We start from the raw sequence: 55623 nt of genomic DNA, 5'->3' as shown, positions 1-55623 counted from the left end.
CACCGCCCCCGTCGAATCCGCCGCCGCCACCGCCGCCGAAGCCACCACCACCTCCGCCACCCCCGCCGAAGCCGCCACCGCCACCACCACGTCCCCAGCCACCGCCGAGCCCGCCGAGGGTGCCGCCGAGGCCGCCGGCGGCGGCATCCCAGCCGCGCCGTCCGGTCACGATCTGCGGGCCGCGCGGGCGCCGTGCCGCGGAGGTGAAGAAGAACAGGATGATGGCGAGCGGGAACAGCACCGGCAGCCAGTCGGTCCACGAGCCGCGCTGGGCCGGCTTGCCGCCGGCCTGCGGCCCGGCCAGGCCTTCCTTGTCGATGGTGGCCTGGATGGCCGAGACGCCGGCCGCGAGGCCGCCGTAGAAGTCGTTCTGGCGGAAATGCGGCGCCATCACGTCCTGCAGGATGCGCTTGGACATCGCATCGGTGAGCGAGCCTTGCACGCCGCGGCCTACCTCCAGCCGCATCTTGCGCAGCCCGGGCGGGTTGTCCTTGGCGATCAGCAGGATCACGCCGTCGTCGATGCCCTTGCGTCCGGCGCGCCAGGCGTCGGCCACGCGGATGCTGTAGGCGTCGATCGGCTCGGGCTCGGTGGTCGGCACCATCAGCACGAAGATCTGGCTGCCGCGCTGCTGCTCGTACTCGGCCAGCACGTTTTCCAGCGCGCTGCGCTGGCCGGCGCTGAGCGTGCCGGTGAGATCGGTCACGCGCTGGGTCAGCGCCGGCACCGGCACGAAGCCATCGGCGCCGGCCGCCGCGGCGGCCAGCGCTGGCCATGCCAGCAGCGCGCCGAGCATCGCCGCCAGCATCAGCAGCGGCGCCAGCACGGTGGCGCGCCCGCCGCGCAGGATGCGCTCAGCGTGCGTCGGGGAGAGTCGGGCCAGGTCTTGCCGCATGCGCTTTGCCTTTTGCCGCCGGGCTCAGAACTTCACTGTCGGGGGCGCCGAGATCGCCTTCTCGTTCTCCACCGTGAACGACGGCTTGACCGGGTACTTGAACACCATTGCGGTCAGGTTGGTGGGGAAGCTGCGTGCCAGGACGTTGTAGTCGCGCACCGCGACGATATAGCGCTGGCGCGCCACGGTGATGCGGTTCTCGGTGCCTTCGAGCTGCGACTGCAGGTCGCGGAAGGACGCGTCCGCCTTGAGCTGGGGATAGTTTTCCGACACCGCCAGCAGGCGCGACAGCGCGCCGCTCAGCTCGCCCTGGGCTTGCTGGAAGCGCTTGAATGCTTCCGGGTCGTTGAGTGTCTCGGGTGAGACCTGGATGCTGGTGGCCGCCGCGCGGGCCTTGGTGACCGCCTCGAGCGTCTCGCGCTCGTGCGTCGCATAGCCCTTGACGGTATTGACCAGGTTGGGGATCAGGTCGGCGCGGCGCTGGTACTGGTTGATCACCTCGCCCCAGGCCGCCTTGACGGCCTCGTCCTTGGTCTGGAAGTCGTTGTACCCGCAGGCGGACAGCAAGCTGGCGCACAGGGCCAGCAAGAGCCAGCGCAAGACAGACCGCGGCGAAGACAGGGAAAGGGCTGCGCGCATCGGAGACTCCGGAATTCGTGGAAACACCAGTGTAGCGCAGGGGCCGGCGCGGGCAAGCGATTCGTCCCGGCGCAGTTGACGGGGGGATGCCGGCACCGGTAGATTGTCGGTTTTGGCGCGGTCGGCTCTCCAGACTTGCACCACGCCTGCACCACCCTGCATCACCGCACAGCCATCGATCACCAGCCTGCCATGCGCGCCTTTTCGCCGGTTTCCGCTCCTGCTTCCGCTGCCTCGCAGCGGCAGGTGCTCGCGCGCGCCAAAGCCAAAAAACAGCCGCTCGTCTGACCGGGGCGTGCTGTTCCGTCAGATGAGCGACGGAACGGCACCTGCGATCAGGGGCGAGGCCAGGTTCATGCCCCTTCACTGCCCCTAGCGGGCCCAGCTGCCACCCGGCGCACTTCTGCACGGTTTCTTCCTGACCGGTCGCACAGGAGTGTTTCATGCAGCAGACAGAACAAGCAGTTCAGGCAGTTCAAGCAGATCAAGCACGGCAAGCAGGACAGGTCTTCTCGGGAATCTGGCTGCCGCTGGTGACGCCGTTCGCCGGGAGCGACGTCGATCATGCAGCGCTGGCGCGGCTGGTGCGTCGCTATGCGGACAGCGGTATCGCGGGCCTCGTGGTGTGCGGCAGCACGGGCGAGGCGGCAGCGCTCGACGAAGACGAGCAACTGGCCGTGCTGGACACCGTGCTGGATGCCGCCGGCGGCCTGCCGGTGACGATTGGGGGTGTCCGGCAGCAATGCGCGGCAGGCTCAGGCGCGCGTGCGGCGCCTGGCCGGGCGTCCGCTGGCGGGCTTGCTGACGCCTGCGCCCGCCTATGTGCGGCCGTCGCAAGCCGGGTTGCGCGATTACTTCGGCATGCTGGCCGACAGCGCCGCCGCCCCGCTGGTGTTGTACGACATTCCTTACCGCACCGGCGTGAAGCTGGACACCGACACCATCCTGGCGCTGGCCGCGCATCCGAATATCCTCGCCATCAAGGATTGCGGCGGGGACTACCACGGCACCCAGGCCGTGATCGCCGACGGACGCCTGGCGGTGCTGGCCGGCGAGGACCACCAGCTGCTGGGCACGCTGTGCCTGGGTGGCCGGGGCGCGATCATCGCCTCGGCGCATCTCTATCCGGAGCTGTTCGTGGCGCTCGCGCGCGCGGTGGCGGAGCAGCGCCTGGAACAGGCAAGGCGCCTGTTCCATGCCCTGATGCCGATGATCCGGCTGCTGTTCGCGCAGCCCAATCCCGGTCCCGTCAAGGCCATGCTGGCGCGCGAGGGCTGGCTGCGCAATGCGCTGCGCGCGCCGATGACGCCGGCCAGCGAGGCACTCGAGACGGCGCTGGCGCGCGCCTGCGCGGACCTCGGCGAGGCCGCCGCCGCCCTGCGCGGCTAGCGCCGGCAGGGGCGCAGCGCTCAGCCGGCGGCGAACGCCTTGCGCGCCGCTTCGATGGTGGTGGCGAGGATGGCGTCGTCGTGCTGCGCCGAGACGAAGCCGGCCTCGAAGGCGGACGGCGCCAGGTACACGCCGGCATCCAGCATGGCGTGGAAGAAGCGGTTGAAGCGCGCGGTGTCGCATTGCGTGACTTCGGCGAAGCTGCCCGGCACGCCGTCGCGGAAGTACATGCCGAACATGCCGCCGATGGCGTCGGCCGCGAACGGCACCCCGGCTTCGCGCGCCGCCGCGGCGAGGCCGTCGGCCAGCTTGCGGGTCTGCACGGCGAGGCGCTCATGGAAGCCGGGCGCCTGGCCTGCGCGCCGCCCAGCGCCACGCGGAAGCCCGTCATGACCTCGTCGAAGATCAGCACGGCGCCATGCCTGGTGCACAGCGCGCGCATGGCCTGCAGGAAGGCATCGCTGGCGCGCACCAGGTTCATGTTGCCGGCCACCGGCTCGACGATCACCGCGGCGATCTCGCCCTGGTGCTTGACGAAGGCCTGCTCGAGCTGCTCGACGTTGTTGTACTCCAGCACCATGGTGTGCTTGGTCACGTCGGCTGGCACGCCGGCCGAGGAAGGCGCATTCTTCGTGGTGTCGGCGAAGGTCAGCAGGCCGGAGCCGGCCTTGACCAGCAGGCTGTCGGCATGGCCGTGGTAGCAACCCTCGAACTTCACGATCAGGTCGCGCTTGGTGAAGCCGCGCGCCAGGCGCAGCGCGCTCATGGTGGCCTCGGTGCCGGACGATACCAGCCGGACCTGCTCGATCGACGGCACCAGCTTGCAGATTTCCTCGGCCATCTCGATCTCGGCCTCGGTCGGTGCGCCGAACGAAAAGCTCAGGCCGGCGGTTTCCTGCACCGCGCGCACCACCTCCGGGTGGGCGTGGCYGACGATCATCGGGCCCCACGAGCCGATGTAGTCGATRTAGCGCTGGCCGTCGGCRTCCCACATRTASGCGCCYTCGGCGCGSGTGATGAAGCGSGGCGTGCCRCCCACSGARCGGAAGGCGCGCACGGGCGAATTGACGCCGCCGGGGATGGTYTGCTGGGCGCGGTCGAAGAGCTGCTGGTTACGRGACATGGCTTTGCGTGAGGTCAAAAGCGGGAGAAAACGAAGAAACGCGTTCCATCAGGCGCCAAGTCACGCGGAAATGCCTGCAAAAAGGCTGCAATGCGTGGCATTTACGCGGTAACGTGCGCGAACACGGCGTATTTGGCCCGAATCCTGCTTGCCTGGCTGGCGCCGGCGGCGCCGATTCGGTACCATCTGGCCCTGAATTTTAATGGAGAGTGACTGAACCGTTATGGAATACAAGACCTGGATGTGCCTGATCTGCGGGTGGATTTACGACGAAGCCGCCGGCGCGCCCGAAGACGGCATTGCGCCCGGCACCAAGTGGGAAGACGTACCCATCAACTGGACTTGCCCGGAATGCGGCGCGCGCAAGGAAGATTTCGAGATGGTGGCCCTGTAAGAGGCACGATCGAAAAGAGCCTGGCGTCGTTGCGCGGCACGGCAAGTGCCACTTGTACTGCCTGCGGCCGCGCCCTTGCAGGGCGCATGCGCGCTGGCTGGCGCGCACCGCCAAGCAGGCGGATCGCCATGCGATCCGAATTCCCCGCTCCGCCCTGGCCAGGACGGCCTCGCTTTATGTCGATAGCGTGATAGCGCTTCTTGGGCCACGTCTTCGGCCACGTGAAGTTGCCATGGACCGTGGGGCGGCAGACGGCCGCCGCCGTGCCGGGCAGATCGGCGTGACGCGCCCATGACGGATCCGCCCCCGGCAGGCCAGTCCGCGTTGCCGCGTCGCGTCGATGCGACAGATCGCCAGGGGCTGGCCGGGATTCCGGATTGACGGCCCCACGGCGACTTGTCACACTCTGTTTCAAATTTGAAAATCCGCCCTTTGGGGGGTGGACCAGGCAGGCGCGGGTACCACGCGCCGCCATTTGCCAGCCGCGGGCCACCGCGGCGGCGTGTTTTTCGGGAATCAGGACGTATTGTTTCGGGGGCCGCCGGAGCAGCCAGGCTGCGCCGCGCGGAAGTTCTCAAGTCAATGCCGGCGTGTCCCGCAGGGGGCGCGCTGGTTGCGGGAACGGTATGCGGGTCGATCAACTACAAGAAAGTATTCGGGTCAGCCTGGGGGTCAACCCCGGAGTCAGCGGCGTGGTCGAAGCCGGTAAAGCCGGCGGCGGTGCTGCGCCCGCGCGGCGCAAGGTGCTCGTCATCGACGACTCCAGCACCATCCGCCGCACCGCCGAGATCTTCCTGTCGCAGGCGGGCTGCCAGGTGCTGCTGGCCGAAGACGGCTTCGAAGCCCTCGCCAAGGTGGGCGACATGCATCCGGACCTGATCTTCTGCGACATCCTGATGCCGCGGCTGGACGGYTACCAGACCTGCGCCCTGATCAAGAAAAGCCCGMGCTTCCATGCCATTCCGGTGATCATGCTGTCGTCCCGCGACGGCGTGTTCGACCGCTCGCGCGGCCGCCTCGTCGGCGCGCGCGACCATCTCGCCAAGCCGTTCACCCGCGAATCGCTGCTGCAGGCGGTAGACGCCTGCCTGCCATGTGCCGCCGCCGTGGCCAGCGCCGAGCCGGCCTGAGCGCATACCCAGGAATACTCATGACTACCAGCAAGACCATCAGCAAGATCCTCATCGTCGACGACTCCCCGACCGAAGCCCTGTTCATGTCCGACCTGCTCGGCAAGAAGGGTTTCAAGGTCTCGGTGGCCGGCAACAGCGACCAGGCCTTCGCCAGGCTCGAGAACGAACGCTTCGACCTGATCCTGATGGACGTGGTGATGCCAGGCCAGAACGGCTACCAGGCCACCCGCGCCATCAAGCGCGACGACCGCTTCAAGGATATCCCGGTCATCATGTGCACCAGCAAGGGCCTGGATACCGACCGCATCTGGGGCATGCGCCAGGGCGCGTCCGACTACATCGTCAAGCCGGTCGACGGCGAAGAGCTGCTCGGCAAGATTGCGGCGCTGGCCCACTGAGGCGAGCCCGCGCGGCCACCCGTTACCCCTCCTTCCTCTCACCGGAAATCCGCTCATGAACGCGCCGCGCCAGGACCTCCGTGCCCGCCAGACCCGGCTGCAGGACTACCAAGCCATGCTGGCCCGCCGCTTGCGCGAGGCGCGCAGCCTGCCCGCGGTGGAGAGCTACCTCGGCCTGCAGGTGGGCCAGCGCCACTGGCTGCTGCCGCTGCTGGAGACCGGCGAGGTGATGGAGATGCGCCAGCCCAGCCGCGTGCCGCTGACGCAGGGCTGGTACACGGGGCTGGTCAATGCGCGCGGCAGCCTCCTGGGCGTGATCGATTTCAGCCTGTTCTGCGGCGAGGGAGCCACCCCGCTGCAGCCGGGCAGCAAGATCGTGGTGTTGTCGCGCCAGGTCGAGCGCGCGTGCGGCATCCTGGCCACGCGCGTGATCGGCCTGCGCCATGCGGGCGAGCTGAGCCTGCCGGCCGGGACGCAAGGCAGCCGGCCGGAGAGCCCGTCCGAGGGCGCGCCCGAATGGGAGGGCGCGCGCTTCGCCGACCGCGACGGGCGGGACTGGCAGGTGCTGGACGTGCGCCGCCTGCTGGCGTCGCCCGCCTTCCTCCAGGTGGGCCGGCAGGCCGCCTGAGCGCGCAGCGGGCAGGGCAGCGGTACGGATGGGGAGGGGGCGGGTCCGCGCATGGTCGCGGGCGCGCCGCAGAGAAACCAAGAATCGAAAAATAACGAACAGAGGGTGGGTGCTATGGGTTTCAAGAACTTCAGCCTGGGTCGCCGCGGGCCGGTGGCCGCCGCCGCCGAGATGGCGGTGAATGCCGGCGCGCCGGCGGCAAGGAGCACCCCGGCCGAGCGTATCGCGGACAGGCTTGGCCGCATCCCGTTCGCCAGCCAGCAGCGCGCGCTCACCGGCGGCGTGATGCTGTCCCTGGTGGCGCTGCTGGTCTCGGTCTATGCCGATAATCGCGAAGCCAACAACGGCGCGGCACAGATCGAGATCGCCGGCGACATGCTGATGCACTCGCAGCGCCTGGCCAAGGCGGTGCCGGTGGCGCTGCTGGGCAATGCGCAGGCCTTTACCCAGCTGCGCCAGTCCAGGGAGGAACTGGCGGGCGACTTGCAGGCCCTGCAGAACGGCAGCGACACCAAGCACGTGCGCGCCAGCAGCGGCGCCGCCGTGCCGCTGCTGGAAAAGGCCACGGAATCCTGGCGCCGCACCGAGAAGAGCGCGGGCGACGTGCTGGCGCAGTTGCCCACCCTGATCACCATCGGCCAGACGCTGCAGATCTTCAACGCCTCCAACCCCGAACTGCTGGAAAGCGCGGAGCAGGTGGCGGCAATCAAGCTGCAGAGCGGCGCCAACGCACGCGAGGTGGCCGCCTCCGCGCAGCTGGTGATGCTGACGCAGCGCCTGGGCAAGAACCTCAACGAATTCCTGGCAGGCGAAGGCGTCAACCCGGAAACCGCGTTCCTGCTGGGCAAGGACACCAATACCTTCCGCGAAACCCTGGACGGGCTGCTCAACGGCAGCGAGGCGCTGCGCCTGTCGGCCGCCGGCGATGCCGAGACCCGCACCTACCTGCAGCAACTCTCGCAGCGTTTCGACGCCGTGCAGAAGACCACGCAGACCATCCTGCAGAACCTGCCCGGCCTGATCGCCGCCAAGCGTGCCCAGCAGCAGATCTTCAACGACAACGAAGCCCTGCGCGGCGAGCTGTCGCAGTTGCAGGCCGCCTACGCGGAAGGCGCGCGCGTGCGTCCGCTGACGCTTGGCGCCACCATCGTCTCGGCCGCGCTGACGCTGCTGTTCCTGGCCGGCCTGGCCGCGCTCTACCTGCGCGACTCGCGCGCCAAGGCGCTGGAAGCCGAAGCCCGCGAGCACGAAGCCGACGCGCGCCGCCTGGATGAAAAGCGCAACAACGACGCGACCCAGAAGGCGATTCTGCAGCTGATGAACGAACTGCAGGACATCGCCGACGGCGACCTGACCAAGCAGGCCACCGTGACCGAGGACATCACCGGCGCCATTGCCGACTCGGTGAACTACACGGTGGAAGAATTGCGCGAGCTGGTGGGCCGTGTGCAGCAGACCGCCGGCGAGGTCACGCAGGCTTCCGGCCAGGTGCAGGACACGTCGATCGAACTGGTGGCCGCATCCGAGGAACAGTCGCGCCAGATCCGCCAGACCGGCGAGTCGGTGGTGGAAATGGCGGACCGCATCACGCAGGTGTCGCGCGGCGCCGCCGAGTCGGCCAACGTGGCGCGCGCCTCGCTGGCCGCCGCCGAGCAAGGCCAGCACGCGGTGCAGAACGCCATCCTCGGCATGAACGACATCCGCGAGCAGATCCAGGACACCTCCAAGCGGATCAAGCGCCTGGGCGAATCGTCGCAGGAGATCGGTGAAATCGTCGAACTGATTTCCGACATTACCGAGCAGACCAACGTGCTGGCACTCAACGCCGCCATCCAGGCCGCATCGGCCGGCGAAGCCGGGCGTGGCTTCTCGGTGGTGGCCGAGGAAGTGCAGCGCCTGGCGGAACGCTCCGGCGAGGCAACCAAGCAGATCGGCGCGCTGATCCGCACCATCCAGACCGACACGCAGGACGCGGTGCACGCCATGGAGCGCAGCACGCAGGGCGTGGTCGAAGGGGCCAAGCTGTCCGACAATGCCGGCGCCGCGCTGGTGGAGATCGGCCGCGTGTCGCGCCAGCTTGCCGAGCTGATCGAGCAGATTTCCCAGACCACTTCGCACGAGGCGGGCCTCGCCACCGCGGTGGCACGCAATATCGAAGGGATCCTGCAGGTGACCGAGCAAACGTCGTCCGGCACGCGCCAGACTGCGTTGTCGGTGCGCCAGCTGACCCTGCTGACCGAGGAACTGCGCAATTCCGTGCTGCGATTCAAGATCGCCTGACGAGTTACGCGAGCCCGCGCCATCGCGGGCCACGGACCGGCGCCACCGCATTGGACGCATTGGATGCAGTCATGTCATTGAATTTCCCTGTCTCGCGCGACGCCGCCGGCGCTGACCCGGCCCGGCAGGAAGCACCGGTTCCGGCAGCCCCGGGCGCCGACGCCGGTGCCGAACCCGCCGCCAGCCCCGTGGCGCGCGACCTTTCCGTGCTGGGTTGGCTGGCGCCGAGCCTGCGCGCCGCGCTGGACGATGCCGCGGCCGAACTGGGCCACTATGTCGACGAAGTGCAGCAGGCGCCCGAGGCGCTGGGCGCGCGCGACACCACTTCGCTGCGGCTGGCCGGCCAGCACCTGCACCAGGCCGCGGGCGCCGTGCATATCGTCGGCCTGCGTGGTGTGGACCCTTACTGCCAGGCGTTGCGCCGCCTGCTCGACGGCATCGACGCCGGCGCCGTGCCGGCCGATGCAAGGACCCTGGACGTGTTCCGCCTCGGCGTGCAGGCGCTGGCCGAGTACGTCGACGATCTGATGGCCGGCGACGACGAAGACCCGGTGCGCCTGTTCCGTTCCTACGCCGACGTGCTGGACCGGATCGGCGAAGACCGCGTGCATCCGGCCGACCTGTGGGTGGACGAGCTGCAGATGCTGCCGGGCATCGTGCTGCCGATGCGCATGGCTGCCACCGTCACGCGCGCGCGCCAGCGTTTCGAAGCGGCACTGCTCAAGGCGCTGCGCCTGCCGGTGCCTTGCCATGACGCGAGCCTGCTGCTCGAAGCCTACCTGCCGCTGGAGTCCGCGCTCGAAGACGTACGCGCCAGCGAGCAGGAATTGCGCCGCGCCACCGACCATCCGGATCGCGGCGTATGGCACGTGCTGGCACTGGTGTTCGGGGCGCTGGCCCACGGCCTGCTTGCCTCCGACCTGCTCGCCAAGCGCCTGGCGGGGCGTTCCCACCTGCTGCTGCGGCAGTACCTGCAAGGCCAGGTGCGCGTGCCGCAGGCGCTGCTCAACGACGCGGTCTACCTGCTTGTCACCACCACCGGCGCCGGCGCGGCAGTGCCAGCCGGCGAGACGGAAGCTCCAGCCGTGCTGGTGCTGCGCTCGGCCATCCGCGCGTGCCTGCAAGCGTTCCGCATCGACGCGGCGCACGCGGCGGTACACGCCGACTTCCGCGTGCGCTACTACGGCTGGCTCGATCCCATCGACACGCGCAACCTGCAGCAGGCCGCCGCCGCGATGGAGCGCGCAGCCGCCGATCCGCAGCACGGGGGCTGGCACGACGCCCTCGCCGCGCTGGCCGAGGCGGCGCAACCGCTGGCCCAGCCGGCACTGCTGCGCTGCCTGGACGCCGCCGCGCATCCCGCCCTGCTGGCCGATGGCACCGATACCACCGATGGTGCCGGCGGCGGCGACGACGCCATCGGCATCGGCGCCATCGCCCTGTTCCTTGGCCGCGCCCTGGCCTTGCCGTGGCGCGTGCATGGCAGCACCGGCCATGCGTGCGCTGCCGAGTTCGCGCATCGCTGCGACGAGCTGGCCGCCTATCTTGGCGCGCGCCGGCGCGGCGAGGCCGCCGTGCAAGCCCCGCGCTGGCTCATGCAGATGGTCGAGCAGGCCCGCGCGCAGCGGCTGCGCGAGGCCGCCGTGGCGCAGTTGCGCGGTCATCTCGACAGCGCCGAATCCTGGCTCGATGCATACGACCGCGACGCCACCCGTGGCGAGGCCGGCGCGCACCTGCGCGATGCCGATCGCGCGTTCGCCGCGCTCGGCGCCACGCTCGAACAGTTGCAGCAGGCCAACGCCCTGCCGCAGACGCTGCGTGACGAGGCGCTCGCCGTTGGCGTGGCGCTGYAGCGCGTGACGCTGTCGCTCGGCCTGCTGGCCGGCGCGCGCGCCGTGCAGGTAACGGACGCCGCCGAAGCCGACGCCGCCGGCGAGCGCGCCGGCTGGCTGGCCGCGATTGCCGGCGAGCTCGGTGCGGTGCATGCCTTTATCGACGCACTCGCATTCGGCCGCAGCAGCGCCGCCGCCAGCGCGCCGGATGCCAGCGCCGCCGGCGCCGCCAGCCTGGCCGGGGAGGGCGGCGCGTTGTCCCACGCGGCGCTGCTGGCCAATGCGCGCGCTGCCGCCAGCGAGGTGGTGCGCCACGCGCCCGCCGCCGACGCGCCTGAGGTCAAGGCGCTGCGCACGGCGCTGCAGGCGCTCGGCGAACAAGCCGCCATTGACGACGCGGCCAGCCTGCGCCGCCATGCCAACGAGGCCACTACCCAGCTCAATGCCTGGCTGGCCGGCTCCCACGGCGCGGGAGAGCGCCTGGTGGTGGCCCTGGCCGATACGCTGCCGTCCGCCGAGGCGAGCCAGCCCGCCACGCCGGCGCCGCCGGCGGCGACGGACAGTGCCGCCATCGACGCCGAGCTGCTGGACATCTTCCTTACCGAAGCCGACGAAGTGCTGGGCGAGGTTGCCAGCGACCTGCGCGGCGGCTCGGCGGCGCTGGCCGATACCGATACCGTCAGCCGCCTGCGGCGCGCTTTCCATACGCTCAAGGGATCGAGCCGCATGGTGGGCCTGCACCGCTAMGGCGAAGCGGCCTGGGCCATCGAGCAGGTGATGAACCTGTGGATCGCCGAGGCGCGCGGGCCGTCGAAGGCAGTGGTCGACCTGCTGCTGCGCGCGCACGACGAGCTGGCGGCATGGGTGACGGCGCTGCACGACAACCCGCTGGCCGCGCACGCGACCGCAGGCCTGCTGGCCGCGGCGCAAGCGGTGCGTGCCGGTGCGGACGCGGACGACGGACAGCAGGGACAGGATGGACAGGCGGGACAGGCACAGTCCGCGGCGCGCGAACCGGTGCGCGAGGCCGTGCAAGGCACCGCAGGCGAGGTGGCGAGCGAGATTGCGAACGAAGCAGAGAACCAGGCACCGGTCGATGCGTCGCTTAATGCGTCGGTCGCTGCGTCGGACGGCCTGCCCGCCGAGGCCACCGTCGCGGATGCCAAGGTCATTCCGTTCCGCTTCGCCAGCACGCCGGCCGAGCAGAGCGATCATTTCAAGCTGATCGGCCCGGTCCGCATCAGCTTGCCGCTCTACAACGTCTACCTGCAGGAAGCCGACGACCTGGTCCGCCAGTTCGCCACCGATGTCTCGGAATGGCACCACGAGGGCCGCCCGTGCCCGAGCGAACTGGCGCTGCGTGTTGCGCACACCCTGCAAGGCAGCGCCTCCACGGTAGGGCTCGAGCCGGTGCGTGCCATTGCCGAAGCGCTCGAACGCCTGATGCTGCAGCTTGGCGCGCATCCGGTGGCCATGCATCCCGGGGACTTCCGCTTGCTGGAGCAGGCGGTCGAGCGTGTACGCGGCATGCTGCACCAGTTCGCCGCGGGGATCTGGCCTGATGCCGACGAGGCGCTTTGCCGCAGCCTGGCCGAGCTCGGCGAGCGCGCCATGGTGCGCCCGCGCCTGGCGATGCCCGAGCCCGTCGGCCTGGCGCCGGAGGCGGAAGACGCGCCGGTCGCGCTGCTGTTCGGCAAGCTGCCGTCGGCGGCCGCTGCCGAGCCCGAGCAAGCTGGCGGGACGTCGCAGGCGCTTGCGAGCATTCCCTTTTCAGCTCCGGTGCTGGCTCCCCCCCTGGCGGCGCCGGAACCTGCGCCCGCCCCGGTGGCCGAACGCGCCGAGCAACCGCTCGATGCCGCGCTCGTCGAGATCTTCCTCGAAGAGGCGCATGGCAGCCTGCCCGAACTCGGCAAGCTGGTGCGCGGATGGGAAGCCGCCTCCGGTGATGGGCAGCACGCCAGCCACGCCGGCCTGATCCTGCGTGCACTTCATACGCTCAAGGGCAGTGCGCGCATGGCCGGTGCGATGGCGCTGGGCCAGGCCGCGCACGAGATGGAGACGCTGCTCGACGCCGCCGTGCGCGGTGACCGCGTCGGGCCGACGCTGTTCGTGCGCCTGTATGCCTGGTACGACCGCATCCTCGCGCATGGCGAGGCGCTGCAGGCCGGCCGTCTGCTGCCCGTGGACGATCCGGAGCTGGTCAATGCGACGGATGCCGGTAGCGACACCGTGGCGTCCGCGCCCGCCGACGCGCAGGCCGCGGACGCCGCGYCGCGCGCCCAGGCGCTGCCGCTGCCATTGAGCGTGGTGGGCGTGGGCACGCTGCCGCCCCAGCCTGCCGGTGGCGTGCCGGCCGTGGCCGACGCCGTCGAACGCCAGCRCGCGCTGGTGCGCGTGCAGGCGCGCACGCTCGACACGCTGATCACCGATGCCGGCGAAGTCGGCGCCACGCGCGCGCGGCTGGAGAGCGAGCTCGAAGCGCTGCGCAGCTATCTCGGTGAACTCAACGACAACGTGGGGCGCTTGCGTGGCCAGTTGCGCGAGATTGAAATCCAGGCAGAGTCTCAGATGGCTTCGCGCATCGCCGACGCCCAGCACRAGCAGGATTTCGACCCGCTCGAGTTCGACCGCTTCACACGCTTCCAGGAACTGACCCGGATGATGGCCGAGTCGGTCAACGACGTGGCCACGGTCGAGCAGAACCTGCAACGGGGTTTCGACCGTGCCGCGGGCGACCTCGATGCGCAGGCGCGTCTCACGCGCGGCCTGCAGCGCAGCCTGATGCAGGCGCGCATGGTGCAGTTCGACGCGCTGGCCGAGCGGCTATACCGCGTGGCGCGCCAGGCCGCCAGCGAGACCGGCAAGGAAGTGCGGCTGCTGATCAAGGGTGGCACCGTGGAGGTCGACCGCTCGGTGCTGGACCGCATGGCCGGCCCGATCGAACACCTGATCCGCAACGCGGTGGTGCACGGCATCGAATCCGCGCAGGCCCGCCGTGCGGCGGGCAAGCCGGCCACCGGGGCGCTTACCCTCGAAGTGCAGCAAGAAGGCAACGAGGTCGTGCTGCATTTCGTCGACGACGGTGGCGGCCTGGACCTGGCACGCATCCGTGCGCGCGCCATCGAGCGCGAGCTGCTGGCGCCGGACGACGACGCTGGCGAGGCTCGCCTGACCGAGCTGATCTTCTCGCCCGGCTTCAGCACCGCCGAGTCGGTCTCCGAACTCGCCGGCCGCGGCGTCGGCATGGACGTGGTGCGGGCCGAGACCGTGGCGCTGGGCGGGCGCATCGCGCTGTCCACGCAAGCCGGGCAGGGCACCCGCTTTACCGTGCACCTGCCCCTGACCACGGCGATCACGCAGGTGCTGCTGGTCACGCTGGGCGGGCGCCCGTTCGCTATCCCCAGCGGCATGATCGACCAGGTGCAGCAACTGCGCTCGCAGGGCCTGCTGGATGCCTATAACCGGGGCCGCCTCGACGCGCCCGGCGGCGAGGTACCGTTCCACTATTTCGGCACGCTCCTGGAAGAAGCCCCGGCGATCGCCGCGGGGCGCAAATACTCGCCCGTCGTGGTGGTGCGCAGCGGTGCCGAACGCATCGCCGTGCATATCGACGAAGTGATCGGCAACCGCGAAGTGGTGGTCAAGCACATCGGTCCGCACCTGGCACGCCTCGAAGGCATCGCCGGCGCCACCACGCTGGGCGACGGCGAGATCGTGCTGATCTACAACCCGGTCGTGCTGGCGCAGCGCTTCGTGCGCGAGCGCGGCGAACAGCCGCGCCTGACGGCGCCCGCGCTGGAGACGCAGGCGCGGCAGCCCGCGCTCGGCGCCGTGGCCGAGTTCGGCCAGGACGGCAGCGCGCCGGTGGCTGGCCTGGGCTCGCAGCCCACCATCATGGTGGTGGACGATTCGCTCACGGTGCGCAAGGTCTCGCATCGCCTGCTCACCCGCGCCGGCTACCAGGTCGTGCTGGCGCGCGACGGCGTGGACGCGCTGCGGCAGTTGCAGGAAGTGATGCCGGACGCCATGCTGGTGGATATCGAGATGCCGCATATGGATGGCTTCGACCTGACCCGCAATGTGCGCGCGGACGGCCGGACCGCGCATATGCCGCTGGTGATGATCACCTCGCGCACGGCGGAGAAGCACCGCCGCTATGCCGCCGAGATCGGCGTGAACGTCTACCTGGGCAAGCCGTACAACGAGGATGAACTGCTGACCACCTTGCACCACCTGCTGGGCGAGAGGGCGGCCGGGACGGCGGGTTCGGTGGCGGCAATGCTGGGGGAAAACACGGGGAGCTGACGGGGCGGCGCAGAGGCGCCTGCCCGACCCGGCAGCTTGCGCCCGGGCCGCTCGCAGTGCCCGACGATGGTCACGCCCTCTCCGCGCATGGGGAGAGGGGCGCAGGCCGCGGACATTGCATCCGCCGCCAGGCGCGTCGTCCTACTTGTTCACCATCTTCGCCGGCACCGACAAAGTCAGCGCGGCGCCAGCCACCAGGCAGGCGGCCAGCAGGTACATGCCCGAATCCGTGCTCYGCGTCAGATCCTTGAGCCAGCCMACCGCATACGGGCTGATGAAGCCAGCCAGGTTGCCCAGCGAATTGATCAGCGCGATTCCCGCAGCCGCTCCGGTACCTGCCAGGAAGGCTGTCGGCAGGCTCCAGAACAGCGGCAGCGTGGTCAGGATGCCGATGGTGGCCAGCGTGAGCCCGAGCAGGGCCAGCGTGGTATTGGCGTGCCAGTACACCGACAACAGCAAGCCGAGCGCGCCCAGCAGGGCGGGGATGGCGATATGCCAGCGGCGCTCGCGGCTGCGGTCGGCGCTGTAGGCCACCAGCACCATGCCGATCACCGCGCAGCCGTAGGGAATGGCGGTGAGCAGGCCGATGTCGAACGGGTTTTTCACGCCGGTCTGCTTGATGATGGTGGGCAGCCAGAAGCTGACGCCGTACAGCCCCATCACGAAGCAGAAATAGATCGCGCTCATCAGCCACACGCGCGGGCTGGTCAGCACCTGGCCGACCGGCGCGTCTTCCTTGTGCATGTCCTCGTTGGCGATATTGCGCTGGAGCAGCGCTTTCTCGTCGTCGCTGAGCCACTTGGCGTGGGCGATGCGGTCATCCAGGTAGGCCAGCACCAGCAGCCCCACCAGCACCGAGGGCACGCCTTCGATCAGGAACATCCACTGCCAGCCGGACCAGCCGTTGTGGYCGTCGAAGGCCTGCATCACCCAGCCCGACAGCGGGCCGCCGATCACGCCGGACAGGGCGATGGCGGTCATGAAGAAGGTGGTGGTGCGCCCGCGCCGGTGGGCCGGGTACCAGTAGGTCAGGTAGAGGATGATGCCGGGAAAGAAGCCCGCTTCCGCGATGCCCAGCAGGAAGCGCAGCACGTAGAACATGGTCGGGGTGGTGACAAACATCATCGCCCCCGAGATCAGTCCCCAGGTGATCATGATGCGTGCGATCCAGATGCGCGCGCCCACCTTGTGCAGGATGACGTTGCTCGGCACCTCGAACAGGAAGTAGCCGATGAAGAAGATGCCGGCGCCCAGCCCGTAGATGGTCTCGCTGAACTTGAGGTCGTTGAGCATCTGCAGCTTGGCGAAGCCCACGTTGACGCGGTCCAGGTAGGCCACGACGTAGCAAAGCAGCAGGAAGGGCACCAGGCGCCAGCTGACCTTGCGGTAGGTGGCGTCCTCGAAGGCGGTGCCTGCGGCACCGGGATGTACTGCGGTCGTTGTCATGCTGTCTCCTCTTGGATTTACTCTCTGTGATTGCACGAATACCGCGGGATGGGGCGCCGCCTGATGCGCGCGGCGCCGGGAAACTGGCCTGAAGGCTTGCCTTGCAGGCTGGTCGGGAAGGGACGCGACGCTGCTCTGGCCAGGCGTGCGGCCAGCGGGCCGTGCACCGTCACAAGGCGGCGCAACGACGCGAGAATCCCTTCCGGACGCGCTGCTAGTGGGCGAAGGGGCCGCGGCCGCGCAGGGCGTTGGCCGTCATCATCAATGCCAGCAGGAAAGGCAGCGCCACGTAGAGGCACCAGTGCACGCGGTCGCCCAKGGTGTCGCCCCACTTGCGCTTGAAGACCTGCAGGCGCGGCATGGCCGACGGGTTGGTGGCGCGCTTGTTTCTGACGTGCCACGCCATCCAGAAGAAGAAAATGGCGAAGGCGACCGACAGGAAGTTGATATTACCCATGTTGAATTGCGATGGTTTTCAGTGTGGTGAATCCGTACAGGGCCTCGAAGCCCTTTTCACGGCCGTAGCCTGACTGCCCGCTGCCGCCGAAGGGCAGTTCCACCCCGCCGCCGGCACCGTAGTTGTTGATAAAGACCTGGCCCGCGCGCAGCTTGTGCGCCAGCCTCAGCTGGCGCGCGCCGTCGCGCGTCCAGACGCCGGCGACCAGGCCGTAGGGCGTGCCGTTGGCCAGGGCAATGGCTTCGGCCTCGGTGTCGAAGGGCGTCGCCGCCAGCAGCGGGCCGAAGACTTCTTCCTGCGCCAGCCGGTGCGAGGGGGGCACGTCGCGGAACAACATCGGCACCTGGTAGTAGCCGGATTCCGGCGCTTCGGCCACGATCTGGCCCTGCGCCATGGCGGCGATGCCGGCATGCTGCGCGTCGGAGACGAAATCCCATACGCGTTGCTGCTGCTTGCGGCTGATCAGCGGGCCGCATTCCAGGTCCAGCGCCGACGGCCCCACGCGCAAGGACTCGAACACCGTGGCAAGGCGGTCGAGCACGGCGTTGTAGAGCGGGCGCTCCACCAGCACGCGGCTGCCCGCCGAGCAGGTCTGGCCGGCGTTCTGCACGATGCCGTTGACGATGACCGGCACCAGTGCGTCGAGGTCGGCATCGGCGAATACGATCTGGGGCGACTTGCCGCCGAGTTCCAGCGTCACCGGGACGTGGTTCTCGGCTGCCATCTGCGCGATCAGCTTGCCGGTCTGCGGCGAACCGGTGAAGGAGATGTGGTTGATGCCGGGATGGCGCGCCAGCGCGGCGCCGGCTTCATGGCCGTAGCCGGTGACGATGTTCAGTGCGCCCTCGGGCAGGCCGGCCTCGGCGGCCAGTTCCGCCACGCGCAGCAGCGACAGGCAGGCATCCTCGGCGGGCTTTACCACGCAGGCATTGCCGGTGGCGAGCGCCGCGCCGACACTGCGCCCGAAGATCTGCAGCGGGTAGTTCCACGGGATGATGTGGCCGGTCACGCCATGCGGCTCGCGCACCGTCAGCACGGTGTAGCCGGGCTGGTAGGGAATGGTCTGGCCGTGCAGCTTGTCGACCGCGCCGGCATAGAACTCGAAGTAGCGCGCCACGGCGCGCGCATCGGCGGCGGCCTGGCGCAGGGGCTTGCCGGTGTCGCGCGCTTCCAGCGCTGCCAGTTCGGCCTCGTGCTCGATCAGGATCAGCGCCACGCGGTTGAGCAGGCGCACGCGCTCGGCCGGCGCCATGGCGCCCCAGGTGCCCTCGGCGGCCTGGCGGGCGGCACGGACGGCCACATTGATGTCGACGGCGTTGCCGCGCGCGATCTCGGCGAAGGGTTCGCCGCTGGAGGGGTCGAAGACCTTGATGCGCATGCCGGAATCCGGCGCGATCAGGCGGTTGGCAACGAAATGCTGGGCATGCATTGGTGGGGCTCCGGCTGGATGCGACTGCCGCCGGGTGGCTGGCGGTGCGCCTGTCGATGCGTGGTTCGGACAATTCGCCATTATCACTCACCGCGCGAGACGCGCAAGGCACGCGCGGCGCGCAAGACGTCGGGGCCGGGTCAGCTCCGGGTCAGCTTTGACCCGTTATAATGCCCGCCATCCACAAACACAGGCATCTGGAGAACTCGCATGAGCTTCAACCTCGTCTCCCCGGGCAAGGACATCCCCAACGATTTCAACGTCATCATCGAGATCTCCGCCCAGAGCGATCCGGTGAAGTACGAGGCCGACAAGGAAACCGGCCTGCTGTTCGTCGACCGTTTCATCGGCACCGGCATGCGCTATCCGGCCAACTACGGCTTCATCCCCCAGACCCTGTCGGGCGACGGCGACCCCGTCGACGTGCTGGTGCTGTCGCCGTTCCCGATCCTGGCCGGCGCGGTAGTGCGCTGCCGCGCGCTGGGCATGCTGAAGATGACCGACGAGTCCGGCGTGGATGCCAAGCTGGTSGCCGTGCCCSTGGACAAGCTGTCGCCGGCCACCGCCTTCATGAAGGGCCTGTCSGACGTGCCGCARAACMTGCTSGACCAGATCAAGCACTTCTTTGAGAACTACAAGGCGCTCGAAGCCGGCAAGTGGGTCAAGGTCGAAGGCTGGGCCGGCATCGAGGAAGCCCACAAGGAAATCACCGACGGCGTGGCGAACTACAAGAAGTAAGCCCTGCCACCGGCGCGGCACCGGCGGCCATGCGTGCATGGCCGTTTCCGGTACCGGACCCAACCCGCTGCGGCGGGTTTTTTTGTCGCCGTGGCCTTGATCAGGGCCAAGTACGGCTCGGTGCCGCCAAGTTAAGCTTCAGGCATATACCAGACGGAGCCTTGTCCCATGAACGCGATCTCCCCCACCTCGGCGTTGCCCGCGGCACGGCGCTATGCCGCTCCTGCCCTGTTCTTCCACTGGGCTGTCTTCCTGCTGATTGCCGTCGCCTATGCTGCGATCGAGCTGAAGGGCTTCACGGCACGCGGCAGCGCCGCCCGCTTCGCGGCCATGGCAGCGCACGAATGGGCCGGCGTGCTGGTGCTGGCGCTGGCTGTTCCCCGCCTGCTGTGGCGCCTGCTGCGCGGCGCGCCGGCACCCGAACCCGGCCCGCGCTGGATGCGGCTGGCGGGCGCCGCCATGCACCTGGTGCTCTACCTGTTTATCTTCGCGCAGCCGCTGCTAGGCCTGCTGACGGTCAATGCCGCCGGCCACGTGCTGGCGCTGCCGGCGCTGGGCCTGGAAGTGCCTGCGCTGATCGCGCCGGATCCGGCCCTCAAGGGCACGTTCAAGGAGATCCACGAGACCCTCGGCACCGCCTTCTACACCGTGATCGGGCTGCATGCGCTGGCGGCGCTGTTCCACCATTACATGCTCGGCGACGACACGCTGCGGCGTATGTGGCGCAGGCGCGCAGGCCTGGCCCGCTAGCGCCCGTCGGCCTCAGCCGCGGGCGAACGGCGTACGGTCGTTGAGTTCGTCGAGATAGGCGTCGATGCCCTGGCGCTCGCGCTCCAGGAAGCGCTCGACCGCATCGGCAAAGGACGGATGCGCCAGCCAGTGGGCCGAGCGCGTCGCCACCGGCAGGAAGCCCCGCGCCATCTTGTGCTCCCCCTGGGCGCCGCCCTCGAAGGTGCGGATGCCTTCGGCGATGCAGAATTCCAGCGGCTGGTAGTAGGCGGTTTCGAAATGCAGGCAGGGATGGTGTTCGAGCGCGCCCCAGTAGCGCCCGAACAGCGCGCTGCGGGCCGGGTCGGCATCGTAGACCACCAGCGAGGCGGCGATCGGCTTGTCTTCGCGCTCGGCTATCACCAGAAGCAGGTTCTCCGGCATTGCCGCGCCGATGCGCAGGAAGAAGTCCAGGTTCAGGTAGGGCGTGGAATGGTGTTCGCGGTAGGTCTGGCGATAGCAGCGATGGAAGAAGCGCCAGGCCTGTTCGTCGATTTCGTGGCCGCGCAGCTGGTGCAGGCTGATGCCGGCCTCTGCCACGCGGCGCCGCTCGGCGCGGATGTTCTTGCGCTTCTTCTGCGACAGCGTGGCCAGGAAGGCCTCGAAGCTCTCGTAGCCGGGGTTGGTCCAGTGGAACTGCACGCCATGGCGCATCAGCATGCCGGCGCCGTCCATCAGCGCGGCCTCGTCCTCGTCCGGGAACAGCACATGCAGCGAAGACAGCTGGCTCTGCTCGGCCAGCGCCAGCGCCGTCCGGAGCAGCAGGCGGCGCTCGCCTTCGTCGCGCGCCAGCAGGCGCGCGCCCTGCACCGGGGTGAACGGGATCGCGCACAGCAGCTTGGGATAGTAGGGCAGGCGGTGCTGGGCGTAGGCGTCGGCCCAGGCCCAGTCGAACACATATTCCCCATAAGAGTGCGACTTGGCGTATAGCGGCATGGCGGCGGCGAGGCGTTCGCCGTCCTGGCTGCCACCATCGTCATGCGCCGCCCACAGGGTCAGGTAGCGCGGGCTCCAGCCGGTTTCGTCGCAGGCGCTGCCGCTGGCGTGCAGGGCATGCAGGAAGGCGTGGCGCAGGAACGGCGTGGCGCCGGGCTGGGCGGATACCAGGCGGTCCCATTCGGCCGCCGGGATCTCCGCCAGATCGGAAACGATCTGCGTGCGATAATCCCCCGTCCGCCTGGGTTCCTGTCCGTCTTGTGCCGAAGCCGCCCCCGTGGCGCCGCCGGCGGGATGGTCCGGGCCGGGCTTGCAAGATTCCGACTGCATTGCGCTAGATTCACTCACCATTTTGCCTGCCGGCCGAGTCTACCGGAAACGGGCGGGTGGTGCAGCGCGGCATGCGGGTGGCCGGCAAGGCCGGGCGAGTTGGCCGGAGCGCCGTGGTGCGCCAGCCAACACCCCCGTCCCGGCCGCCGGGCTAGAATCTCTCACTAACCAACGACAAGACAAGGGGCCAACATGAAGCAGATTACCGCCATCATCAAACCGTTCAAGCTGGACGAAGTGCGCGAGGCGCTGGCAGACGTGGGCGTCACCGGGCTGACGGTTACCGAGGTGAAAGGCTTTGGCCGCCAGAAGGGGCATACGGAGCTGTACCGTGGCGCCGAGTACGTGGTCGACTTCCTGCCCAAGATCAAGATCGAGGTGGTGGTGGCCGAGAACCAGCTCGACACCGTGCTGGACGCCATCGTCAAGGCCGCCCACACCGGCAAGATCGGCGACGGCAAGATCTTCGTGACCGAGATCGAGCGTGTCATCCGCATCCGCACCGGCGAGCAGGACGAAGCCGCGGTCTGAGTTCACGGGGTTGAGCTCGAGGGTGTCTTTGGCGTGTGTGCTTCAAAGTCAAAGGCTTTCGCGCCCCCGGCGCGACCTACTTTCTTTTGTCCGAAAAGAAAGTAGGCCAAGAAAGCGGACTGCCTTGCCGGCAGGGGCAGAAACGTTGGGGTTTCTGGTGTTTCTGGTTTCGGGGTGGGGCCTTTGGTTCTGCTTTGTTCCGCCGGTACCGGTGCGGGCGGCCACTGATCTGCGGATGTCGTTGGTTTCGGGGTCAGGCCTATGATGGCGGGCGCACTGCCTGTTCGGGCATCTGCCGTTACCGGCGCTGGCCGCTACGACATAGCGCCCTCATGGTTTCGTGGTGGGCGTGGTGGACGGTGCACTGGTGTCAGCAGTTTAAGTCCGGCCGCGGGGCGCAGGCGCATCGGGCCGGCACGGTTCGAAGTTGACGCCCCTTAGCTCGGCAGCTTCCAGCCGAAGCGCACCGACAGCAGGCGCGTCGCCGTGATGGTGATCGCGCCCGCCAGCAGCGCCACTTCCTGGTCGGCCCGCAGCCAGGTCAGGCCGATATAGACCCAGCAGCCCACGAAGGCGCAGGTGKCGTAGGGCGAGCGGTCGCGCAGGATCATCGGCACCTCGTTGCACAGCACGTCGCGCACCACGCCGCCGAACACCGAAGAGATGATGCCCATCATGACCGCGACGGTCGGGGTCATCTGCGCCACCAGCGCCAGCGAGGTGCCGGTGACCGAGAACAGCCCCAGGCCGATCGCGTCGGCCGTGATCATGGTGCGCTCGGAGGCCACGCGGCTGACCACCCGCAGCACCAGCGAGGCGCTCAGCGAGAGCAGGAAGATCAGGATCACGTAGCCTTCGTGGTCGACCCAGTAGAAGGGCCGCCGGTCGAGCAGCACGTCGCGCACCGTGCCGCCGCCGAAGGCCGTGGCGAACGCCACCACGAAGGTGCCCACGGCATCGAAGCGCTGCTTGCGCGCATCGACCACGCCGGAGATGGCGAAGGCCAGCACGCCCGTGACTTCCATCACATGCAGGATGAGGGGCAACCGCCCCATCAGGAGATCGAGCGGCAGGTGCATCGTGCGCGCGCGATCAGGCGTGCGGCTGGCGCAGCAGCACCATCAGCGCGCCGGCACCGCCTTCGGCGCCGCGCGCCTGCACGAATGCCAGCACTTCTTCCTTCTGCACCAGCCAGCTGCGCACCTTGCCCTTGAGCACGGGGGTCTTGTCCGGCGAGCCGTTGCCCTTGCCGTGGATCACGCGCACGCAGCGCACGCCACGCTTGACCGAGCGCCGCACGAACTCGGCCAGCGCCTCGCGCGCCTCGTCGCTGCGCAGGCCGTGCAGGTCGATCTTGTCCTGCGGCACCCATTCTCCGCGGCGCAGCTTCTTTACCACGTCGATGCCGATGCCGGGGCGGCGGAACGACAGCGTCTCGTCGGTATCGAGCAGGTTTTCGACGTCGAATTCGTCGGAAAGCGACGCGGCCAGCACGGCCTTGTCGTCGAGCTGGGTCTGCACCGGCACGGGCGCGGGATGCTTCGGCGCGGGCGTGACGCGGTTGCGGTCGCGCAGCGTGTTGACGTTGCCCACGCTGCTGCGGAACACATCGGCCTCCTCGCGGGCGCGCTGCGCCGCTGCCTCGGCTTCGCGGCGCTCGGCTTCGCGTCGCTCGGTGTCGGCCTTGAGGGAATCGCGCAGGCCGGACAGGTTGGTCAGGTCGAAACGCTTGGGCTGGCTGGCGGGTTTCTTGGCGCCATGCGGCATGGGGGCTTCTCCGGAAGGCTCGGGCTGGTCTCGGGGTGATTATAGGGGAGGCGGGGTAAACGGAAAAAGGGCGCCGGCAAGCCGCCGGCGCCCCCTTGCTGGTGCGCCTGCCGGCGCGCAGCTTACTGCAGCGCTTCCACGTAGCGCTGCGCGTCGAGCGCCGCCATGCAGCCGGTGCCGGCGCTGGTGATGGCCTGGCGGTAGACGTGATCCTGCACGTCGCCCGCGGCGAACACGCCCGGGATGCTGGTGGCGGTGGCATCGCCGGCCAGGCCGGTCTTGGTCACGATGTAGCCGTTGTGCATGTCGAGCTGCCCTTCGAACAGGTCCGTATTGGGCTTGTGGCCGATGGCAATGAACACGCCCGCCAGCTTGAGCTCTTCCACCTTGTCGGTCTGCGTGCTGCGCACCTTGAGGCCGGTCACGCCGGAATCATCGCCCACCACCTCGTCCAGCACGGTGTTGTAGCGGATTTCGATACGGCCTTCCTTCTCGCGCTGGCGCAGGCGGTCGACCAGGATCGGCTCGGCACGGAACTTGTCGCGGCGGTGCAGAAGGGTGACCTTGCTGGCGATATGCGACAGGTAGAGGGCTTCTTCCACGGCGGTGTTGCCGCCGCCGACCACGGCGACTTCCTGGTTCTTGTAGAAGAAACCATCGCAGGTGGCGCAGGCCGACACGCCGCGGCCCATGAAGCTCTCTTCGGAGGGCAGGCCAAGGTACTGGGCCGAGGCGCCGGTGGCGATGATCAGCGAGTCGCAAGTGTATTCGCCRGCATCGCCGACCAGGCGGATCGGGCGCTCCGTCAGCTTGGCCGTGTGGATGTGATCGAAGATGATTTCGGTGTTGAAGCGCTCGGCATGCTCCAGGAAGCGCTGCATCAGTTCCGGGCCTTGCACGCCGTTGGCGTCGGCGGGCCAGTTTTCCACGTCGGTAGTGGTCATCAGCTGGCCGCCCTGGGCCAGGCCGGTGATCAGCACGGGCTGCAGGTTGGCGCGGGCCGCGTAGACGGCGGCGGTATAGCCGGCGGGGCCGGAACCGAGAATCAGCACTTTTGCGTGTTTGGCCATGATGCTTTCCTGTGGCCGGTGCACCTTGCTGCGCACCAGCATGAATCGAAACCAGCATTATAAGTGGACCGGCGTTTGCTCACTGTTGCAAATTCCAATGAGAGCGATAGCCCCGGCCAAGGTTAAAATGGCCGCCACGACAACCCTTAGACGGCAACCCAGACCAGGCATGGCCCGAGCTACCACCACCACCCGTACCGACCCATCCGCGCTGCCTTCGCGCATCGGCAAGCTGCTGGGCGAGGTGCGCTGGTTCCTGCTGCTGGCYGTYACRCTSGSCTTCGTSTGCRTSCTGGCCAGCTACAGCAAGGCSGAYCCCGGCTGGTCKCACGCCARCCAGGTRGCCGATATCCACAACCTGGGCGGCCGCGTGGGCGCCTGGCTGGCCGACGTGCTGTTCTTCGTCTTCGGCTTTTCCGCCTACTGGTGGGCGGTGCTGCTGGTGCGGCGCTGCTGGCGCGGCTGGCGCGCCCTGACCGCCGAGCTGCCCGAGCGCACCAGCGAGGCGCGCCAGGGCCTGGTGGTGAGCTGGATCGGCTTCGGCCTGGCGCTGACCGCCAGCATGGGGCTGGAGGCCATCCGCATGTATCCGCTGCGCTCGGCGCTGCCGCGCGCCCCGGGCGGCGTGCTGGGCGACCTGCGGACCGCATCATCGGCGAGGCCGCCAAGGTCGAGCGCACCGAGACCGTGGAAGTGCAGCGGGTCAAGATCGAGGAGGCGGTGCCGGTGCAGATCGTGCGCCCGCAGGCCGTGCCCAAGCACGAGCGCGTGGAGCGCGAAAAGCAGCAGCCGCTGTTCGCCGATATCCAGGACTCCGACCTGCCGCCGCTGGCGCTGCTCGACCCGATCCCGGCGCACCAGGAAACCGTGAGCGCCGAAACGCTCGAATTCACCTCGCGCCTGATCGAGAAGAAGCTCAAGGACTTCGGCGTCGAGGTCAAGGTGGTGGCGGCCTATCCGGGCCCGGTCATCACCCGCTACGAGATCGAGCCGGCCACCGGCGTCAAGGGCAGCCAGGTGGTCAACCTGGCGCGCGACCTGGCGCGTTCGCTGTCGCTGGTGTCGATCCGCGTGGTCGAGACCATTCCCGGCAAGAACTACATGGGGCTGGAGCTGCCCAATCCCAAGCGCCAGACCGTGCGGCTGTCCGAGATCCTCGGCTCGCAGGTCTACAACGAAAGCGCGTCGATGCTGACCATGGCGCTCGGCAAGGACATCGCCGGCAAGCCGATGGTGGCCGACCTGGCCAAGATGCCGCACTGCATGGTGGCCGGCACCACGGGCTCGGGCAAGTCGGTCGGCATCAACGCCATGATCCTGTCGCTGCTGTACAAGGCCAAGGCCGAGTCGGTGCGGCTGATCCTGATCGACCCCAAGATGCTTGAAATGAGCGTCTACGAGGGCATCCCGCACTTGCTGTGCCCGGTGGTCACCGACATGCGCCAGGCCGGCAACGCGCTGAACTGGTCGGTCGGCGAGATGGAGCGGCGCTACAAGCTGATGAGCAAGCTCGGCGTGCGCAACCTGGCCGGCTACAACAAGAAGATCGACGAAGCCGCCGCGCGCGAGGAGAAGATCCCCAACCCGTTCAGCCTGACCCCGGACGCGCCCGAGCCGCTCGACAAGCTGCCGGTCATCGTCATCGTCATCGACGAGCTGGCCGACCTGATGATGGTGGTGGGCAAGAAGGTGGAAGAGCTGATCGCGCGCATCGCGCAGAAGGCGCGCGCCGCCGGCATCCACCTGGTGCTGGCCACGCAGCGCCCGTCCGTGGACGTCATCACCGGGCTGATCAAGGCCAACGTGCCGACCCGCATCGCCTTCCAGGTCAGCAGCAAGATCGATTCGCGCACCATCCTCGACCAGCAGGGCGCGGAGGCGCTGCTCGGCATGGGTGACATGCTGTACCTCGCGCCCGGCACCGGGCTGCCGATCCGCGTGCACGGCGCCTTTGTCTCCGACGAAGAAGTGCACCGCGTGGTGGATAAGCTCAAGGAGGGCGGCGAAGCCAACTATATCGAGGGCATCCTCGAAGGCGGGCTGGCCGAGGGTGATGCCGGCGGCGACAGCATGGGTGGCGGCGCCGGTATCGGCGGTGGCGGCGGCGAAGCCGATCCGCTCTACGACCAGGCCGTCGAAGTGGTGCTGAAGAACCGCCGGGCCTCGATCTCGCTGGTCCAGCGCCACCTGCGCATCGGCTACAACCGCGCCGCCCGCCTGCTCGAGGACATGGAGAAGTCCGGGCTGGTCTCGGCCATGTCGGGCAACGGCAACCGGGACATCCTGGCCCAGCCGGGGGCCGCGCGCGAAGACGACTGAGGCGGCGCGGGTAATATGCACTTGGGTAACATGCAGTTACGCAAGATGCACCCGGTTGCGGAATCCGCGCCGCGCCTGCCGCTCTAACCGTTCATGCGGCGCCGTCGCCCCGGCGCGGCGGCACCTCCACCAAGCAAGGACAAATACATGCGAAACCGCTTTCTCGTGTCGGCATGCGCCGCCTTGGTCATGTCGCTGGCAGTGCCGGCGGCCATGGCGGCCGGCGTCGACCAGCTCCAGAGCTTCGTCGCCAGCGTCAAGAGCGCGCGCGGCGAATTCACCCAGCGCCAGGTCAAGGGGCAGGGCGACAGCCTCAAGGTCACCGGCACCTCCAGCGGCACCTTCGCCTTCGCGCGCCCGGGCAAGTTCACGTGGCGCTATATCAAGCCCTACGACCAGCTACTGCAGGCCGATGGCCAGACGCTCTACATCTACGACAAGGACCTGAACCAGGTCACCGAGCGCAAGCTCGACGGGGCGCTGGGCTCGAGCCCGGCGGCGATCCTGTTCGGCAGCAATGACCTGGAGAAGAACTTCGTGGTGAAGAACGGTCCGGCGCGCGACGGCGTGGAGTGGATCGAACTGACGCCGAAGGCCAAGGACACGCAGTTCGAGCGCATCGGCATCGGCTTCAAGAGCGGCAACCTGGAAGCGATGGAGCTGCGCGACGCGTTCGGCAACACCACGCTGCTGACCTTCAGCGCGATGCAGAAGAATCCCTCGCTGCCCGCCGATACGTTCCGGTTCACGGTGCCCAAGGGTGCCGATGTGATGAAGCAATGAGGCGACGCATGCATACCGTTCTTTCTTTCCGGCCGGCCCTGCGCCGCGCGGGCGCCAGCGTCGGCGCGGCAGCGGCCATGCTGCTCGCGGCCTGCGCCGGTCCTGGCGGCGCCAGCAAGCATTTCGATGTCGATGCGTTCCTGCGGGCCTCCGACACGGCCTTGCCCGAAGTGCTCTCCAACCCCGATTTCCTCTCCGCCACGCAGGCGCCGGCCAACGATTGCGCCGTGCTGCTGCAATCGGTCAGCAGCGGCGTGCTGGAAGGCTTGCCGGCGACCGGCAGCGGGCGCGGTCCGGCCTGGCTGCTGCATCCGGCCGGCGCGCCGGACAAGGTGTGGCTGGTGGTGAGCAAGGCCAGCGGCGAGCGGACCTGCCATGGCCCGTTGCCGGCCGATGCGATGAAAGCCCTGGCGGCGCGCGCCGGCGGCTGAGGCAGGGCGGGCGGCTCACGGCGGCAGAAGATGGCGGCGCGAGCCGCCATTTTTCATGGCTTGGGCGCGGGCTTCGGCCTGGGCTTCGTGCTGCCGGGCGCGGCTGCCTTGCCATCTTCCACGGGTCGGAAGCGCAGCTTGGCGCCGCGTTCCTTGTGGCGCTCGAACATCAGCTTCAGTTGCTCGCGCCGCCGCACATGCATATGGCCAACGGTGCCGTCGGCATAGGGCAGTTTGGCAATCACGCCGCCTGCCGTGTGCTTGGCCAGCAGTTCGTCGAGCGCCTGCCGTGCGCGCACCTGCGCCTGGAGCAGCGCGTCGGCCGGATTGGCGCGCGCGCGCGTCAGGTCGTACGGCAGCTGCACCGGGCCGGCCAGCTGGCGCAGCATGGCGCGGATCTCGGGGCTGTCGAGTTTCGCTTCGTGCAGTATCCAGGCCGCGTCGTGGCGCAGCCACGGCTCGGGGTCGCGCAACTTGCGCAGCAGCGCCTGGCGCAGGTCTGCCTGGCGGTAGCCGTGGGCACGCCGTACCGCGTTCAGCGCGATGCGCCTGACGTGGCCGTTGCCGTGCTCGAACAGGTCCGCCACCAGGCGTTCCACCATGCCGGGCTTTTCGATCTGCTCGGCGATCTGGCCGGCGAGGGCGATCTCGTCCACTGCGCTGATCCGCTCATGCGCGGACATCCGGCTCAGCTTGAACACGAGCATGCGGTAACGAAGCTGCATAACACTCCCTGGAGACCAGAAAACGCTGCGGAACGCGCGCCGGGCAGGATTGCGCCCGGCACGGTCATGGTGCGGCGCGAAGCGGGCCGGTGGCGGCGGGGACCGGTTGACGCGCAAAACGGCGCGTGCGAGAGGGGAGGCCTCGGGCTAAAGGAATATCGGCACGGCGGTCCCCGACTTTAGCGCCCGGCCATGGGACTACCTGCCGAACTTCACGGCGATCGGCTATGCCATGCCCTTGTCGGGCGGGCGCCGTGAGCGCCTGGCGCACGCGCGTCGGCAGCGAGCGCGCCGGCGTGCTGGAGGCCTTCGTGCGCAACGAGCGCGCGCCAAGGTGGGGCGTTCCAGGGCGTCCCGGAGAGCTGCGCCAGGGGGGGTCGCCCGGGCCGCCTGCCGCGATGGTCTACACTGTCGGGTTCCGGGGCGCCGCGGCCCGCCGTGCGCGCCCGCCCTGACCATGAGGCCTGATTACCGTGGCGGACACGCTGTTCTCCGAAGCTCCCGACCGTTCCCAGCAACCGCTGGCCGAGCGCCTGCGCCCGCGCAATATCGACGAGGTCATCGGCCAGCAGCACCTGCTGGGCGCCGGCAAGCCGCTGCGCGTGGCCTTTGCCTCCGGCGAGCCGCATTCCATGATCCTGTGGGGTCCGCCCGGCGTGGGCAAGACCACGCTGGCGCGGCTCATGGCCACCGCCTTCGACGCCGAGTTCATCGCGCTGTCGGCGGTGCTGTCCGGCGTCAAGGATATCCGCGAGGCGGTGGAGCGGGCCGAGCAATACCGTGCCCACGGCCGCCGCACGCTGGTGTTCGTCGACGAAGTGCACCGCTTCAACAAGAGCCAGCAGGATGCCTTCCTGCCGCACGTGGAAAGCGGGCTGTTCACCTTTATCGGCGCCACCACCGAGAACCCCTCGTTCGAGGTCAATGGCGCCTTGCTGTCGCGCGCCGCCGTCTACGTGCTCAAGAGCCTCGACGATGCGGAGCTGACGCAACTGGCCCGGCGCGCCAGCGAGGAACTGGGTGGCCTGCAATGGGAGGACGAGGCACTGGCGCTGACCGTGGCTTCTGCCGACGGCGACGGCCGCAAGCTGCTCAACAATATCGAGATCGTGGCGCGCGCCGCGCGCAATGCCGGCGCCGTCATCGTCGACACTGCGCTGCTCGGCAGCGCCCTGTCGGAAAACCTGCGCCGCTTCGACAAGGGCGGCGATGCCTTCTACGACCAGATCAGCGCGCTGCACAAGTCGGTGCGCGGCTCCGATCCGGATGCCACGCTCTACTGGTTCTGCCGCATGCTCGACGGCGGCGCGGACCCGCGTTATCTCGCCCGCCGCATCGTGCGCATGGCATGGGAAGACATCGGCCTGGCCGATCCGCGTGCCGCCCGCATCACGCTCGACGCGGCCGAGACCTACGAGCGCCTGGGTTCGCCCGAAGGGGAGCTCGCGCTGGCCCAGGCCCTGGTGTACCTGGCGGTGGCGCCGAAGTCCAATGCGGGCTACAACGCCTACAACGCGGCGCGCGCCTTCGTCGCCAAGGACAAGTCGCGCGGCGTGCCGGTGCACCTGCGCAACGCGCCGACCAAGCTGATGAAGGAACTCGGCCACGGCCACGCCTACCGCTATGCGCATGACGAGCCGGAGGCCTACGCCGCCGGCGAACATTATTTCCCGGACGACCTCAAGCGCCAGGGCTGGTACCAGCCCACCCCGCGCGGGCTGGAGGGCAAGATCGCCGACAAGCTGCGGCATCTGCGCGATCTGGACGCGCAGTGGCTGCGCCAGCAGGGCAAAGGCAAGGGCAAGGACGGCGACGGCGGGGCGCAGTAAGGCGTCGGCGCCGGCACCGGGCCGGCTGTCCCGCGGAACAGCGGCCGTGCGGCCGGCCTGTTCCGCGCCGGCCGGATCGGCGTGCCGCCCGGCCGGTGCAGTAAAATGGCGGGTCCGCCGGCATGTCGCTGGCCCAGCACCCTCCACACAAGCAACATGCTAGACATCCAGCTGTTCCGCAAAGACATCGACGCCGTGGCGCAACGCCTTGCCGCACGCGGTTTCCAACTCGACGTAGCGGCCTTCCAGGCACTCGAAGCCGAGCGCAAGCAACTGCAGACCCAGACCGAGGAACTGCAGGCGCGCCGCAACAGCCTGTCCAAGCAGATCGGCATGCTCAAGGGCAAGGGCGAGGACGCCTCGGCCGTGATGGCGGAAGTCGGCGGCATCGGCGACGCGCTCAAGGCCTCGGCCGCGCGCCTGGAGGAGATCCAGGCCCAGTTGTCCGAGCTCATGCTGGCCATTCCCAACCTGCCGCACGAAAGCGTGCCGGTGGGCCGCGACGAAAGCGAGAACGTGGAAGTGCGCCGTGTCGGCACGCCGCGCAGCTTCGATTTCGCGGTGAAGGACCATGTCGACGTGGGCGAACGCCTCGGGCTCGATTTCGAGACCGCGACCAAGGTCACCGGCTCGCGCTTCGCCATGCTGCGCGRCGGCGTCGCGCGCATGCACCGTGCGCTGGTGCAGCTGATGCTGGACACGCACACGCTCGAGCACGGCTATACCGAGATGTACGTGCCGTACATCGTCAATGCCGCCTCCATGCGCGGCACCGGCCAGTTGCCCAAGTTCGAGGAAGACCTGTTCAAGGTGYCGCGCAAGGTTGGCGGCGAGAGCAGCGAAGGTGGCGAGCGCACCGAGAACTTCTACCTGATCCCCACCGCCGAGGTGCCGCTGACCAATATCGTGCGCGACGCCATCGTGGCCGGCGACGATCTGCCGCTGCGCTTCGTCGCCCACACGCCTTGCTTCCGCTCGGAAGCCGGCTCCTACGGCCGCGACACGCGCGGCATGATCCGCCAGCACCAGTTCGACAAGGTGGAACTTGTGCAGGTGGTGACGCCCGAGCAATCGTTCGATGCGCTCGAGCAGCTCACCGGCCACGCCGAGGCCATCCTCAAGAAGCTCGACCTGCCGTACCGCACCATCGTGCTGTGCACCGGCGACATGGGCTTCGGCAGCACCAAGACCTACGACCTGGAGGTGTGGATCCCCGCGCAGAACACCTATCGCGAGATCAGCTCCTGCTCGAACATGGGCGACTTCCAGGCGCGCCGCATGCAGGCCCGCTTCCGCGCGGGGCAGGGCAAGCCGGAACTGCTGCACACGCTCAACGGCTCCGGCCTGGCCGTGGGCCGCACGCTGGTGGCGATCCTGGAGAACTACCAGAACGCCGATGGCTCGCTGACGGTGCCGGCCGCGCTGCAGCCGTATCTGGGCGGCCTGACGCGCCTCGAACCCGAAGCGTAAATTTTCTCGCGCAAAGGGCTTGCGGTCGTGATGGACTTCACCCTATAATCTTGTTCTTCGCGACACGCGACCAAGTTACCGGAGAGGTGGCAGAGTGGTCGAATGTACCTGACTCGAAATCAGGCGTACCGGCGACGGTACCGTGGGTTCGAATCCCACCCTCTCCGCCAGCAGTAAGCAAAACCCCACGATTCCTCACCGGATCGTGGGGTTTTTGCTTTGGGGCAGCGCCCGGCATTCCGGCGAAGGCCAGGGCGCGATGCCGCGCGAACGATGCCCTATCATGTCGTTGCACCGAACCGGACCGCCTCTCCTCTCCATGACCCAGCCTGCTTCCCCATCTTCCAGTCCCGCCCACGCCGGCACGCCCGACGACTTCCTGCCGGGCATGCCATACCGCCATTACAAGGGCGGCGCCTATGCCATCGCGGGGCTCGGTCGTATCGAATCGGACCTCTCGCGCGTGGTGGTGTACGAGTCGATGCGCGACCGCACCGAATTGTGGGTGCGGCCGCTGGACGTCTTCACCGAAGCCGTGGCGACGCCGCAAGGCACGCAGCCGCGCTTCGCGCCGGACTGGCCGGTGGCGCTGGCCTGCCTGGATTTCCTGCCGCGCGCGGCGGTGCTGCAGGTGCTGGCCTGCTACGACGCCCCGTATCGTCGCTATCACGACCGCCGGCATGTGCTCGAGATGTTCGAGGTGGCGCAGGCGCGCGGTATCGCGCTCTCGCCTGCGCAGGCGCTGGCGGTGCTGTTCCATGACGCGGTCTATGTGCCGGGATGCGAGCACAACGAGGCCGCCTCGGCGGCGCTGATCGAGACCATGGCCAGCGGCGTGGAGGCGCAGGCGATGGCGCTGGCCGCGCGCATCGTGATGGATACCTGCGGGCATCATGCCTCGGTACCGGAATCGGGGGTCGTGCTGGACCTGGACCTCCATCGCCTGGCCGCGCTGCAGCCGCAATTCGATGGCTATACCGACGCCGTGTTCGAGGAGAACCGCGCCTTGCTGGCCAATCGTTCCGGCTTGTCCGGCGAGCCCTTGCATGCGGCGTTCCTGCAGCGACGCATTGCCTTCCTGCAGGCGATGGCCCGGCGCGACCGCCTCTTCCTCACCCCGGCCTTTGCCGATTGCGAGGCGCCCGCGCGCGCCAATATCGCGCGCATGGCCGCGGCGGGCTGAATCCGGTGGAGGCTGCCATGGTCGCCGCTCCTGCTCCCTGGCTGACACCGGGCACCGCGCTGGGCGTGGTAGGCCTGCTGGCCGTGTTCGCGCTGCTGGCGCTGTGCGTGGTGCGCGGCCTGCTGCTGGCGATCCGGCCGCTGGTGCGCCGGCTCGACGGCGCTCGCCTGCGCGGGCGCGAAGCGCTGCGCGCGCGATCCGCGCACGCATGGCCGCGCGTGGCGCGCCTGCTGGAGCGCGATATCGCCGAGCTGCTCCTGCTGGTCCTGGCCGGCGTGCTGCTGCTGGCCTGCGGCGCCGCGCTGCTGTGGCTGGGCACGTCGATCGCGCACGGCGCGCCGCTGGTGCGGCTCGACCACGCCGTGTTCGCGCAGTTGCGCGCGTGGCAGCAGGACTGGCTCGATACGGCCATGGTGGCCATCACCGAGCTCGGCGGCGCGCGCGTTTCCGTGGCGGTGGGGGTGACGGTGTTCGCATGGCTGGCGTGGCGTCGGGCCTGGGTGGCCGCCGCTTACTGGGTGGGCGCGCTGGTGGGCGCGCGCGCCTGCGTGATGGTGCTCAAGCTGGTGCTGGAGCGCAGCCGCCCGGCCAGCATCTACGGCGGCCTGGAGTCGTTTTCGTTTCCCAGCGGCCACGCCACCAGCAGCATGGTGACCTACGGCTTCCTGGCCTTCCTGCTGTGCCTGCGCCAGCCGTGGCGCATACGCATGCCGGTGGTGGCGCTGACGGCGGTCGCGGTGACGCTGATCTGCCTGTCGCGGCTGTACCTGGGCATGCACTGGCTGTCGGACGTGCTGGCCGGCTGCGCGCTGGGTCTTGCCTGGATCGTGCTGCTGGGTTGCGCATACCTGACGCTGCACGCGCCGGAGCGCCTGGCGCCGCTGCGCCTGGGCGCGGCCGCCGCGGCCGCGGTGCTGGTGGTGGGGACGTGGATCCTGGTGTTCCAGCTCGCCGGGACGGTGGAGCGCTACCGCCGCGCGCTCACGGCTGGAACGGCGCCGCCGGCGGCAGCTTCGAAACCAGGAGCTGGTCGATCTTGTGATGGTCGATGTCCAGCACTTCAAAGCGATAGCCCGCCACCTCGATGAATTCCGACTTCTTCGGGATGCGCTTGAGCGAGTAGATTACCAGCCCGGCGGCGGTGTCGACATAGTCCTCGCCGGGCAGCTCGTCGAGCTCCAGCGCCTTCTTCAGGTCCACCAGCGGCGTCACGCCGTCCACCAGCCACGAGCCGTCGTCGCGCCGCACGATCTGTTCGTCTTCGCTCGAGTAGATGATGTTGCCCATCAGCGCGCCGACGATATCGTCCAGCGTGACGATGCCCACCACCAGCCCGTACTCGTTCATCACCACCGCGAAGCTCTGGTGCATCTCGCGAAAGCGCGTGAGCGCCTCGGTGAGGGTCAGCGTGTCGGGGATCACCAGCACGTTCTTGTCGTGGTGCTTGCCGATATTGCCGATGTTGCCGATCACGCYGGTGGAATCGTCGGCCAGGAACATCTGCAGGATGTCCTTCGAATCGATGTAGCCCAGCACGTCGTCGAGGTTGTGCCCGCACACCGGGTACTGCGCATGCGGATGGTTGACTAGCTTGCGGCGCAGGCTGTCGGCGGGCTCGTCCAGGCCGATGTAGACCACATCGTCGCGCGGCGTCATCACCGCGGTGACGTTCTTGGCGTCCAGTTCGAACACGTTTTCGATCAGGTGGATCTCGTGCTTGTGCAGCACGCCGGCTTCCGCGCCGGCGTCCACCATGGCGGCGATGTCTTCCGATGTGATCTGGTCGATCTGCTTGGTGGGCAGGCCGAACATGCGCAGGGTGGCGTCGGCCGTGGCGTTGAACACCCAGACCAGCGGCTTGAAGATCTTGATCATGGTCAGCATGGGCCCGATCACCAGCAGCGCGCAGGGCTCGGGGAAGCTCATGGCGATACGCTTGGGGATCAGGTCGGCGAACTGGATGAACAGCAGCGTGACCACCAGGAAGGAACCGACGTTGGCGATCTGCCCGGCGACCGGCGCCTCGAAGTAGGGCAGCAGCGCCGAGTGCAGCAGGTCGGACACGTGCTTCTCGCCGACGATACCGGCGAGGATGGCCACGCTGTTGACGCCGATCTGCACGATGGTGAAGAAATTGCCGGGCTCCTCCTTGAGCAGCATGATCTTGGTGGCGCGGCGGTCGCCGCGCTCGGACAGCGTCTGCAGCTTGGTGCGGCGCGATGCGGTCAGCGCGATCTCGGAAGTCGAGAAGAAGGCGCTGACCAGGATGAGCAGAAGCAGGATTAGGGCAAACATAGGACTCGGGAAGCACCAGATGGGCGCCTCAGGCGCTCTGATAATGGTGCACGGCGCATATTGCTGTCAAATTTCACGGCTTGCGCAAGCGCTATTTCGGGACATGCTCCAAGCTGACCGCGGGCGCCTCCAGGCGCACGGGCAGCGTCGCCGCGAGTTGCCGTGCGGCGTCGGCGAACTGCGCGCACATGTCGTCGGCCAGGCTGGAACTGCCCCTGTGGCTGGCGCGCAGCGCCTGGATCTCGAACGCCAGCGCCGGCTTCACCGCATGCAGCGAGACCTGTCCGGGATTGGCGCCAAGCGCCGTGTACTGGTCGAGCAAGGTCAGGCCGAGGCCGGCATCGACCAGCGCCAGCGCCAGCGAGTAGGTCTGGACTTCCAGCATCGAACGCGGCTCGAGCGCATTGCGCGCCAGCGTCTGGCGCACCAGCAGGCCGAGCGAGCTGTTGTCGTCGTAGGCGATGAACGGACGGTCCACCAGTCGCTGCATCGGCACGTCGGCGCGCCGCGCGCGGGTCGACAGCGGTTCGCCGCGCGGCACCGCCAGCAGCATCTGTCCGCTGGCCACCGGTTCGCTGGCGATGGCCTCGTGGCGCGGCGGCGCGAAGGCGAAGCCCAGATCGATCTGGTTGGCCAGCAAGCCTTGCACGATCTCGTCGGTATGGTGGGTCAGCACCTGCACCTGCGTGTCCGGGTGGCGCGCGCAGAAGCGGCGCACGGCGGGCACCAGCAAGGGGTTGGCCAGGCTCGGCGTGGCGGCCACCCGCAGCCGGCCGGCACCTTTGTGGCGCAGGCTTTCCGAGACGCGCCGCACGCGTTCGATCTCGCCGTAGAGCCGTTCGACGTCGCCGTAGAGGGCATTGGCTTCCGGCGTGGCCTGCAGCCGGCCCTTGATGCGCTCGAACAGGCGGAAGCCGAGCGTGGCCTCGGCGTGCTGCAGCACGCGCGTCACCACGGGCTGGGACACGTGCAGCAGGCGCGCTGCCTCGCTGACGGTGCCGGTCAGCATGACGGCGCGGAAGACCTCGATCTGGCGCAGGCGCATCGGGACGGACGGGTACCTGGGAGCACCCATAGCCTAAAGACATATTCTGGCACGTATTCGCATTGGGCAAGCCGGCCGGGCTGGGCTACGCTGCGCGCATCGGATCGGACGGCAGCGGAGCAGGCAGGCAATGAAGGTTGTGATCGTGGGCGCGGGGGTGGTGGGGATGAGTACGGCCTGGCGGCTGGCGGCCGAGGGGCACGAAGTGAGCGTGCTCGAACGGTGCGCCGGCCCGGGCGAGGAAACCAGCTTCGCCAACGGCGGGCAGCTCAGCTACAGCTATGTGGCGCCGCTGGCCGGGCCGGGTGTGCTGGGCAAGGTGCCGGGCTGGCTGCTGCGCGCCGATTCGCCGATGCGCTTCCGGCCTTCGCTGGACCCGGCGCAATGGCGCTGGCTGGTCGCCTTCGCGCGCGCCTGCAACGCGGCCACCAGCGAAGCCACCACGCGCAAGCTGCTGCGGCTGGCCTTCTACTCGCGCGACCTGATGCAGGCTTTCGTCGACAGCGAGCCGGCGGACTTCGGCTTCGCGCGGCGCGGCAAGCTGATCGTGCACCGCGAAGCCGCCAGCTTTGACGCGGCCTGCCGCCTGCTCGACTACCAGGCCAGCCTGGGCTGCGAACAGCAGGCGCTGGACCGCGATGCCACGGTGGCGCTGGAGCCGGCGCTGGCCGGCATCCGCGGCGACATCGCCGGCGCCATCTACACGCCCAGCGAGGAGGTGGCCGATTGCCATCGCTTCTGCCTGTCGCTGGCATGGTTGCTGCGAGACCGTCCCGGCGTGTCGCTGCGCTTCGGTACCGATGTGCAGGGCATCGAGCGCCAGGGCGAGCGCGTCATCGGCGTGCGCACCGGCAACGGCATCGAGCAGGCCGACGCGGTGGTGGTGGCCGGCGGCATGGGCAGCGTGGCGCTGCTGCGCCCGCTGGGACTGCGTGCGCCGCTGTGGCCGCTCAAGGGCTACAGCATCACCGTGCCGATCCGCGACGGCGCCACCGCGCCGCACATCAGCATCACGGACTTCGCGCGCAAGATCGTCTATGCCCGTATCGGCAATACGCTGCGCGTGGCGGGCATGGCCGACCTGGTGCGCGGGGATACCGTCATCGATCGCAGTCGCATTGCCACGCTGGCCGGCGAGACCGGCGCGCTGTTCGGCGGCATGGCGCGGGACGCGGCGATGCCGGAGCTGCTGCAGCCATGGACCGGACTGCGCCCGGCCACGCCGAGCGGGTTGCCGCTGGTGGGGCAGTCGCGCCTGCGCGGGCTGTGGCTCAACATTGGCCACGGCGCGCTGGGCTTCACGCTGGCGATGGGCAGCGCGGGCCTGCTGGCCGACCTCCTTGCCGGGCGCAAGCCGGCGGTCGAGGCCGGGGATTTCAGCGCGGTGCTGGCGTGAGCCGGCCGGGCATCGAGGGTAGATCACAGTTGCACAGACATTGCGCCGCGTAGTCATATAGCCGCGCGGCCATGGCGCAGCAAATCGCGCAGAAGTACCGCAGCACAGGCCGGCAAGCGGCCTGGCAACGACACGAGCCGTCCCTTCAACCCAAGGAGAAAAACGAGATGAAACTGCACGCACGCCTGCCCCGCCTGAACAGGATTTCCCGCTGCCTGCTGGCGGCCGCCATGCTCGCGGGCGCCGCCGGCGCGGCCAGCGCCGACGACGGCGACACGCTGCGCAAGATCAAGGACACCGGCGTGATCTCGCTGGGCTACCGCGAGTCGTCGATCCCGTTCTCCTATACGAACGGCAAGGACGTGATGGGCTATTCGCACGAGATCCTGCTGCAGATCGTCGACAAGGTAAAAGCCCAGCTGCAGATGCCTGGCCTGCAGGTCAAGCTGATCCCGATCACCTCGCAGAACCGCATCTCGCTGATGCAGAACGGCACCATCGATATCGAGTGTGGCACCACCACCAACAATATCGAGCGGCAGAAGCAGGTGGCGTTTTCCAACAGCCTGTTCGTCTATGGCCTGCGCATGCTGACCAGGAAGGACTCGGGCGTGAAGGACTTCCCCGATCTGAAGGACCGCAACGTGGTGACCACCGCGGGCACCACCGACGAGCGCCTGCTGGTCAAGATGAACGGCGAGAAGGCCATGAACATGAACCTGATCAGCACCAAGGACCATGGCCAGTCCTTCCTGATCCTGGAAAGCGGCCGCGCGGTGGCCTTCGTCATGGACGAGCCGCTGCTCTACGGCGAGCTGACCAAGGCCAAGAGCGCCGGCGACTGGACCGTGGTTGGCACGCCGCTGCAGACCGAGAACTACGCCTGCATGTTCCGCAAGGACGATCCTTCCTTCAAGAAGCTGGCCGACGACGTGATCGCCGGGCTGATGACCAGCGGGCGTGCCGAGCAGCTCTACAAGAAGTGGTTCCAGTCGCCGATTCCGCCGCGCAATATCAACCTCAACTACCCGCTGTCCGCCGACATGAAGGATCTGTACGCCCATCCGAACGACAAGGCGTTCCAGTAAGCGGGCGTCCGGGCGAAGAGGGCAGGGCGGAGGGCACGGACCAAGGCGCGGACCAAGGCGGGGATGAAGGCAGGGACGAAGGCAAGGACGAAGGCAAGGACAGGCAGGGCGAATCGTTATTGCTGAGCGGCGCGGAGTTGCGGTAGGCTCCAAGCCGGACTACGCTCCTATGTGGGCCGCAATCGCGGCCGGCATGCAAGGGCGGACGGTATTCGCCGCGGGTGGCGCGGGCTCCGGTTGCGCGCTGCCTGTTCTGACTGGAGATTTTATGCGATCACTTCGTACCGGCTGCCTGCGGGCATTGTTCGCCGCCGCGCTGCTGGCGACCGGCGCCGCCGCCCAGGCCGCCGACCTGCTCGACACCGTGAAGCAGGCCGGCGTGCTGAGGATCGGGCTCGAGGGCACCTATCCGCCCTTCAACTACCGCGGCACCAGCAACCAGCTCGAAGGCTTCGACGTCGACGTGGCGAAGGGCGTGGCGACCAAGCTGGGCGTCAAGCCGGAGTTCGTCACCACCGAGTGGAGCGGAATCATTGCCGGGCTGCAGGCCGGCAAGTTCGATGTCATCGTCAACCAGGTCGCGGTGACACCGGCGCGCAAGCAGGTGCTGGACTTTTCCACGCCCTACGTCTACTCGGCGGCGCAGCTGATCCAGCGCAAGGACGACAAGCGCCAGTTCAAGTCCCTGGACGACCTCAAGGGCAAGAAGCTGGGCGTGAGCCTGGGCAGCAACTACAACGAGCTGGCCAAGTCGGTGGCCGGCATCGACGTCAAGACCTATCCCGGCGCGCCCGAGTACCTGCGCGACCTGGCCTCGCAGCGCGTGGACGCGGCGCTCAACGACCGCCTGATGATCGGCTACCTGATCAAGACCTCCAACCTGCCGCTGCGGCCCGGCGCCATCGTCGAAGGCGGCAGTTCCGAGGTGGCGATCCCCTTCCGCAAGGACAATCCCAGGTTCGCGCAGGCCATCGACCGCGCGCTCGACGACATGCGCAAGGACGGCTCGCTCGGCAAGCTGTCGGCGAAGTGGTTCGGCAGCGACGTGACCAAGCCAGTCAAGTAAGCGGGCGGCACCTCCTGCCTTAGTTCATGTCCGCTCTCCAGCTCGTCGTCGATTCGCTGCCAGTGCTGATGTAGGGCATGCTGCTCACCATCAAGTTCGCGCTGTCGTCGATGGCCTTCGGGCTGGTGATCGGCATCGTGGTGGCGCTGATGGGCATCAGCCACCGGGCCGTGCCGCGCGCGATCGCGCGCACCTATGTCAGCCTGATGCGCGGCACGCCGCTGCTGGTACAGATCTTCGTGGTGTACTACGGGCTGCCYGGCATCGGCATCGCGCTGGAGCCGACACCGGCAGGCGTGCTCACGCTCAGCCTGAACGTGGGCGCGTATCTTTCCGAGAGCATGCGCGGCGCCATCCAGGGGATCCCGCGCGGCCAGTGGCTGGCGGCCTACAGCCTGGGCCTGACGCAGGGCCAGACGCTGCGCTACGTGGTGGGCCCGCAGGCCCTGCGGCTGGCCGTGCCCAGCTTGTCGAACAGCCTGATCAGCCTGATCAAGGACACCTCGCTGGTGTCGGTGATCACGGTGACCGAGTTGCTGCGTACCGCGCAGGAAGTGATCGCGGCCACTTACCAGCCACTGCCGCTCTATCTTGCGGTGGCGGCCATCTACTGGGTGCTCAGCACGGCGCTGTCGCAGGTGCAGCGGGTGCTGGAGCGGCGCTTGTCGCTGCCGGGGCGGCACTAGGCGCTGACTGCCCGGGCAAAGAAAAAGCCAGCCCGAAGGCTGGCTTTTTCTTTGCCGGCGATACCACGGAACACGGAAGGCAAGTTTTTCTCCCCCTCTCCCATTTCATGAAAGAGGGGCAGGCGTGCCGTGCACCCTACGCCGCTTCGCCGATGCGCTTGGCGATATGGTCAAGCGCCTCTTCCACCTGGTCCACCAGGATCAGGCACAGGTCGCCGGGCTGCAGGTGCTCCAGGGCGGTATCGATGGCGAGGAATTCCCCCCGGATCTCTTGCACCGCGCTGGCGCGCTTTGCGCCCTCCAGGCCTTCGCGCAGCAAGGCCAGCACTTCGCCGTCTTCCCGCCCGCGCTGGCACTGGTCCTGGTACAGCACCACCTGGTCGAACACGCCGCCGAGGATTTCGGTCTGGCGGCGGATGTCGACGTCGCGGCGGTCGCCGGCGCCGCTGATCACCACCGAGCGGCGCTTGGCCGGCATGCCTTCGATGGCGTCGCACAGGGCCTGGATGGCGTCCGGGTTGTGGCCGTAGTCGGCGATCAGGGTGGCGCCCTTGTAGTCGAACACATTGAAGCGCCCCGGGGCGGTGGCCGCATCGTTGACGAAGGTGGCCAGGCCACGGCGGATCACTTCCCAGTCGATGCCGAGCGCCCATGCCGCCGCGGTGGCCGACATGGCGTTCTCGACCTGGAAGCCGATGGCGCCGCCGCGCGTGAGCGGGATGGAGGACAGCGCGAGGCGGACCTGGGTGTCGCCCTCGGCGGCCACGATATGGCCGTCCTCGACGAACACCACACGCTTGCCTTGCGCGCGGTGCGTGGCCATCACGGGGTTGTTCGTGTCGGCGGTGAAGAAGGTCACGGAGCCGGGGCAGGCATCGGCCATGCGCACCACCATGGGATCGGCCGCGTTGAGCACGGCCATGCCGTGCGGCGCCACGTTCTGCACGATGACGCTCTTGAGCACGGCCAGGTCTTCCACGGTGCTGATGTAGGACAGGCCGAGGTGATCGCCTTCGCCCACATTGGTGACCACGGCGACGTCGCAGCGGTCGAAGGCCAGGCCTTCGCGCAGCAGGCCGCCGCGCGCGGTCTCGAACACGGCGGCGTCCACGTCCGGGTGCATCAGCACATTGCGCGCGCTGCGCGGGCCGCTGCAGTCACCGGTGTCGATGCGCTCGCCCCTGATATAGACGCCGTCGGTGCCCGTCATGCCCATGCGCAGGCCGCTGGAGGCGAGCAGGTGGGTGATCAGGCGGACCGTGGTGGTCTTGCCATTGGTGCCCGACACCGCCACCACCGGGATGCGGCCGTCGTCGCCGTCGGCGAACATGGTGGAGATGATGGCTTCGCCAACCGCGCGGCCTTTGCCGTAGGACGGCTGCAGGTGCATGCGCAGGCCCGGCGCGGCGTTGACCTCGACGATGCCGCCGGCCTGTTCCTCGAACGGCTTGAGCACGGTTTCGCAGACTGCGTCGACGCCGCAGATATCGAGCCCGACCATCTGCGCCGCGGCCACGGCGCGCGCGGCCATGTCGGGGTGCACGTCGTCGGTGACGTCGGTGGCGCTACCGCCGGTGGACAGGTTGGCGTTGTTGCGCAGGACCACGCGGGTGCCCTTGGCCGGCACCGAGTCGGCGGTCAGGTTTTGCTTGGCCAGCGTAGCCAGCGCGATATCGTCGAAACGGATCTTGGTCAGCGAGGTGGCGTGGCCCTCGCCGCGGCGCGGGTCGCGGTTGACCTCGTCGACCAGTTCGCGCACGGTGTGCCTGCCGTCGCCGGTGACCTGCGGCGGATCGCGGCGGGCGGCGGCAACCAGGTGCTTGCCSACCACCAGCAGGCGGAARTCGTGACCGGGGATRTAGCGCTCGACGATCACGTCGGAGCTGATGTCGGCGGCAACCTCGAAGGCAGCGGTGACTTCCTCGCGGGTGCGGATGCGCACGGCCACGCCCTTGCCCTGGTTGCCGTCGCGGGGCTTGACCACCACCGGCGCGTTGATTTCCTGGGCCGCGGCMCAGGCTTCGTCGGCATCCGTCACGGTGCGGCCCAGCGGCACCGGCACGCCGGCGGCGTGCAGCAGGGTCTTGGTGAGGTCCTTGTCCTGCGCGATCGATTCCGAGACCGCGCTGGTCATGTCGGTCTCGGCAGCCTGGATGCGGCGCTGCTTGCTGCCCCAGCCGAACTGCACCATGCTGCCCTGGGTCAGGCGGCGGTAAGGGATGCCGCGAGCCACGCCGGCATAGACGATGGAGCCGGTGCTCGGCCCCAGGCGCACATCCTCGTCGAGCTCGCGCAGGCGATGCAGCGCATCGGCAAGGTCGAAGGGCATGTCGTCGCGCGCGGCGCGGCACAGCGTGGCGGCCAGTTCCAGCGCGAGCCGGCCGACTTCTTCCTCGCTGTACTGGACCACCACCTGGTAGGTGCCGGGTTCGACCGTGGGCGCGGTGCGGCTGAAGCTGACCGGGCAGCCGGCTTCGGCCTGCAGGCGCATCGCCGCGCATTCGAGCGCGTGCGCCAGCGACACCACGCCTTCGTTGTCGTCGGGCCGCAGCGGACCGACTTCGGGAAAGCGCGCGCGCAGGCGCTCTTCGAAGCCAGGCAGCTGGGCCAGGGTGTGGGCCTCGTCCGAACACGAAACGATGGCTTCGATGGCGGTGTGGCGGCACCACAGGTTGGGGCCGCGCAGGGCCCGGATACGTGAGACTTCCATGAAATCAGTTTCCTCTTGGATCCGTTCTTCTGCGGTCCGGATCAGGCGCGGCGGCCCGGCTGGCCCATCCACTGGTGGACCAGGTCGATCGTCGGCAGGGTCGAGCCTTCGTCGCACTGCAGGACCAGCAGGTCGCCGGCCACCACTTGTGCGAGCGCGGCCTCGATGGCCTGGCGGCGCGAGCCTTCGTCGATGATCTTGGTCACGCGGYGGCCTTCGTACAGGCCTTGCTTGAGCAGCGCGCGCGCCTCGGCATCGGGCAGGGGGCTCTCGACGGAGCGGTCCTCGCACAGGAAGACGCGGTCGAACGAGGCGCCCAGCACCTTGCCCTGCTTGACCATGTCTTCGTCGCGGCGCCGCAGTCCGGCGCCGTACGCCACCACGCGGCGTTCGGTCGGGAAGCGCTCCAGCGCCGCCACCAGCGCTTCCAGCGCGGGGGCGTTGTGGGCGTCGTCGATCACCACGATGGCGCCGTTGCGCTCGAACAGCGTGAAGCGGCCCGGCACGTCCACCTGGCCGACGTCGAAGGTCACCACGCCGGCGCGGATCAGGTCGTGCGAGATGCCCAGCGCCCAGCCGGTGGCCACTGCCGCCAGCACGTTCTCGACCTGGAAGGCCACGCGCCCGGCATAGGTCAGGGGGATGGCGGCGACATCGGTCAGCGGCGTCTCGCGGCTGCCGGTGGCCAGCACCACCTTGCCGTCGCGCACATACACGGTGCGGCGGCCGGCCGCGCGGTGCGCGGCGATGGCGGGCAGGTCGGCCGAGAGGCCGAAGAAGATCACGTCGCCATCGCACAGCTCGGCCATCTCGACCACCAGCGGGTCGCGCGCGTTGAGCACGGCCACGCCGCCGTCGAGCACCACGTCGACCTGCGTGCGCAGCACGTTGTACATCTTCTCGACTTCCTCGACGTAGTACTGGCCGAGGTGGTCTGGCACGTCGATATTGGTGACCACGCCGACCTGGCAGCGGTCATAGGCGAGGCCTTCGGAGAGGATGGCGCCGCTGTCGTTCTCGAGCACGGCGGCATCGACCGCGCGGTTCATCAGGATGCGGTGCGCGGCGTCCCAGTTGGCGCAATCGCCGCCTTCGACCCGGCGGCGGTCGAGGTAGAGGCCGTCGCTGCAGGCCAGGCCGGTGTGCTTGCCGGACAGTTGCAGCAGGCGCGCCACCAGCTTGGCCACCACGGTCTTGCCATTGGTGCCGGTGATGCCCACCACCGGGATGCGGCCGTTGTCGTCGCCTTCGCCGGCGGGGAACAGGTGGTCCACCACCGCGCGCCCGACCGGGCGCGCTTCGCCGTTGGAGGGCTTGAGGTGCATCAGCAGGCCGGGGCCGGCATTGACCTCGACGATGGCGCCGCGCTGCTCGGCCAGCGGGCGCGAGATGTCTTGCGCCACCAGGTCGACGCCGGCGATGTCCAGGCCCACCACGCGGGCGGCCAGCGAGGCATGCGCGGCCACGCTCGGGTGCACGCGGTCGGTCACGTCGAAGGCGACATTGCCGTTGCGCTGGATCAGCACGTGCTTGCCTTCCGGCGGCACGGAGGCGGCGTCGTAGCCCTGGCGCTTGAGTTCGAGGCGCGCGGCGGAATCCAGGCGCACCTTGTTGAGCGGGTGGTCCTCGGTGCTGCCGCGGCGCGGATCCGAATTGATCTGCAGCTCGATCAGCTCGTCGATGGTCGACTTGCCGTCGCCGGTCACGCTGGCGGTCTCGCCCATGGCGGCGGCGACCAGGCGGCCGCCCACCACCAGCAGGCGGTGTTCGTTGCCGAGCACGAAGCGCTCGACGATGACGCCGCTGCCTTCGTCGATGGCCACCGCATAGGCGGTCTCGACTTCTTCGCGCGTGGTCAGGTTGGTGAACACGCCGCGGCCGTGGTTGCCGTCATACGGCTTGACCACCACCGGCACGCCGATGTCCTCGGCGGCGTCCCAGGCGTCGGCGGCACTTTCCACCAGGCGGCCTTCGGGCACGGGCACGCCGCAGGATTCGAGCAGGCTCTTGGTCAGGTCCTTGTCGCGCGAGATGCTCTCGGCGATGGCGCTGGTGCGGTCGGTCTCGGCGGTCCAGATGCGGCGCTGGCGGCTGCCGTAGCCGAGCTGCACCAGGTTGCCTTCGGACAGGCGCAGGGCGGGGATGTCGCGGTCATCGGCGGCATCGACGATGCAGGCGGTGCTCGGGCCCAGGCAATGCCGGTCGACCAGGCGGCGCAGGTGGTCCACGGTCTCCTGGACGTCGTAGGGACGGTCCTCRATGGCAGCCATSACCAGGTCGCGSGCGGYGAACAGGGCGGCGCGGGTGACKTCYTCGTGCCAGGCCCGCACGATCACCTTGTAGACGCCGCGGATCGGGGTCTCGCGCGCCTTGCCGAAGCCGCCGGGCATGCCCGCCAGGTTCTGCAGTTCAAGCGTGACGTGTTCCAGGATATGGCCCGGCCAGGTGCCTTCCTTGAGGCGCTGGAGGAACCCGCCGCGCTCGCCGATGCTGCAGCGGTGCTCGATCAGCGAGGGCAGCCAGGTCGACAGGCGTTCGTAGAATCCCGGGATAGTGTTGGAGGGAAAATCCTCCAGTTCCCCGATATCGACCCACGCCTCCAGCACGGGCCGATATGTCCACATATTCGGGCCGCGCAGCGACATGACATCGAAAATCTCAATGTCCTTCTTTTTCATTGATTTAGCTTGAGGCAGTGGGCGAGTGCCCGAGAAATAGAAGCCTAACCTTTCACTAACGTTACAACGGTCAGCCGGTTGACTTTCTTGATTAAAAAGCGATTGTGCAATGCATCAGGACGCCCGTGCGTTTGGCCTTATGTATACTGCGGGCAAATTGACGGGCCGCCAGAGCGTGCCCGCCCTAAATTGTTTCAAGTTATGTCCATGCCAGGGACGCAGCATGCCGTGCCAACGATGACCCGACCTTCCTTGCCCGCGATTGATACCGACGCCCAGAACGAACCGTGGCGCAACGAACTCGGCACCCGCCTGGTGCCCGGCGAGGCCGTGCTGGCCTGGCTGGAGGTGGATCTCGACGCGAGGCTGCATTTTACCCAAGGCTGGGTACTTGTGACGGATCGTCGTCTGCTGGCACGCACGCCGGGCCAGGATGACTGGCAGGAATGGGCCATCGAGGCCGGATTATCGCTGCATCACATCGATCATGCCGGCGTCGGCACGCTCGAACTGCAGGGCGCCGGGCGGGTGCTGGCCAGCTGGCGCTACACGCTGGGCCACAACCCGGCCGCGCTGCGCCTGATCGACCAGTTCCATGCCCAGCGCGACCTCACGCAATCGGGCCGGCTGGGGCTGGCCGGTGCCGAGACCGAGAACATCTGCCCGACCTGCAAGGCGCCGCTGGCGCCGGACGACGAACAATGTCCGCAATGTAGCCGCGACCTGGAAACGCCGCCTTCGACGTGGGCACTGCTGCGTTTGTGGCGCTTTGCCCGGCCGTACCGCTTCGAATTGCTGGCCGGTTTCCTGCTGACGCTGCTGTCGACGGCCGCCACGCTGGTGCCGCCGTACCTGACCATGCCGCTGATGGACAATGTCCTGATTCCGTACCAGAACGGCGTGCCGATCGACCATGACCGGGTCAAGCTCTACCTGGCCGGCCTGCTGGGCGCCGCGCTGGTGGCGTGGAGCCTGGGATGGGCGCGCACCTACCTGCTGGCGCGCGTATCCGAGCGCATCGGCGCCGACCTGCGCACCACCACCTACGAACACCTGCTGCGCCTGTCGCTGGAGTATTTCGGCGGCAAGCGCACCGGCGACCTGATGGCCCGCATCGGCTCGGAGAGCGACCGCATCTGCGTGTTCCTGTCGTTGCATCTGCTGGATTTCGCCACCGACGTGCTGATGATCGTCATGACGGCGGCCATCCTGATTTCCATCAATCCGTGGCTGGCGCTGGTGACGCTGGTGCCGCTGCCGTTCATCGCGTGGATGATCCACCTGGTGCGCGACCGCCTGCGCCACGGCTTCGAGAAGATCGACCGGATCTGGTCCGAGATCACCAACGTGCTGGCCGATACCATCCCGGGCATCCGCGTGGTGAAGGCTTTCGCCCAGGAAAAGCGCGAAGTGGAGCGTTTCCGCGAGGCCAACCGACACAACCTGGCGATCAACGACCGCGTCAACGCGGTATGGTCGGTGTTCACGCCGACCGTCACGCTGCTCACCGAGATCGGCCTGCTGGTGGTGTGGATCTTCGGCATCTGGCAGGTGTCGCATAACGCCATCACGGTCGGCGTGCTGGTGGCCTTCCTGACCTATATCAGCCGCTTCTACACGCGCCTGGATTCGATGAGCCGCATTGTCTCGGTCACGCAGAAGGCGGCCGCGGGCGCCAAGCGCATCTTCGACATCCTCGACCATGTATCGAGCGTGCCGGAGCCGGTGCGTCCGGTGCACCTGGAGCGCGTGGAAGGCGCAATCGAGCTGCGCGACCTGGGCTTCCGCTATGGCAACCGTGCCGTGATCCGCGGGCTCAACCTGTCGATCGCGCCGGGCGAGATGATCGGCCTGGTGGGGCACAGCGGTTCGGGCAAGAGCACGCTGGTCAACCTGATCTGCCGCTTCTATGACGTCTCCGAAGGGGCGATCCGCGTCGACGGCGTGGATATCCGCTCGCTGCCGGTGTCGGAGTTCCGTCGCCATATCGGGCTGGTGCTGCAGGAGCCGTTCCTGTTCTTCGGCACGATTGCCGAGAACATCGCCTACGGCAAGCCGGGCGCGACCCGCGAGGAAATCATCGGCGCCGCGCGCGCGGCCCACGCGCACGAATTCATCCTGCGCCTGCCGCACGGCTACGATTCGCTGGTGGGCGAGCGCGGGCAGGCGCTGTCCGGCGGCGAGCGCCAGCGCATCTCGATCGCGCGCGCGCTGCTGATCAACCCGCGCGTCCTGATCATGGACGAGGCCACCTCGTCGGTGGATACCGCCACCGAGAAGGAGATCCAGAAGGCGCTGGACAACCTGGTGCAGGGCCGCACTACCATCGCCATCGCGCACCGCCTCTCCACGTTGCGCAAGGCGGACCGGCTGGTGGTGATGGACCGCGGGCAGATCGTGGAAGTGGGCGGGCACGAAGAGCTGCTGGCCCGCGAAGGCGCCTACTACAAGCTCTACCAGGCGCAGGCCCGCAATGTCGACACCGACGCGGACCAGGATCTCGATACCGCCGAAGCGGTCAACGTGTAAGCAGGCGGCACTCATGCAGAAACACGAGCAGCAAAACGATCAACACGCCGTTCAACAAGCCGTTCAACAAGTCGATTTCAAGCTCTCCCGCAATGCCTTCGGCCGCCTGGTGATGACCATGGCGGACGGTGTCGTGCACGAAGGCGTGGTACCCGTGCGCGCGTTCCCCATTGCCGCGCCCGACGACGGCGTGGGCATGATCAGTACCGATGGCCGCGAGCTGGCCTGGCTGCCGCGCCTGGACAGCTTGCCCGCGCCGCTGCGCGAGCTGATCGAGGCCGAACTGGCCAGCCGCGAATTCATGCCCGAGATCCGCCGCATCCGTTCGGTGTCGACGTTCGCCACGCCCAGTACCTGGGAAGTCGAAACCGATCGCGGCATCACCTCGCTGGTGCTGCGCGGCGAAGAAGACATCCGCCGCCTGGCCGGCTCCACGCTGCTGATCTCCGACAGCCACGGCATCCACTACCTGGTACGCAACCTCACCGGCCTGGACAAGGCCAGCCGCAAGATACTCGACCGCTTCCTCTGAGCGCGCCGCCCGCGGCGCCGTGCATGCGGCCGGCAGCTGGCGCTCAATGCTTGCCGGTGAAGATCACGCCGGCCTGGCGGTCTGCGCGCATGGCGAACAGGTAGAGCTGGCCCAGGGTCGGCAGGCTGTGCGTGGTGGTCGGATCGTAGTAGGCGATACCCGTCATGGTCGTATTCGGATAGCGGCACGGCGCCGCGCCGAACTGCAGGTTCACGTTGTAGACCTTGCCCTGGCGCCGTGGCGTCGCGGTGCCGGTGAAGGTGCAGCCCGCGCCGGCGCTGACAGTGATGTTGCCCGTGGCATCGATATGCATGGCGATGCCGTCCGAACGCATGCCGGTGGTGTCGAGTGCCACCGCATTGCCCGCGTAGTCGCCTTGCAGCCCGTCGACGGTGGCGATGTAGTTGTAGTCGGTGCTGTAGTTGGCGGTGAACGATGTCTTGCGGGCGTTGCGGTAGGTCAGCTGCGTCTGCATCAGCGAACTGGGCACGAAGCGGCCGGTGAAATCGGCTGCCGCGAGGTTGTAGCCGGCAGCCTCGAGATTGAAGTCGAGCCCGTTGTTGTTGGTGGTGAGCGTATCGGCGTTGGTGCTGTAGTTGCCGGTGATGACGCCCATCGGTACGTCGGGTACGCCCGGGGACGAGTAGAAGATGTAGAAGGCGTTCTCGTCGAGCACGAGCACATTGACCCGCTGCCCATCCGGGGTAAAGCCGTTGAAGATGCCCGTGCCGATGGCATTGGTATCAGGTGCTGCCGGCACGGCCGGCGTGGTGGGCGTGGTCGGGGTCGTCGTGGCGGCCGGGGGCGTGCGTACCACCGCCAGCCCGCTATCGTTGTCGCCCGATCCGCCACATCCTGCGAGGGTCAGCGCGATCCCTGCAGCCCCGAAGATTCTCTTCATGTTGTCCGTTGCCCGTTCCTGTGTGCCGGGGCAAAGCCGACGCCGCCAGCCGGTCGAAAAAAATATCGACTGTAACAGATGATTACAATTTGCCGGCGAAGGCGGGGGATAGGGGACGGACCGGCAGGGCGCCGCCATTTTCGTGCGGCGTCGGCCAAAAGAAAGGCGCCCGCACTGGATGAGGCAGGCGGGCGCTGGAGGGATGCTCCGGAACGGCCGGTTTAAGGCAGGCCGGAAGGCCGACCCGGCTGGTATGCCGGGATGGCCTGGGGAGATCATGCCCCCTTCGCCAGCAAATGTGAATCAGACGACTCTCATTGTGCTGGGAAATTTTCGGCGCCGCGGGCGGCGGTGCGCGATGGCCTGCGACATGATGCCGGCACGATAGGGTGCCGGACACGGGGTGCCAGATATGGGGCCGGATATGGGCCCCGATATGGCGTCTACCATGGCCCCCGATTATGTCGGCCCCAAAAAATAAAACCCCGGGGATACGATCCTCGGGGTTTTGCATGATCCCGGCAATAACCGGAATCGAATATTGGTGGAGCCGGCGGGAATCGAACCCGCGTCCGCAAGCCCTCCACAGAGAGTTCTACATACTTAGTTCTGTCATTTGATTTAACCGGTGCATCGCGGACGAACACGCTCTACAACGACGAGTCACTAGATTTTCGTCCCCGGGTTCGTGACTCACCTGGGGCTTATCTGACGTAAATGACCTCGCGTAGTCTTGCGACTCTAGCCCGTCAGCGAGCCAGTGCGAGGACGGCCGCAATTAAGCGGCCAGTGCGTAACGTTCGTCGTTAGCAGTTATTGCATTCCCATTGATTAACGAGGTGACGGGTCCTCGGTATGCCCTCCACTGCTTTGTAACCCACGTCGAAACCAGGTCGGCCCCGTGTGAACAGTGTCAAGGAGTGGAATTGTACTCCGTTGTCGACCCGGCGTGTTGTCCCGCACGCGGCGCGTCGTCTCTATCGGCGCCGCGCGGCCGGTGTCAGCAGGGCGATCAGTTCGCTCGGATGGCGCACCAGATAATCGGCGCCCCATTCTTCGGGCGGCTCGCCTTCGCCGCAATAGCCGTAGGCGGCCGTGATGGTGGCCATGCCGGCCGCCTTGCCGGCCTGGATGTCGCGCAGGTCGTCTCCGACATACACGCAGCGCGCCGGCGCGACGCCGCTGACTTCAGCGGCGTGCAGCAGCGGGGCGGGATGAGGCTTGGCGTGCGGCGTGGTGTCGCCGCTGACCACGGCCGAGGCGCGCGGCGCCAGGCCAATCGCGGCCACCAGCGGGGCGGTGAAGCGGGTGATCTTGTTGGTGACGATACCCCAGCGGATGCCGGCCGCCTCGAGCGCGTCCAGCACCTCGCCCATGCCTTCGAAGAGATGGGTATGCACGGCGATATCCGCCTCGTAGTAGTCGAGGAAGGTATCGCGCAAGGCGGGAAACTCGGGGTCGGCGGGGCTCTTGCCGAAGGCCGCGCCGATCAGGCCCCGTGCGCCGTGCGATGCCACCGGGCGGAGCTTTTCATAAGCCACGGGCGGGCGACCGTGCTCGGTGACCAGCCGGTTGGCCGCCGCGGCGAGATCGGGGGCGGTGTCGGCAAGGGTGCCGTCGAGATCGAAGAAGACTGCGTCGAATGTCTGCATGTTCAGGCGGGCCGGCGGAATGCCATCAGGTAGTTCACGTCGGTGTCGCGGCCCAGCGAATAGACCTGGGTCAGCGGGTTGTAGCTCATGCCGCGCATCTCGATCAGCTCCAGGCCCGCATTGCGGGCGTAGCGCGCCAGTTCCGACGGCGTGATGAACTTGTCGTAGTCGTGCGTGCCGCGCGGCAGCATCTTGAGCACGTATTCGGCGCCGACCACGGCCAGCAGGTAGGCCTTGAGGTTGCGGTTGATGGTGGAGAAGAACACCGTGCCGCCGGGCCGCACCAGCGTGGCGCAGGCGCGCACGATGGACTGCGGGTCGGGCACATGTTCGAGCATCTCCATGCAGGTCACCACGTCGACGCTGGCGGGCATGCGCGCGGCAAGCGCTTCGGCGGCGATCTCCTCGTAAGTCACGGATACGCCGGACTCCAGGCTGTGCAGGTCGGCAACCCGCAGCGCCTTGGTGGACAGGTCGATGCCGCGCACGGTGGCGCCGCTGCGCGCCATGCTCTCGGCCAGGATGCCGCCGCCACAGCCGATGTCCAGCACCTGCTTGCCGTTCAGCCCGGCAATGCCGTCAATCCAGTCCAGGCGCAGGGGATTGAGTTCGTGCAGCGGCTTGAACTCGCTTTCCGGGTCCCACCAGCGGTGGGCCAGTTCGCTGAACTTGTCGATTTCCCGGGCGTCGGCATTCTTGCCGAGCAGGGTGGTTTCAACGGTCGGGTGGTGCGGCGGGGAGATCTGCGTCATGGGGTTTGGCGCGCGGCCGGTGCGGCAGCGAGAAAGCGGAGGGTATGCTGCACTGTATCAAAAAAAAAGCCCAGCTTGCGCTGGGCTTTTCTTCATCGGAAAGAATCCGATTAACGTGCGCTGCGGGTGCCGACCACTTCGACTTCCACGCGGCGGTTCGGCTGCTGGCAGGCGATTTGCGCCTTGCGGTTGCCCTTGCACGACTTCGGGTCAACCTTCAGCTGACGCTTGCCCTTGCCTTCCGTGTAGACACGGTTGGCTTCCACGCCCTTGCTCACCAGATAGGCCTTGACGGCTTCAGCACGGCGGATCGACAGGCGATCGTTGTACTTGTCCGAACCGAACGAGTCGGTGTGGCCAACGGCGATGATGACTTCCAGGGTGATGCCGGACAGCTTGGAGCCCAGGTCGTCCAGCTTTGCCTTGCCTTCGGGCTTCAGCACGGCCTTGTCGAAATCGAACAGGGTGTCAGCAGCGAACGTGACCTTCTCGCTGGAAACAACCGGAGGAGCAACCGGAGCCGGCGGCGGAGCTACCGGAGCGACCGCCGGAGCCAGGGCGCCGTCGCACAGGGCGTTGGCCGTGGCCGGGGTCCACGAACTGTCGCGCCAGCAGAGCTCGTTCGTGCCGTTCTTCCACACGTACTCGCTCGTACCGTTGCCCCAGTTATCGTTCACAGCCTTCTTTTCGTAGGGGACGGACTGGGCTTGAGCGGATGCAGCCATTACTGCGGTAGCTGCAACGAGCGCGAGCTTGGCAAATTTTTTCATATTTCTCCTCTCAGGATGAGATCACCGCAGGGTTACTGCGAGCAAATGGACGGAAACAAGTCATACATTCTTCGGAGTATAACATTCTCGATGCGGTGTATGCTCCACTTCGAACAATGTCTGGCTCTTCGCTGGGGAATTGTGCCACAAGGGTCGTTTCCTAAGAAGTAAATATATTCGATTCCATCAATGGGTTTTAGGCCTGTGGTGTTTGTGCAACATGGCCCTTGCGATGCCCGCAAACCCTTGCCTGGCCGGGCTTGCAGGTTTTTGGTCCCGCTTCCGGGCGGCGCTTCCGGGCCCCGCCGGAGGCCCGGAACCGGGGGTTGCCGCAGCCGCGGGGGAGGGGTGCCGGGCATGTTAGAATGCCACGTTGCCCAGCTGTCAGACGCCGTCCCGGCGAATGGCGATTCACATGGGCGCCTTCTGTTTAAATTCGCCGCATAACCCACGCCGCAATGGATCAATTCGCCAAAGAAACCCTTCCGGTCTCCCTAGAAGAGGAAATGCGCCGCTCCTATCTCGATTACGCGATGAGCGTGATTGTCGGGCGCGCGCTTCCCGATGTGCGGGATGGCCTGAAACCGGTACACCGGCGTGTGCTCTATGCGATGCATGAGCTTAACAACGACTGGAACCGGCCGTACAAGAAATCGGCGCGTATCGTGGGGGACGTGATTGGTAAGTATCACCCCCACGGCGACACCGCTGTGTACGATACGATCGTCCGCATGGCGCAGAATTTTTCGCTGCGATACATGCTGGTCGATGGCCAGGGTAATTTCGGCTCGGTGGACGGTGATAACGCCGCCGCGATGCGTTATACCGAAATCCGCCTTTCCAAGATTGCCCACGAGATGCTGCTGGACATCGACAAGGAAACTGTCGATTTCGGGCCGAATTACGACGGCTCCGAAAATGAGCCGCTGATTCTGCCGGCGCGCATCCCCAATCTGCTGATTAATGGCTCGTCGGGTATCGCGGTGGGTATGGCCACCAATATTCCCCCGCACAATCTCAATGAGGTCGTCGACGGCTGTCTGCACCTGCTGCGTAATCCGCAGGCCACGGTGGACGAGCTGATCGAGCTGATCCCGGCGCCGGACTTCCCGACCGCCGGCATCATCTACGGCATCCAGGGCGTGCGCGAGGGCTACCGCACCGGCCGCGGCCGCGTGGTGATGCGCGCCAAGACGCACTTCGAGGATATCGACCGCGGCCAGCGCCAGGCGATCATCGTCGACGAGCTCCCCTACCAGGTCAACAAGCGCACGCTGCTCGAGCGCATCGCCGAGCTGGTGACCGACAAGAAGGTCGAGGGCATCTCGGATATCCGCGACGAATCCGACAAGTCCGGCATGCGCGTGGTGATCGAGCTCAAGCGCAACGAAGTGCCGGAGGTGGTGCTCAACAATCTCTACAAGCACACCCAGCTGCAGGACACCTTCGGCATSAACATGGTGGCGCTGGTCGACGGCCAGCCGCGCCTGCTGAACCTGCGCCAGATGCTGGAGTGCTTCCTGTCGCACCGGCGCGAAGTGGTGACCCGCCGCACCGTGTTCGAGCTGCGCAAGGCGCGCGAGCGCGGCCACGTGCTGGAAGGCCTGGCGGTTGCGCTGGCCAATATCGACGAGTTCATCGCCATCATCAAGGCTGCGCCCACCCCGCCCATCGCCAAGCAAGGGCTGATGAACAAGGCGTGGGATTCGAGCCTGGTGCGCGAGATGCTGGCGCGCGCCGAAGGCGATACGCCGGGCGGCCGTGCCTCTTATCGTCCGGATGGCCTGCCCGCCATCTTCGGCATGCAGGCCGACGGCCTGTACCGCCTGTCCGATTCGCAGGCCCAGGAAATCCTGCAGATGCGCCTGCAGCGCCTGACCGGCCTGGAGCAGGACAAGATCGTGCAGGAGTACCGCGACGTGATGGCGGTGATCTCCGACCTGCTCGACATCCTGTCGCGCCCCGAGCGGATCAGCACCATCATCGTCGAAGAGCTCACCGCCATCCGCACCGAGTTCGGCGACCTGCGCCGCTCGCACATCGAGCTCAACGCGACCGAGCTCGATACCGAGGACCTGATCACGCCGCAGGACATGGTGGTGACGCTGTCCCACAGCGGCTATATGAAGAGCCAGCCGATTTCCGAGTACCGCGCGCAGAAGCGTGGCGGGCGCGGCAAGCTGGCTACCACCACCAAGGAAGACGACTGGATCGACACGCTGTTCGTGGCGAACACGCACGACTACATCCTGTGCTTCTCGAACCGCGGCCGGCTCTACTGGCTCAAGGTGTACG

At 67.9% G+C, this 55623-nt stretch carries 40 protein-coding genes, 1 tRNA gene, 1 other RNA gene and 3 pseudogenes; 25 read left to right on the top strand and 20 right to left on the bottom strand.

Annotated elements, in window-relative coordinates:
* Together AC1DO7_RS18735 and AC1DO7_RS18730 are read right to left on the bottom strand one after the other, a co-directional pair.
* Positions 1-808: TPM domain-containing protein (locus AC1DO7_RS18735; protein ID WP_477116432.1), on the bottom strand; the 808-nt coding region annotated here is incomplete at its 3' end.
* Between the two features lie 111 nt (positions 809-919).
* A complete protein-coding gene (locus tag AC1DO7_RS18730) occupies positions 920-1534 on the bottom strand; it encodes a LemA family protein (protein WP_441612569.1) in 615 nt (204 codons plus the stop codon).
* Positions 1535-1977: 443 nt separating this feature from the next.
* Here AC1DO7_RS18730 and dapA point away from each other — a divergent pair.
* A pseudogene (dapA, locus tag AC1DO7_RS18725) lies at positions 1978-2923 on the top strand (4-hydroxy-tetrahydrodipicolinate synthase).
* A gap of 20 nt (positions 2924-2943) precedes the next feature.
* On the opposite strand, the pseudogene hemL reads toward dapA, so the two are convergent.
* Positions 2944-4046: pseudogene (gene hemL / locus AC1DO7_RS18720) on the bottom strand (glutamate-1-semialdehyde 2,1-aminomutase).
* A 223-nt stretch (positions 4047-4269) separates the two neighbouring features.
* Between hemL and AC1DO7_RS18715 the strand changes: the two are divergent.
* The 6 genes from AC1DO7_RS18715 to AC1DO7_RS18690 all read left to right on the top strand — a co-directional run bounded on the left by AC1DO7_RS18715 (position 4270) and on the right by AC1DO7_RS18690 (position 15016).
* Positions 4270-4440 carry a rubredoxin gene (locus AC1DO7_RS18715; RefSeq protein ID WP_017225880.1) on the top strand — a complete coding sequence of 57 codons (171 nt, stop codon included), beginning with the start codon at positions 4270-4272 and terminating at the stop codon, positions 4438-4440.
* 626 nt (positions 4441-5066) lie between these two features.
* Complete coding sequence (locus AC1DO7_RS18710) at positions 5067-5570, top strand: response regulator (protein ID WP_477116431.1); 504 nt, start codon at positions 5067-5069, stop codon at positions 5568-5570.
* A gap of 20 nt (positions 5571-5590) precedes the next feature.
* Complete coding sequence (locus AC1DO7_RS18705; RefSeq protein WP_441612566.1) at positions 5591-5971, top strand: response regulator; 381 nt, start codon at positions 5591-5593, stop codon at positions 5969-5971.
* 55 nt (positions 5972-6026) lie between these two features.
* On the top strand, positions 6027-6599 hold the full coding sequence (locus AC1DO7_RS18700; protein WP_441612565.1) for a chemotaxis protein CheW: 573 nt from the start codon (positions 6027-6029) through the stop codon (positions 6597-6599).
* Positions 6600-6713: 114 nt separating this feature from the next.
* Entirely contained in the window at positions 6714-8879 is a 2166-nt protein-coding gene (locus tag AC1DO7_RS18695; protein ID WP_441612563.1) for a methyl-accepting chemotaxis protein, read from the top strand.
* A gap of 71 nt (positions 8880-8950) precedes the next feature.
* Positions 8951-15016, top strand: a complete 6066-nt coding sequence (locus AC1DO7_RS18690) for a hybrid sensor histidine kinase/response regulator (protein WP_477116430.1) — start codon at positions 8951-8953, stop codon at positions 15014-15016.
* Positions 15017-15157: 141 nt separating this feature from the next.
* Here the strand turns inward: AC1DO7_RS18690 and AC1DO7_RS18685 are convergent, their stop codons facing one another.
* From AC1DO7_RS18685 to AC1DO7_RS18675, 3 genes are all read right to left on the bottom strand, one after another.
* Positions 15158-16462 (bottom strand): MFS transporter, encoded by a 1305-nt coding sequence (locus AC1DO7_RS18685; RefSeq protein WP_477116429.1) that lies wholly within the window; start codon positions 16460-16462, stop codon positions 15158-15160.
* Between the two features lie 214 nt (positions 16463-16676).
* Positions 16677-16919 (bottom strand): hypothetical protein, encoded by a 243-nt coding sequence (locus tag AC1DO7_RS18680; protein WP_477116428.1) that lies wholly within the window; start codon positions 16917-16919, stop codon positions 16677-16679.
* On the bottom strand, positions 16912-18348 hold the full coding sequence (locus tag AC1DO7_RS18675) for an aldehyde dehydrogenase family protein (protein WP_441612558.1): 1437 nt from the start codon (positions 18346-18348) through the stop codon (positions 16912-16914). Before AC1DO7_RS18675 ends, AC1DO7_RS18680 begins: the two co-directional genes overlap by 8 nt.
* Before the next feature lie 210 nt (positions 18349-18558).
* Here AC1DO7_RS18675 and ppa point away from each other — a divergent pair, with 210 nt between their 5' ends.
* Both ppa and AC1DO7_RS18665 read left to right on the top strand, forming a co-directional pair.
* Complete coding sequence (gene ppa / locus AC1DO7_RS18670; protein ID WP_477116427.1) at positions 18559-19086, top strand: inorganic diphosphatase; 528 nt, start codon at positions 18559-18561, stop codon at positions 19084-19086.
* A 168-nt stretch (positions 19087-19254) separates the two neighbouring features.
* Complete coding sequence (locus AC1DO7_RS18665) at positions 19255-19836, top strand: cytochrome b (protein WP_441612557.1); 582 nt, start codon at positions 19255-19257, stop codon at positions 19834-19836.
* A 12-nt stretch (positions 19837-19848) separates the two neighbouring features.
* Here the strand turns inward: AC1DO7_RS18665 and AC1DO7_RS18660 are convergent, their stop codons facing one another.
* Positions 19849-21120 carry a GNAT family N-acetyltransferase gene (locus AC1DO7_RS18660; protein WP_441612556.1) on the bottom strand — a complete coding sequence of 424 codons (1272 nt, stop codon included), beginning with the start codon at positions 21118-21120 and terminating at the stop codon, positions 19849-19851.
* Between the two features lie 192 nt (positions 21121-21312).
* On the opposite strand from AC1DO7_RS18660, the gene glnK reads away from it, so the two are divergent.
* A complete protein-coding gene (gene glnK / locus AC1DO7_RS18655) occupies positions 21313-21651 on the top strand; it encodes a P-II family nitrogen regulator (RefSeq protein WP_006162803.1) in 339 nt (112 codons plus the stop codon).
* A gap of 437 nt (positions 21652-22088) precedes the next feature.
* Here the strand turns inward: glnK and AC1DO7_RS18650 are convergent, their stop codons facing one another.
* The 3 genes from AC1DO7_RS18650 to trxB form a co-directional block, all read right to left on the bottom strand.
* On the bottom strand, positions 22089-22730 hold the full coding sequence (locus tag AC1DO7_RS18650; protein ID WP_477116426.1) for a trimeric intracellular cation channel family protein: 642 nt from the start codon (positions 22728-22730) through the stop codon (positions 22089-22091).
* A gap of 13 nt (positions 22731-22743) precedes the next feature.
* Positions 22744-23418: a Smr/MutS family protein gene (locus AC1DO7_RS18645; protein WP_441612554.1), complete on the bottom strand. Its 675-nt coding sequence runs from the start codon at positions 23416-23418 to the stop codon at positions 22744-22746.
* 122 nt (positions 23419-23540) lie between these two features.
* A complete protein-coding gene (gene trxB / locus AC1DO7_RS18640; RefSeq protein ID WP_441612553.1) occupies positions 23541-24488 on the bottom strand; it encodes a thioredoxin-disulfide reductase in 948 nt (315 codons plus the stop codon).
* A 169-nt stretch (positions 24489-24657) separates the two neighbouring features.
* On the opposite strand from trxB, the pseudogene AC1DO7_RS18635 reads away from it, so the two are divergent.
* The 3 genes and pseudogenes from AC1DO7_RS18635 to AC1DO7_RS18625 all read left to right on the top strand — a co-directional run bounded on the left by AC1DO7_RS18635 (position 24658) and on the right by AC1DO7_RS18625 (position 28021).
* Positions 24658-26807, top strand: a pseudogene (locus AC1DO7_RS18635) (DNA translocase FtsK).
* A gap of 147 nt (positions 26808-26954) precedes the next feature.
* Entirely contained in the window at positions 26955-27590 is a 636-nt protein-coding gene (gene lolA, locus AC1DO7_RS18630; RefSeq protein WP_441612551.1) for an outer membrane lipoprotein chaperone LolA, read from the top strand.
* An 8-nt stretch (positions 27591-27598) separates the two neighbouring features.
* A complete protein-coding gene (locus AC1DO7_RS18625) occupies positions 27599-28021 on the top strand; it encodes a hypothetical protein (RefSeq protein WP_441612549.1) in 423 nt (140 codons plus the stop codon).
* Positions 28022-28074: 53 nt separating this feature from the next.
* On the opposite strand, the gene AC1DO7_RS18620 is transcribed toward AC1DO7_RS18625, so the two are convergent.
* On the bottom strand, positions 28075-28746 hold the full coding sequence (locus AC1DO7_RS18620) for a hypothetical protein (protein WP_441612548.1): 672 nt from the start codon (positions 28744-28746) through the stop codon (positions 28075-28077).
* A 473-nt stretch (positions 28747-29219) separates the two neighbouring features.
* Here AC1DO7_RS18620 and AC1DO7_RS18615 point away from each other — a divergent pair, with 473 nt between their 5' ends.
* From AC1DO7_RS18615 to AC1DO7_RS18595, 5 genes are all read left to right on the top strand, one after another.
* Positions 29220-30575, top strand: a complete 1356-nt coding sequence (locus AC1DO7_RS18615) for a replication-associated recombination protein A (RefSeq protein ID WP_441612547.1) — start codon at positions 29220-29222, stop codon at positions 30573-30575.
* Between the two features lie 156 nt (positions 30576-30731).
* Positions 30732-32045: a serine--tRNA ligase gene (gene serS, locus AC1DO7_RS18610; RefSeq protein ID WP_477116425.1), complete on the top strand. Its 1314-nt coding sequence runs from the start codon at positions 30732-30734 to the stop codon at positions 32043-32045.
* Between the two features lie 80 nt (positions 32046-32125).
* A tRNA-Ser gene (locus AC1DO7_RS18605) sits at positions 32126-32215 on the top strand.
* Positions 32216-32364: 149 nt separating this feature from the next.
* The gene (locus AC1DO7_RS18600) at positions 32365-33228 is read left to right on the top strand and encodes a DUF1653 domain-containing protein (RefSeq protein WP_441612545.1); all 864 of its coding nucleotides are present in this window, start codon (positions 32365-32367) and stop codon (positions 33226-33228) included.
* Positions 33229-33245: 17 nt separating this feature from the next.
* Positions 33246-34316 (top strand): phosphatase PAP2 family protein, encoded by a 1071-nt coding sequence (locus AC1DO7_RS18595; protein ID WP_441612544.1) that lies wholly within the window; start codon positions 33246-33248, stop codon positions 34314-34316.
* Here the strand turns inward: AC1DO7_RS18595 and paeA are convergent.
* Positions 34210-35523: a polyamine export protein PaeA gene (gene paeA / locus AC1DO7_RS18590; RefSeq protein WP_477116424.1), complete on the bottom strand. Its 1314-nt coding sequence runs from the start codon at positions 35521-35523 to the stop codon at positions 34210-34212. The two genes, AC1DO7_RS18595 and paeA, sit on opposite strands and share 107 nt — an antisense overlap.
* Before the next feature lie 91 nt (positions 35524-35614).
* Positions 35615-36568, bottom strand: coding sequence for a LysR family transcriptional regulator (locus AC1DO7_RS18585; protein ID WP_441612728.1), 954 nt, complete (start codon positions 36566-36568; stop codon positions 35615-35617).
* A gap of 130 nt (positions 36569-36698) precedes the next feature.
* Here AC1DO7_RS18585 and AC1DO7_RS18580 point away from each other — a divergent pair, with 130 nt between their 5' ends.
* The 4 genes from AC1DO7_RS18580 to AC1DO7_RS18565 all read left to right on the top strand — a co-directional run bounded on the left by AC1DO7_RS18580 (position 36699) and on the right by AC1DO7_RS18565 (position 40804).
* Complete coding sequence (locus AC1DO7_RS18580) at positions 36699-37964, top strand: D-amino acid dehydrogenase (RefSeq protein WP_441612542.1); 1266 nt, start codon at positions 36699-36701, stop codon at positions 37962-37964.
* 167 nt (positions 37965-38131) lie between these two features.
* Positions 38132-39052: a glutamate/aspartate ABC transporter substrate-binding protein gene (locus AC1DO7_RS18575; protein WP_441612541.1), complete on the top strand. Its 921-nt coding sequence runs from the start codon at positions 38132-38134 to the stop codon at positions 39050-39052.
* Positions 39053-39320: 268 nt separating this feature from the next.
* Entirely contained in the window at positions 39321-40118 is a 798-nt protein-coding gene (locus AC1DO7_RS18570) for a transporter substrate-binding domain-containing protein (RefSeq protein ID WP_441612540.1), read from the top strand.
* Between the two features lie 77 nt (positions 40119-40195).
* Positions 40196-40804 (top strand): amino acid ABC transporter permease, encoded by a 609-nt coding sequence (locus tag AC1DO7_RS18565; RefSeq protein WP_441612539.1) that lies wholly within the window; start codon positions 40196-40198, stop codon positions 40802-40804.
* A 136-nt stretch (positions 40805-40940) separates the two neighbouring features.
* On the opposite strand, the gene cphA (AC1DO7_RS18560) is transcribed toward AC1DO7_RS18565, so the two are convergent.
* Both cphA (AC1DO7_RS18560) and cphA (AC1DO7_RS18555) read right to left on the bottom strand, forming a co-directional pair.
* The gene (cphA, locus tag AC1DO7_RS18560) at positions 40941-43514 is read right to left on the bottom strand and encodes a cyanophycin synthetase (RefSeq protein WP_477116423.1); all 2574 of its coding nucleotides are present in this window, start codon (positions 43512-43514) and stop codon (positions 40941-40943) included.
* Between the two features lie 41 nt (positions 43515-43555).
* A complete protein-coding gene (gene cphA, locus AC1DO7_RS18555) occupies positions 43556-46192 on the bottom strand; it encodes a cyanophycin synthetase (RefSeq protein ID WP_477116422.1) in 2637 nt (878 codons plus the stop codon).
* Positions 46193-46429: 237 nt separating this feature from the next.
* On the opposite strand from cphA (AC1DO7_RS18555), the gene AC1DO7_RS18550 reads away from it, so the two are divergent.
* On the top strand, positions 46430-48721 hold the full coding sequence (locus tag AC1DO7_RS18550; protein ID WP_441612536.1) for a cyanophycin metabolism-associated ABC transporter: 2292 nt from the start codon (positions 46430-46432) through the stop codon (positions 48719-48721).
* 13 nt (positions 48722-48734) lie between these two features.
* On the top strand, positions 48735-49253 hold the full coding sequence (locus AC1DO7_RS18545) for a cyanophycin metabolism-associated DUF1854 family protein (protein ID WP_441612535.1): 519 nt from the start codon (positions 48735-48737) through the stop codon (positions 49251-49253).
* 43 nt (positions 49254-49296) lie between these two features.
* On the opposite strand, the gene AC1DO7_RS18540 is transcribed toward AC1DO7_RS18545, so the two are convergent.
* The 5 genes from AC1DO7_RS18540 to ompA form a co-directional block, all read right to left on the bottom strand.
* Entirely contained in the window at positions 49297-50154 is an 858-nt protein-coding gene (locus AC1DO7_RS18540; RefSeq protein WP_441612534.1) for a hypothetical protein, read from the bottom strand.
* Between the two features lie 542 nt (positions 50155-50696).
* Positions 50697-51055: a transfer-messenger RNA gene (gene ssrA / locus AC1DO7_RS18535) on the bottom strand.
* Positions 51056-51131: 76 nt separating this feature from the next.
* On the bottom strand, positions 51132-51806 hold the full coding sequence (gene gph, locus AC1DO7_RS18530; RefSeq protein WP_441612533.1) for a phosphoglycolate phosphatase: 675 nt from the start codon (positions 51804-51806) through the stop codon (positions 51132-51134).
* A gap of 2 nt (positions 51807-51808) precedes the next feature.
* Positions 51809-52558: a bifunctional 2-polyprenyl-6-hydroxyphenol methylase/3-demethylubiquinol 3-O-methyltransferase UbiG gene (gene ubiG / locus AC1DO7_RS18525; RefSeq protein ID WP_441612532.1), complete on the bottom strand. Its 750-nt coding sequence runs from the start codon at positions 52556-52558 to the stop codon at positions 51809-51811.
* A 110-nt stretch (positions 52559-52668) separates the two neighbouring features.
* Positions 52669-53328 carry an outer membrane protein OmpA gene (gene ompA, locus AC1DO7_RS18520; RefSeq protein WP_441612531.1) on the bottom strand — a complete coding sequence of 220 codons (660 nt, stop codon included), beginning with the start codon at positions 53326-53328 and terminating at the stop codon, positions 52669-52671.
* 458 nt (positions 53329-53786) lie between these two features.
* On the opposite strand from ompA, the gene gyrA reads away from it, so the two are divergent.
* A partial coding sequence (gene gyrA / locus AC1DO7_RS18515; protein ID WP_477116421.1) for a DNA gyrase subunit A occupies positions 53787-55623 on the top strand: 1837 nt, incomplete at its 3' end.

This window comes from Cupriavidus sp. 05N40 (assembly GCF_056397305.1).
Note: the sequence above shows the minus strand (reverse complement) of the source record. Positions and strands in the feature narration are given on the sequence as shown.

Excerpts from the sequence above, each read along its gene's own strand:
- AC1DO7_RS18730 (WP_441612569.1), bottom strand. The coding sequence starts at position 1,534 with ATGCGCGCAGCCCTTTCCCTGTCTTCGCCGCGGTCTGTCTTGCGCTGG.
- AC1DO7_RS18715 (WP_017225880.1), top strand. The coding sequence starts at position 4,270 with ATGGAATACAAGACCTGGATGTGCCTGATCTGCGGGTGGATTTACGAC.
- AC1DO7_RS18705 (WP_441612566.1), top strand. The coding sequence starts at position 5,591 with ATGACTACCAGCAAGACCATCAGCAAGATCCTCATCGTCGACGACTCC.
- AC1DO7_RS18700 (WP_441612565.1), top strand. The coding sequence starts at position 6,027 with ATGAACGCGCCGCGCCAGGACCTCCGTGCCCGCCAGACCCGGCTGCAG.
- AC1DO7_RS18695 (WP_441612563.1), top strand. The coding sequence starts at position 6,714 with ATGGGTTTCAAGAACTTCAGCCTGGGTCGCCGCGGGCCGGTGGCCGCC.
- AC1DO7_RS18675 (WP_441612558.1), bottom strand. The coding sequence starts at position 18,348 with ATGCATGCCCAGCATTTCGTTGCCAACCGCCTGATCGCGCCGGATTCC.
- AC1DO7_RS18665 (WP_441612557.1), top strand. The coding sequence starts at position 19,255 with ATGAACGCGATCTCCCCCACCTCGGCGTTGCCCGCGGCACGGCGCTAT.
- AC1DO7_RS18660 (WP_441612556.1), bottom strand. The coding sequence starts at position 21,120 with ATGCAGTCGGAATCTTGCAAGCCCGGCCCGGACCATCCCGCCGGCGGC.
- glnK (WP_006162803.1), top strand. The coding sequence starts at position 21,313 with ATGAAGCAGATTACCGCCATCATCAAACCGTTCAAGCTGGACGAAGTG.
- AC1DO7_RS18645 (WP_441612554.1), bottom strand. The coding sequence starts at position 23,418 with ATGCCGCATGGCGCCAAGAAACCCGCCAGCCAGCCCAAGCGTTTCGAC.
- lolA (WP_441612551.1), top strand. The coding sequence starts at position 26,955 with ATGCGAAACCGCTTTCTCGTGTCGGCATGCGCCGCCTTGGTCATGTCG.
- AC1DO7_RS18625 (WP_441612549.1), top strand. The coding sequence starts at position 27,599 with ATGCATACCGTTCTTTCTTTCCGGCCGGCCCTGCGCCGCGCGGGCGCC.
- AC1DO7_RS18620 (WP_441612548.1), bottom strand. The coding sequence starts at position 28,746 with ATGCAGCTTCGTTACCGCATGCTCGTGTTCAAGCTGAGCCGGATGTCC.
- AC1DO7_RS18600 (WP_441612545.1), top strand. The coding sequence starts at position 32,365 with ATGACCCAGCCTGCTTCCCCATCTTCCAGTCCCGCCCACGCCGGCACG.
- AC1DO7_RS18595 (WP_441612544.1), top strand. The coding sequence starts at position 33,246 with ATGGTCGCCGCTCCTGCTCCCTGGCTGACACCGGGCACCGCGCTGGGC.
- AC1DO7_RS18585 (WP_441612728.1), bottom strand. The coding sequence starts at position 36,568 with ATGCGCCTGCGCCAGATCGAGGTCTTCCGCGCCGTCATGCTGACCGGC.
- AC1DO7_RS18580 (WP_441612542.1), top strand. The coding sequence starts at position 36,699 with ATGAAGGTTGTGATCGTGGGCGCGGGGGTGGTGGGGATGAGTACGGCC.
- AC1DO7_RS18575 (WP_441612541.1), top strand. The coding sequence starts at position 38,132 with ATGAAACTGCACGCACGCCTGCCCCGCCTGAACAGGATTTCCCGCTGC.
- AC1DO7_RS18570 (WP_441612540.1), top strand. The coding sequence starts at position 39,321 with ATGCGATCACTTCGTACCGGCTGCCTGCGGGCATTGTTCGCCGCCGCG.
- AC1DO7_RS18550 (WP_441612536.1), top strand. The coding sequence starts at position 46,430 with ATGACCCGACCTTCCTTGCCCGCGATTGATACCGACGCCCAGAACGAA.
- AC1DO7_RS18545 (WP_441612535.1), top strand. The coding sequence starts at position 48,735 with ATGCAGAAACACGAGCAGCAAAACGATCAACACGCCGTTCAACAAGCC.
- AC1DO7_RS18540 (WP_441612534.1), bottom strand. The coding sequence starts at position 50,154 with ATGAAGAGAATCTTCGGGGCTGCAGGGATCGCGCTGACCCTCGCAGGA.
- gph (WP_441612533.1), bottom strand. The coding sequence starts at position 51,806 with ATGCAGACATTCGACGCAGTCTTCTTCGATCTCGACGGCACCCTTGCC.
- ubiG (WP_441612532.1), bottom strand. The coding sequence starts at position 52,558 with ATGACGCAGATCTCCCCGCCGCACCACCCGACCGTTGAAACCACCCTG.
- ompA (WP_441612531.1), bottom strand. The coding sequence starts at position 53,328 with ATGAAAAAATTTGCCAAGCTCGCGCTCGTTGCAGCTACCGCAGTAATG.